Source organism: Microbacterium sp. A93, assembly GCF_051842835.1.
This window is the reverse complement of record NZ_JBPXMT010000005.1, coordinates 392,781-450,451: the sequence shown is the minus strand read 5'-3', so window position 1 is coordinate 450,451 and position 57,671 is coordinate 392,781. Positions and strand designations below refer to the sequence as shown.

50 protein-coding genes, 2 tRNA genes and 1 other RNA gene (2 of these 53 cut by a window edge) are annotated in these 57,671 nt (G+C 65.6%); 41 read left to right on the top strand and 12 right to left on the bottom strand.

Annotation, left to right across the window (positions count from 1 at the left end):
• Positions 1–847: the 5' portion of a LacI family DNA-binding transcriptional regulator gene (locus ACSU1G_RS15595; protein ID WP_439280868.1), read on the bottom strand. It extends 158 nt beyond the left edge of the window; the window shows 847 of its 1,005 coding nt (coding positions 1–847); it begins with the start codon at positions 845–847; its stop codon lies beyond the left edge, outside the window.
• 267 nt (positions 848–1,114) lie between these two features.
• Here ACSU1G_RS15595 and ACSU1G_RS15590 point away from each other — a divergent pair, with 267 nt between their 5' ends.
• The 8 genes from ACSU1G_RS15590 (at position 1,115) to ACSU1G_RS15555 (ending at position 10,167) form a co-directional block, all read left to right on the top strand.
• Positions 1,115–2,440: an ABC transporter substrate-binding protein gene (locus tag ACSU1G_RS15590; RefSeq protein ID WP_439280867.1), complete on the top strand. Its 1,326-nt coding sequence runs from the start codon at positions 1,115–1,117 to the stop codon at positions 2,438–2,440.
• A gap of 101 nt (positions 2,441–2,541) precedes the next feature.
• The gene (locus ACSU1G_RS15585) at positions 2,542–3,681 is read left to right on the top strand and encodes a carbohydrate ABC transporter permease (RefSeq protein ID WP_439280866.1); all 1,140 of its coding nucleotides are present in this window, start codon (positions 2,542–2,544) and stop codon (positions 3,679–3,681) included.
• A complete protein-coding gene (locus ACSU1G_RS15580) occupies positions 3,678–4,655 on the top strand; it encodes a carbohydrate ABC transporter permease (protein ID WP_439280865.1) in 978 nt (325 codons plus the stop codon). The genes ACSU1G_RS15585 and ACSU1G_RS15580 overlap by 4 nt, the downstream gene beginning before the upstream one ends.
• Before the next feature lie 76 nt (positions 4,656–4,731).
• Positions 4,732–6,111 (top strand): cystathionine beta-synthase, encoded by a 1,380-nt coding sequence (locus ACSU1G_RS15575; RefSeq protein WP_439280864.1) that lies wholly within the window; start codon positions 4,732–4,734, stop codon positions 6,109–6,111.
• 155 nt (positions 6,112–6,266) lie between these two features.
• The gene (locus ACSU1G_RS15570; RefSeq protein ID WP_439280863.1) at positions 6,267–7,421 is read left to right on the top strand and encodes a cystathionine gamma-synthase; all 1,155 of its coding nucleotides are present in this window, start codon (positions 6,267–6,269) and stop codon (positions 7,419–7,421) included.
• 245 nt (positions 7,422–7,666) lie between these two features.
• Entirely contained in the window at positions 7,667–8,896 is a 1,230-nt protein-coding gene (locus tag ACSU1G_RS15565) for a multidrug effflux MFS transporter (RefSeq protein ID WP_439280894.1), read from the top strand.
• 33 nt (positions 8,897–8,929) lie between these two features.
• Positions 8,930–9,556 (top strand): phosphatase PAP2 family protein, encoded by a 627-nt coding sequence (locus ACSU1G_RS15560; RefSeq protein ID WP_439280862.1) that lies wholly within the window; start codon positions 8,930–8,932, stop codon positions 9,554–9,556.
• Complete coding sequence (locus ACSU1G_RS15555) at positions 9,553–10,167, top strand: GNAT family N-acetyltransferase (RefSeq protein ID WP_439280861.1); 615 nt, start codon at positions 9,553–9,555, stop codon at positions 10,165–10,167. Before ACSU1G_RS15560 ends, ACSU1G_RS15555 begins: the two co-directional genes overlap by 4 nt.
• 65 nt (positions 10,168–10,232) lie before the next feature.
• On the opposite strand, the gene ACSU1G_RS15550 is transcribed toward ACSU1G_RS15555, so the two are convergent.
• Positions 10,233–10,317, bottom strand: a tRNA-Ser gene (locus tag ACSU1G_RS15550).
• A gap of 124 nt (positions 10,318–10,441) precedes the next feature.
• On the opposite strand from ACSU1G_RS15550, the gene ACSU1G_RS15545 reads away from it, so the two are divergent.
• Both ACSU1G_RS15545 and trhO read left to right on the top strand, forming a co-directional pair.
• The gene (locus ACSU1G_RS15545; protein WP_439280860.1) at positions 10,442–11,644 is read left to right on the top strand and encodes an LCP family protein; all 1,203 of its coding nucleotides are present in this window, start codon (positions 10,442–10,444) and stop codon (positions 11,642–11,644) included.
• Between the two features lie 41 nt (positions 11,645–11,685).
• Positions 11,686–12,579, top strand: a complete 894-nt coding sequence (gene trhO, locus ACSU1G_RS15540) for an oxygen-dependent tRNA uridine(34) hydroxylase TrhO (RefSeq protein WP_439280859.1) — start codon at positions 11,686–11,688, stop codon at positions 12,577–12,579.
• 20 nt (positions 12,580–12,599) lie between these two features.
• Here the strand turns inward: trhO and ACSU1G_RS15535 are convergent, their stop codons facing one another.
• From ACSU1G_RS15535 to ACSU1G_RS15525, 3 genes are read right to left on the bottom strand one after another with little or no spacing between them, the layout of a single operon-like run.
• Entirely contained in the window at positions 12,600–14,855 is a 2,256-nt protein-coding gene (locus ACSU1G_RS15535; RefSeq protein ID WP_439280858.1) for a transglutaminaseTgpA domain-containing protein, read from the bottom strand.
• Positions 14,842–16,041, bottom strand: coding sequence for a DUF58 domain-containing protein (locus ACSU1G_RS15530; RefSeq protein WP_439280857.1), 1,200 nt, complete (start codon positions 16,039–16,041; stop codon positions 14,842–14,844). Before ACSU1G_RS15530 ends, ACSU1G_RS15535 begins: the two co-directional genes overlap by 14 nt.
• A gap of 9 nt (positions 16,042–16,050) precedes the next feature.
• Positions 16,051–17,028, bottom strand: coding sequence for an AAA family ATPase (locus tag ACSU1G_RS15525; protein ID WP_439280856.1), 978 nt, complete (start codon positions 17,026–17,028; stop codon positions 16,051–16,053).
• A gap of 224 nt (positions 17,029–17,252) precedes the next feature.
• On the opposite strand from ACSU1G_RS15525, the gene ffs reads away from it, so the two are divergent.
• The 12 genes from ffs (at position 17,253) to ACSU1G_RS15465 (ending at position 30,937) form a co-directional block, all read left to right on the top strand.
• Positions 17,253–17,349, top strand: an RNA gene (ffs, locus tag ACSU1G_RS15520) — signal recognition particle sRNA small type.
• 61 nt (positions 17,350–17,410) lie between these two features.
• On the top strand, positions 17,411–18,013 hold the full coding sequence (locus ACSU1G_RS15515) for a rhomboid family intramembrane serine protease (RefSeq protein WP_439280855.1): 603 nt from the start codon (positions 17,411–17,413) through the stop codon (positions 18,011–18,013).
• Entirely contained in the window at positions 18,010–18,690 is a 681-nt protein-coding gene (locus ACSU1G_RS15510) for a hypothetical protein (RefSeq protein ID WP_439280854.1), read from the top strand. Before ACSU1G_RS15515 ends, ACSU1G_RS15510 begins: the two co-directional genes overlap by 4 nt.
• Before the next feature lie 22 nt (positions 18,691–18,712).
• A complete protein-coding gene (gene pta, locus ACSU1G_RS15505; RefSeq protein WP_439280853.1) occupies positions 18,713–20,848 on the top strand; it encodes a phosphate acetyltransferase in 2,136 nt (711 codons plus the stop codon).
• The gene (locus tag ACSU1G_RS15500; RefSeq protein WP_439280852.1) at positions 20,845–22,068 is read left to right on the top strand and encodes an acetate/propionate family kinase; all 1,224 of its coding nucleotides are present in this window, start codon (positions 20,845–20,847) and stop codon (positions 22,066–22,068) included. Before pta ends, ACSU1G_RS15500 begins: the two co-directional genes overlap by 4 nt.
• A complete protein-coding gene (locus tag ACSU1G_RS15495) occupies positions 22,065–22,688 on the top strand; it encodes an NAD(P)-binding oxidoreductase (RefSeq protein ID WP_439280851.1) in 624 nt (207 codons plus the stop codon). Before ACSU1G_RS15500 ends, ACSU1G_RS15495 begins: the two co-directional genes overlap by 4 nt.
• A 95-nt stretch (positions 22,689–22,783) precedes the next feature.
• Positions 22,784–23,590, top strand: a complete 807-nt coding sequence (locus ACSU1G_RS15490) for an HAD family hydrolase (protein ID WP_439280850.1) — start codon at positions 22,784–22,786, stop codon at positions 23,588–23,590.
• Positions 23,587–26,085 (top strand): glycoside hydrolase family 65 protein, encoded by a 2,499-nt coding sequence (locus tag ACSU1G_RS15485; RefSeq protein WP_439280849.1) that lies wholly within the window; start codon positions 23,587–23,589, stop codon positions 26,083–26,085. Before ACSU1G_RS15490 ends, ACSU1G_RS15485 begins: the two co-directional genes overlap by 4 nt.
• Positions 26,085–27,182 (top strand): DUF2207 family protein, encoded by a 1,098-nt coding sequence (locus tag ACSU1G_RS15480; RefSeq protein WP_439280848.1) that lies wholly within the window; start codon positions 26,085–26,087, stop codon positions 27,180–27,182. The genes ACSU1G_RS15485 and ACSU1G_RS15480 overlap by 1 nt, the downstream gene beginning before the upstream one ends.
• Positions 27,183–27,223: 41 nt before the next feature.
• A complete protein-coding gene (locus ACSU1G_RS15475) occupies positions 27,224–29,419 on the top strand; it encodes a DNA polymerase III subunit gamma and tau (RefSeq protein WP_439280847.1) in 2,196 nt (731 codons plus the stop codon).
• The gene (gene recR, locus ACSU1G_RS15470) at positions 29,419–30,012 is read left to right on the top strand and encodes a recombination mediator RecR (protein WP_439280846.1); all 594 of its coding nucleotides are present in this window, start codon (positions 29,419–29,421) and stop codon (positions 30,010–30,012) included. The genes ACSU1G_RS15475 and recR overlap by 1 nt, the downstream gene beginning before the upstream one ends.
• 10 nt (positions 30,013–30,022) lie before the next feature.
• Positions 30,023–30,937, top strand: coding sequence for a DMT family transporter (locus ACSU1G_RS15465; protein WP_439280845.1), 915 nt, complete (start codon positions 30,023–30,025; stop codon positions 30,935–30,937).
• 9 nt (positions 30,938–30,946) lie between these two features.
• On the opposite strand, the gene ACSU1G_RS15460 is transcribed toward ACSU1G_RS15465, so the two are convergent.
• Complete coding sequence (locus tag ACSU1G_RS15460) at positions 30,947–31,270, bottom strand: DUF2871 family protein (protein WP_439280844.1); 324 nt, start codon at positions 31,268–31,270, stop codon at positions 30,947–30,949.
• A gap of 145 nt (positions 31,271–31,415) precedes the next feature.
• Here ACSU1G_RS15460 and ACSU1G_RS15455 point away from each other — a divergent pair, with 145 nt between their 5' ends.
• The 8 genes from ACSU1G_RS15455 (at position 31,416) to ACSU1G_RS15420 (ending at position 40,232) form a co-directional block, all read left to right on the top strand.
• Complete coding sequence (locus ACSU1G_RS15455; RefSeq protein WP_439280843.1) at positions 31,416–32,615, top strand: sensor histidine kinase; 1,200 nt, start codon at positions 31,416–31,418, stop codon at positions 32,613–32,615.
• Positions 32,612–33,229, top strand: a complete 618-nt coding sequence (locus tag ACSU1G_RS15450) for a response regulator (RefSeq protein WP_439280842.1) — start codon at positions 32,612–32,614, stop codon at positions 33,227–33,229. The genes ACSU1G_RS15455 and ACSU1G_RS15450 overlap by 4 nt, the downstream gene beginning before the upstream one ends.
• Positions 33,230–33,318: 89 nt before the next feature.
• A complete protein-coding gene (locus ACSU1G_RS15445) occupies positions 33,319–34,602 on the top strand; it encodes an aspartate kinase (RefSeq protein WP_439280841.1) in 1,284 nt (427 codons plus the stop codon).
• Between the two features lie 150 nt (positions 34,603–34,752).
• On the top strand, positions 34,753–35,823 hold the full coding sequence (locus ACSU1G_RS15440) for an aspartate-semialdehyde dehydrogenase (protein ID WP_439280840.1): 1,071 nt from the start codon (positions 34,753–34,755) through the stop codon (positions 35,821–35,823).
• Between the two features lie 192 nt (positions 35,824–36,015).
• Positions 36,016–37,485 (top strand): malate:quinone oxidoreductase, encoded by a 1,470-nt coding sequence (locus ACSU1G_RS15435; RefSeq protein ID WP_439280839.1) that lies wholly within the window; start codon positions 36,016–36,018, stop codon positions 37,483–37,485.
• 9 nt (positions 37,486–37,494) lie between these two features.
• Entirely contained in the window at positions 37,495–38,148 is a 654-nt protein-coding gene (locus ACSU1G_RS15430) for a thymidine kinase (RefSeq protein WP_439280838.1), read from the top strand.
• Positions 38,149–38,232: 84 nt separating this feature from the next.
• A complete protein-coding gene (locus ACSU1G_RS15425; protein ID WP_439280837.1) occupies positions 38,233–38,973 on the top strand; it encodes a FadR/GntR family transcriptional regulator in 741 nt (246 codons plus the stop codon).
• Positions 38,974–38,996: 23 nt separating this feature from the next.
• Positions 38,997–40,232: an alpha-hydroxy acid oxidase gene (locus ACSU1G_RS15420; protein ID WP_439280836.1), complete on the top strand. Its 1,236-nt coding sequence runs from the start codon at positions 38,997–38,999 to the stop codon at positions 40,230–40,232.
• 133 nt (positions 40,233–40,365) lie between these two features.
• Here the strand turns inward: ACSU1G_RS15420 and ACSU1G_RS15415 are convergent, their stop codons facing one another.
• The 4 genes from ACSU1G_RS15415 to ACSU1G_RS15400 form a co-directional block, all read right to left on the bottom strand.
• The gene (locus ACSU1G_RS15415; RefSeq protein WP_439280835.1) at positions 40,366–41,121 is read right to left on the bottom strand and encodes an HAD-IIB family hydrolase; all 756 of its coding nucleotides are present in this window, start codon (positions 41,119–41,121) and stop codon (positions 40,366–40,368) included.
• A gap of 56 nt (positions 41,122–41,177) precedes the next feature.
• Positions 41,178–41,254: transfer RNA gene (locus ACSU1G_RS15410), tRNA-Pro, on the bottom strand.
• A 62-nt stretch (positions 41,255–41,316) separates the two neighbouring features.
• Complete coding sequence (locus ACSU1G_RS15405) at positions 41,317–42,264, bottom strand: metallophosphoesterase (protein ID WP_439280893.1); 948 nt, start codon at positions 42,262–42,264, stop codon at positions 41,317–41,319.
• The gene (locus tag ACSU1G_RS15400) at positions 42,261–44,849 is read right to left on the bottom strand and encodes a transglycosylase domain-containing protein (RefSeq protein WP_439280834.1); all 2,589 of its coding nucleotides are present in this window, start codon (positions 44,847–44,849) and stop codon (positions 42,261–42,263) included. Before ACSU1G_RS15400 ends, ACSU1G_RS15405 begins: the two co-directional genes overlap by 4 nt.
• Before the next feature lie 80 nt (positions 44,850–44,929).
• On the opposite strand from ACSU1G_RS15400, the gene ACSU1G_RS15395 reads away from it, so the two are divergent.
• Together ACSU1G_RS15395 and ACSU1G_RS15390 are read left to right on the top strand one after the other, a co-directional pair.
• The gene (locus ACSU1G_RS15395) at positions 44,930–45,154 is read left to right on the top strand and encodes a hypothetical protein (protein ID WP_439280833.1); all 225 of its coding nucleotides are present in this window, start codon (positions 44,930–44,932) and stop codon (positions 45,152–45,154) included.
• On the top strand, positions 45,151–45,609 hold the full coding sequence (locus tag ACSU1G_RS15390) for a RidA family protein (protein WP_439280832.1): 459 nt from the start codon (positions 45,151–45,153) through the stop codon (positions 45,607–45,609). Before ACSU1G_RS15395 ends, ACSU1G_RS15390 begins: the two co-directional genes overlap by 4 nt.
• Before the next feature lie 58 nt (positions 45,610–45,667).
• Here ACSU1G_RS15390 and ACSU1G_RS15385 read toward each other — a convergent pair whose 3' ends face one another.
• Positions 45,668–47,671, bottom strand: a complete 2,004-nt coding sequence (locus ACSU1G_RS15385) for a hypothetical protein (RefSeq protein ID WP_439280831.1) — start codon at positions 47,669–47,671, stop codon at positions 45,668–45,670.
• Positions 47,672–47,782: 111 nt separating this feature from the next.
• Here ACSU1G_RS15385 and ACSU1G_RS15380 point away from each other — a divergent pair, with 111 nt between their 5' ends.
• Positions 47,783–48,400, top strand: coding sequence for a TetR/AcrR family transcriptional regulator (locus ACSU1G_RS15380; RefSeq protein WP_439280830.1), 618 nt, complete (start codon positions 47,783–47,785; stop codon positions 48,398–48,400).
• Between the two features lie 91 nt (positions 48,401–48,491).
• Here the strand turns inward: ACSU1G_RS15380 and acs are convergent, their stop codons facing one another.
• Positions 48,492–50,459 (bottom strand): acetate--CoA ligase, encoded by a 1,968-nt coding sequence (gene acs / locus ACSU1G_RS15375; RefSeq protein ID WP_439280829.1) that lies wholly within the window; start codon positions 50,457–50,459, stop codon positions 48,492–48,494.
• 365 nt (positions 50,460–50,824) lie between these two features.
• Between acs and ACSU1G_RS15370 the strand changes: the two genes are divergently transcribed.
• The 8 genes from ACSU1G_RS15370 to ACSU1G_RS15335 all read left to right on the top strand — a co-directional run.
• Positions 50,825–51,829: a TadA family conjugal transfer-associated ATPase gene (locus ACSU1G_RS15370; RefSeq protein WP_439280828.1), complete on the top strand. Its 1,005-nt coding sequence runs from the start codon at positions 50,825–50,827 to the stop codon at positions 51,827–51,829.
• Complete coding sequence (locus ACSU1G_RS15365) at positions 51,823–52,722, top strand: type II secretion system F family protein (protein WP_439280827.1); 900 nt, start codon at positions 51,823–51,825, stop codon at positions 52,720–52,722. The genes ACSU1G_RS15370 and ACSU1G_RS15365 overlap by 7 nt, the downstream gene beginning before the upstream one ends.
• Positions 52,723–52,749: 27 nt before the next feature.
• The gene (locus ACSU1G_RS15360; protein ID WP_439280826.1) at positions 52,750–52,947 is read left to right on the top strand and encodes a DUF4244 domain-containing protein; all 198 of its coding nucleotides are present in this window, start codon (positions 52,750–52,752) and stop codon (positions 52,945–52,947) included.
• A gap of 29 nt (positions 52,948–52,976) precedes the next feature.
• A complete protein-coding gene (locus ACSU1G_RS15355) occupies positions 52,977–53,312 on the top strand; it encodes a TadE family type IV pilus minor pilin (protein WP_439280825.1) in 336 nt (111 codons plus the stop codon).
• Complete coding sequence (locus tag ACSU1G_RS15350) at positions 53,312–53,641, top strand: Rv3654c family TadE-like protein (protein WP_439280824.1); 330 nt, start codon at positions 53,312–53,314, stop codon at positions 53,639–53,641. Before ACSU1G_RS15355 ends, ACSU1G_RS15350 begins: the two co-directional genes overlap by 1 nt.
• A gap of 89 nt (positions 53,642–53,730) precedes the next feature.
• On the top strand, positions 53,731–56,589 hold the full coding sequence (gene topA, locus ACSU1G_RS15345) for a type I DNA topoisomerase (RefSeq protein ID WP_439280823.1): 2,859 nt from the start codon (positions 53,731–53,733) through the stop codon (positions 56,587–56,589).
• A complete protein-coding gene (gene tmk, locus ACSU1G_RS15340) occupies positions 56,586–57,212 on the top strand; it encodes a dTMP kinase (protein WP_439280822.1) in 627 nt (208 codons plus the stop codon). Before topA ends, tmk begins: the two co-directional genes overlap by 4 nt.
• Positions 57,213–57,272: 60 nt before the next feature.
• A protein-coding gene (locus ACSU1G_RS15335) for a DNA polymerase III subunit delta' (RefSeq protein WP_439280821.1) crosses the window boundary here: on the top strand, positions 57,273–57,671 show its 5' portion. 759 nt of this gene lie beyond the right edge of the window; the window shows 399 of its 1,158 coding nt (coding positions 1–399); it begins with the start codon at positions 57,273–57,275; its stop codon lies off the right edge, out of view.

The following is a 57,671-nucleotide window of genomic DNA, read 5'->3' as shown; positions in this document are numbered from 1 at the left end:
TCTCCGCATGCTGGTGGTCATCGATTCCGACGACGCTCAGTTCGGTGGGCACGGCGATCCCGAGCCGTCGCGCGGCGATGATCGTACCGATCGCTGCCTCGTCGCACACTCCGACGACTGCCGTCGGTCGGGTGCGCCGATTGCCGAGGAGATCGACGGCCGCGTCATAGCCGCTCGGCATGCTGCTGGCGGCCGGGCTCACGCTGATGTGCGCGCTGAGGCCTGCGGCATCCATCGCCTCGCGATAGCCATCGAGCCGACGCGCGTCGCCGAAACCGAGGGCATTCGGGTCCGCTGAACCGCCGATGAAGGCGATCGAGGTATGACCGACGTCGATGAGGTGCTCTGTCGCGATCCGCGCGGCAGCGGCGTCATCGATCGACACCGCACTCGTGCCATCGTTGTACGGCCCGACGCTCACCAAAGGACGCCCGAGATCGCGCAGTCGGTCAAGTTCGTGTGCGCTCGGCTGGATGCCGGCGGCGATGATCCCGTCGAATCGTCTGCGTGGCAGCACAGAACCGAAGACCTTGTCACGCGGGGCGGAATGTTCAGGGACGCCGTACAGCGCGAGGTCGTAACCGTGTTCGAGCAGGGACTCCTGGATGCCGGTGAGCAGCTCTGCGAAATACCACCGGCCGAGGCTGGGAACGATGACGCCCACGGTCTGCGTGCGCCCGGTGGCAAGGCTGGTCGCCGATGAATGTGCGACATAGGACAACTCCGCGGCAGCCGTTTCGACGAGCCCGCGCGTCTCATCCGCCACGTAGCCACGTCCGCTGAGTGCGCGACTCGCGGTCGCCTTGGATACGCCAGCACGTGCGGCGACATCCGCGATCGTACTCATGCATCCTCCTTGATGGCAGGGCCGCTCCGTGGGCCCGAGCACAGCGTAGTCCGATCGGGCAGAGAACGGAACCGGTTCCACAGGAATCGCACGGGAGCGCTCCCATTCAAACAGCGGATGCGACGACAAAGGTTGTCAGCTTGTGATCAATGCCCATTGTGCCGGGGCGGGAGAGGCCAGTAGGTTGGGCCTGGAAGCGGTTCCCGATCCGCCCGCCTTTGGGTGGCGGCACGCGCAGGGGACGTGAACTCGAAGAGGAGAAATCGCATGGCACTGTCACAGCGTTATCGGCGCCTCGCGCCGCTCGCCCTGCTTGGGGCAGCGGGCATCGCGCTTGCAGGATGTGGAGCTCCGGGTGCGCCCGAGGGCGGCGGAGGCGACGGCGACGGTGATGCGGGCAGCAACACTGTCACCATCTACGGCACGATCGTCGACAGCGAAGCTGAACTCATGCAGGAGTCGTGGGCCGACTGGGCCGAAGAGAACGACATCGAGATCAAATACGAGGGTAGCCAGGACTTCGAGACGCAGCTCGGCACCCGCGCTCAGGGTGGCAACCCGCCAGACATCGCAATCTTCCCGCAGCCGGGTCTGTTCGCAGACTTTGCGTCGCGCGATTTCCTCTTGCCTGCACCCGAAGAGGTGGAGAAGAACGCCAACGAGTACTGGACCGAAGACTGGGTGAACTACGGCACCTACGACGGCACGTTCTACGGCGCGCCACTGATGGCCAACGTCAAGGGCTGGATCTGGTATTCGCCCACGAAGTTCGCCGAGTGGGGTGTAGAAGTTCCCGAAACTCTCGGCGATATGACCGCTCTCACCGAGACGATCCAGGCCGCCACTGGTACTCCCGCGTGGTGCGCCGGCTTCGAATCTGGCACGGCGACCGGCTGGCCCGGCACCGACTGGATCGAGGACTACGTCCTTCGCCAGGCAGGACCCGAGGTCTACGACCAGTGGGTCACCAACGAGGTGCCCTTCACCGACCCGCAGATCAAGACCGCATTCGACTCGGTCGGCGCGATCCTGTTGAACCCGGCGAACGTCAACGCCGGATTCGGTGATGCGCGCTCGATCAACTCGACAGCGTTCGGAGATGTCGCCCCGAAGGTCGCCGATGGCTCGTGCGCACTGACGCACCAGGCATCGTTCCTCTCGGGCTTCTTCCCCGAGGGCACCAACATCGCAGAAGACGGCGACGTCTGGGCATTCATGCTGCCGGGTGAGACCGCCGACGCAAGCGCAGTGACCGGTGCCGGTGAAATCGTCGGCGCGTTCAGCGACAGCGAAGCAACACAGAAGGTGCTCGCGTACCTGTCCAGCCCCGAGTGGGCGAACAGCCGCGTGAGCCTGGGCGGTGTCACCTCCGCGAACAACGGCCTTGACCCGGCCAACGCACAGGACCCGATCCTGCAGGAAACCATCAAGATCCTGCAGGACCCCGACACCACGTTCCGCTTTGACGCCAGTGACCTGATGCCGGGTGCTGTCGGTGCGGGCACGTTCTGGAAGGGCATGGTCGCCTGGGTCAACGGCTCGCCGACCGACGAGGTCCTCGCACAGATCGAGACGGGCTGGCCGGCAGGCTGATCCGGCTCCTGGCGGGTCGCCTTCGGGCGACCCGCCAGTTCTGGTTCACGCGACGGCGCGTGTACCGATGATGATCTGCACGCTGTTGTAAAGGGGACTCCGTGACCGCGATCGACTTTTTCCAATGGATCGGCACGCTGCCGTCGGTGGTGCAGGCGCTGGTCGTCGTCATCGCCTTCGCCGTGGTAGTTGCCGCCATCCTGTTTCTTGTTGACATCGCCCCGCGCACGGGTACCTGGTACACCGTCGCGCGTCTTGCGATGTGCATACTCGTCCCGCTGGCGGTGATGTGGTTCTTCCGCTCGTACTACTGGGCGATGGGCGTCGCCGTTGTCGTCGGCGCCGTGTTCTTCCTGCTCGATTACCGCTCGAGAGCCGGCAAGGGCTATCTCATTCAGCTGGTCGCGTTCCTGGCTCCGGCATTCCTGCTGCTGACCGTGGGACTCATCCTGCCGTCGCTGCAGACGATGGTCGCATCCTTCTTGAACTCCTCAGGAAAGAGTTTCGTCGGCCTCGCGAACTACACCTGGATCTTCGGACAGCCCGACGGCATCCGCGTCGTGGTGAACACCATCGTCTGGGTGCTCGTCGTGCCAACGGTGTCCACCATCGTCGGTCTCGCCTACGCCGTCTTCATCGACGGCACCCGCGGCGAGAAGGTCTACAAGGTATTGGTCTTCATGCCGATGGCGATTTCGTTCGTCGGTGCCGGCATCATCTGGCGTTTCATGTACGAGTACCGTGGTCCGCAGTATGAGCAGATAGGCCTGCTGAACCAACTCCTGGTCTGGTTCGGCGGGGAGCCGCAACAGTTCCTGCTCAATCCGCCATGGAACACGCTGTTCCTCATCGTCGTGCTCATCTGGGTGCAGACCGGATTCGCGATGGTGATTCTGTCGGCATCCATCAAGGGTGTGCCGATGGAGCTGCTGGAGGCTGCAGAACTCGATGGCGCGAACGCGTGGCAGCGATTCACAGCGGTTACTGTTCCCGCGATCCGCCCCGCGCTCATCGTGGTGCTGACGACCATCTCGATCGCCTCGCTGAAGGTGTTCGACATCGTCCGCACGATGACCGCCGGAAACTACGAGACCTCGGTTCTTGCGAATGAGATGTACACGCAGTTCTCGAAGTTCGAGGCGGGGCGCAGTGCTGCGCTCGCCGTGATCCTGTTCATCCTCGTGCTGCCGATCGTCATCTACAACGCACGACAGATTCAGAAGCAGCGGGAGATCCGATGAGCGACACGATGAAGTCCAACGACGTGAAGGCACCAATCTCCGGGAGCACACGAGCGATCGTGACCGGCGGAAAACTGAGCAGTTCGGCAGCGCGCGCACGCAAGAAGCTGTCACGGCCGTGGGCATCTGCAGCATCCATCGTCATTGCCTTCCTCTGGACGCTCCCCACGCTCGGTCTGTTCATCTCGTCGTTCCGACCACGTGACCAGATCAGCAGCAGCGGCTGGTGGGAGTTCTTCCTGAACCCGCAGGTCACCGGTGAGAATTACGTCGATGTGCTGCAGTCTGGCACCACGCAGCTCACAATGATCGAGTCGTTCGTGAACTCGATCGCCATCACGATTCCGGCGACGCTCGTCCCGTTGATGATCGCGTCCATGACGGCCTATGCGTTCGCGTGGATCGACTTCAAGGGCCGCAACTTCCTGTTCATCTTCATCTTCGCGCTGCAGATCGTGCCCATCCAGATGGCTCTGGTGCCACTGCTGAGCACGTTCTCGCGGGGCCTGAGCTTCTTCGGCCTGCAGATCACGCTGCCGCTCGGAGCCTCCGGTGGCTACGCGCAGGTGTGGTTCGCGCACACGATGTTCGCATTGCCACTGGCGATCTACCTGCTGCACAACTTCATGTCGGAGATCCCCGGTGAGATCATCGAGGCTGCCCGCGTCGACGGTGCATCACGCGGACAGATCTTCTTCCGGATCGTGCTGCCGCTGACCATGCCGGCCATCGCCTCCGTGGCGATCTTCCAGTTCCTGTGGGTGTGGAACGACCTACTGGTGGCGTTGGTATTCGCCGATGGTGGGGCGGCTCCCATCACGAAACTGTTGGCAGAGATCACCGGAACCCGAGGCAACGACTGGCACCTCCTCACCGCTGGTGCGTTCGTGTCCATCATCGTTCCGCTGATCGTGTTCTTCGCTCTGCAGCGGTACTTCGTGCGAGGCCTGCTGGCAGGGTCCACCAAGGGGTAATTGCCCGCGTGGGGCGCAGGGACGGGGCGACGGATGCCGCGGTAACACGGCATCCGTCGCCCCGTACCCTTGAGGCATGGACTACGCGGAGCACATCGCCGATCTCGTCGGCAACACACCCCTGGTGAAGTTGCAGCACGTGACCGAGGGCGTGGCGTGCACCGTGCTCGTGAAGTTGGAGTACCTGAACCCCGGTGGCTCGTCGAAGGACCGTATTGCTCGACGCATCATCGACGCGGCCGAGGCATCCGGTGAGTTGAATCCGGGTGGCACGATCGTCGAGCCCACCAGTGGCAACACCGGCGTCGGGCTCGCGCTGGTCGCTCAGCAGCGCGGCTACAAGTGCCTCTTCGTGCTGCCGGACAAGGTTGCCGAAGACAAGATTGACGTGTTGCGCGCGTATGGTGCCGAGATCGTCATGACGCCGACGTCCGTGCCCGCCGACAGCCCCGAGTCGTATTACAGCGTCAGCGACCGCCTCGTGAAGGAGATTCCAGGGGCGTTCAAGCCGAACCAGTACGACAACCCGAACGGTCCGCTCAGCCACTATGAGACCACCGGTCCTGAGATCTGGCGTGACACCGACGGCCAGGTCACGCATTTCGTCGCCGGTGTCGGTACTGGCGGCACGATCAGCGGCACCGGCCGGTATCTGCGTGAGGTCTCCGATGACCGGGTACGCATCATCGGAGTCGACCCCGAGGGCAGCGTCTACTCGGGTGGCACGGGACGCCCGTACCTCGTTGAAGGCGTCGGCGAGGACATCTGGCCCGGCTCCTACGATCCTGCGGTGCCGCATGAGATCGTCGCGGTGGACGACGCCGAGTCGTTCGCGATGACCCGCTGCCTCGCACGCGAAGAAGCCATCCTCGTCGGCGGTTCCAGTGGCATGGCCGTGGTCGGCGCGCTACGGATCGCCCAGACACTGCCGGCGGACGCAGTGATGGTCGTGCTCCTGCCGGACGGTGGCCGCGGCTACCTCTCGAAGATCTTCAACGACTCGTGGATGCGCTCCTATGGATTCAGCGAGGTCGAGGAAGGGGAGACGATCGCAGATGTGCTGGCGGGGCGGGCCCAGGGCGCGGGGCGCGGATCGATTCCGGAGCTCGTGCACGCGCATCCGAGCGACACGGTGCTCGACGCAATCAACATGATGACCGAGTTCGCCGTCTCGCAGCTCGTCGTACTCAGTGCCGAACCGCCCGTCATGATGGGGGAGGTCGTGGGCAGCGTCGACGAGCGAGGTCTACTGGATTTGCTCTTTCGCAATGTTGCGAAGCCGACGGATGCTGTCGGTGCTCATGTCGGCGAACGGCTGCCGCTCATCGGCATCCATGCGTCCGTCGACCAGGCCCGTGCCGCGCTCGCCGAAGCGGATGCCCTGCTGGTCACGATCGATGGCCGCCCGCACACCGTGCTCACCCGCCAAGATCTCATCGCCTACCTAGCCCGCTAATTTTCCCCCAAACCCCTTTGCACCCCTTGCGAGTGGCCGGTTGTGGCTCGAAATCGACGAGAAAATGAGCCACGCGCGCCCACTCGCAAGGGGCGGGGATGTCGCGGGGCGTAATGAGGGAGGGGCGCGGAGGGGCCGCGGCGTAGGGTGAGGGCATGTCTGACCATGCTTTCGCTACCCGTGCCATCCACGCAGGCCAGCAGGCCGATCCACTCACCGGTGCGATCATCCCGCCGATCTATCAGGCCTCCACCCACGTGCAGGACGGCATCGGCGTGTTCCGCGAAGGCTATGAGTACAACCGCGCCGGCAACCCCACACGCAACTCGCTCGAAACGCAGCTCGCCGCACTCGAAGGCGGTGTGCACGCACTCTCGTTCGCGTCGGGCCTGGCGGCTGAGGACGCACTGCTGCGCGGCATCCTCCGACCGGGCGATCACGTGCTGCTCGGCAACGACGTCTACGGTGGCACCCACCGGCTACTGACCAAGGTGCTCGCACCCTGGGGCATCGAGACCACCACCGCCGAACTCGGCAACGCGGATGCGATCCGTCAGGCGCTGCGCCCCGAAACCAAGATCGTCTGGCTCGAGACGCCGAGCAACCCGCTGCTGAAGATCGTCGACATCGCCGCGATCGCCGAAATCGCTCATGCCGCCGGCGCCATCGTCGTGGTGGACAACACCTTCGCCTCGCCGGCGCTGCAGTTGCCGCTCTCGCTCGGCGCCGACCTCGTCGTGCACTCCACCACCAAATACCTCGGCGGGCACTCCGATGTGCTGGGCGGTGCCGTAATCTTCGGCGATGACCGATTCTACGATCAGGTGAAGTTCCAGCAGTTCGCCGTCGGCGCGGTCTCGGCTCCGCTCGACGGCTGGCTCACCACGCGCGGCATCAAGACTCTCGCAGTGCGGATGCGGCAACACAGCGCGAACGCGCAGGCCATCGCCGAGTGGGCGGAAGCCCGCCCCGAATTCGAGACGGTCTTCTATCCGGGGCTCGCCTCGCACCCCGGCCATGAGATCGCCGCGCGTCAGATGAGCGGCTTCGGTGGGATGCTCTCACTTGCGCTCGCCGCGGGGCACGACGCCGCGCGTGCCTTCGCCGAGTCGACCGAGCTGTTCCAGCTGGCTGAGTCGCTGGGCGGCGTGGAATCGCTGATCAGCTATCCGCCGGAGATGACCCACGCCTCCGTGCGCGGTACTGAACTGGCAGTTCCGGAGAATGTCGTGCGTCTGTCCGTCGGTATCGAAGACATTGCTGACCTGATCGCCGATCTGGAACAGGGCCTCGCGCGCATCGCAGGCTGATCCTCCGGCAACGGCCCAGGTCGCGCCCGTACAATTGGGGAATCTTGAACGATTCAACCTCTTCCTCGGCGCCCACGCCCGATCCCGAACGTCCCGACGAACGTCCCGACGAACGTCCCGACGAACGTCCCGACCTCGAACGAACTCCGACCGGTAGCTTCCGCGCGATCACCGGAACGATCCGCACCAGCACGCCCACCAGCGCGATCCGCACACTGGGACCAGATCCTGCGACCGCGCCGATCATGTTGCATCCCGGCGATGCGATCTCCCACTCGCGGCGTGTGCTGTACATCATTCTGCTCGGAGCGCTCACGGCGTTGGGGCCGTTCACGATCGACCTGTATCTGCCGGCGTTCCCGTTGCTGGAGAGCGAATTCGAGACGACCGCTGCCGCGATCCAACTGACGCTCACCGGCACCATGATCGGCTTTGCCCTCGGGCAGCTCGTCGTGGGACCGCTGTCTGACAAGGTCGGTCGCCGCATACCGCTGATCGCCGTGACGGCGCTGCACGTGCTCGCCAGTATCGCTGCCGCTATCGCACCGGATCTGCTGCTGCTGGGCGGTGCACGCGTGGTGATGGGAATCGGCGCTGCTGCCGGCGGCGTGGTCGCGATGGCGATTGTGCGCGACCTGTTCGGCGGGCGCCGACTCGTGGTGATGCTGTCACGGCTCGCACTGGTCTCTGGCGTGGCCCCGGTTGTCGCACCGCTGATCGGATCCTGGCTGCTGGGCGTCATGCCGTGGCGCGGCATCTTCATCGTGCTCGCGGTCTACGGTGCGGTCATGCTGCTCTCGGCGCTGCTGTTCATTCCGGAGACTCTGCCGAAGGCTCGACGGGGTGAGCGCGGCAGCACAACCATCTGGCAGCGTTACCGCAGCGTCTTCAGTGATCGCGTCTTCGTCGGAGTTTTGGTCATCGGGGCCATGACCTTCTCGGGCCTGTTCTCGTACCTGTCGGCATCGCCATTTCTGTTCCAGGCGACTCACGGGCTGAACGCGCAGGAGTACGGCTGGCTGTTCGCGATCAACTCGGTCGGCGTCGTGGTCGGCGTGCAGGTCGCATCTCGGCTAGCTGCCCGATTCGGACCGCAGTGGGTGCTGGCGTTCTCGACCGCCGTGCTGCTGATCAGCGGCGCCGCGATCATCGTCAATGACCAGCTCGGCCTGGGATTCTGGGGCACGGTCATTCCGCTGTTCGTGTTCATGACCGCGTGTGGATTCTCGTTCCCGTGCGTGCAGGTGCTTGCGCTTGACCGCCACGGCAAGGCAGCGGGCACCGCCGCATCGGTTCTCGGCGCGTGCAATAACGGCGTCGCGGCGATCATCTCGCCGGTGGTCGGGATCATCTCCGCTGGCGCGGGAATCACCGCGACGACAATGGCCTCAGTGATGGTGGGCTGCTCCGTCGTCGGAATCCTTGCGCTCTGGCTGATCGTGCGTCCGCGCACGGTCGGGATGCTGAATCCGTAGCATTCGCGTCGTCATCTGAGCCAGAATGGGCGGATGACTCGTCGCGCTCTTCTCTGGTGGGGCATCGGCGCGATTCTCGCGGCGATGGCCCTCGGAGCGTCGTTGACTGCAGCAGGGCCGGATCTGCCCAGTGCTCTGGATGTCGGATGGAATGACCTGATGATCAGCATCCGCTCGCCGTTACTCATCGACCTCGCTGACGTGATGAACCATCTCGGAGGCGGCTGGGTCGCGACCTTACTCATTCCGTTGGTGATCATTGCCGCTCTACTGATCGCGCGGCGCTGGAAGGCTGCCGTCTTCGTCGCCGTGACACTGCTCGCGAGCGTCGCAGCGATCCAGCTGTTGAAGCAGTTGTACGGTCGCGCGCGGCCGGAGGACATGCTCGTCACCAGCGATTTCGGTTCATTCCCTTCGGGGCATACAGCCAACGCCGCCACACTCGCAATGCTGGCGGCGCTGCTGTTCCCGCGGCTCTGGGTCGTGCTGATCGCGATATTCTGGACCCTCGCAATGGCCTTCTCTCGTACTGCACTTTCCGTGCACTGGCTGACCGACACGATCGGCGGGATGCTGGTGGGAGCCGGCGCCGCGCTCGTGGTGGGTGGCCTCATGCTGGAGTGGGTGCGACAGCCCCGAAATCGACAGGAATCTCTATGACAAGCATCCGCCCGTACCGCGAAGATGATCGCCCGGCGATGTTCGAGATATGTGTCAAGACCGCCGATTCCGGAGGCGATGCGACGGGAATCTTCAGCGATGACGAGCTCTGGGGTCTGTTGTTCGCTGTGCCCTACGTTGAGCGGCATCCAGATCTCGCCTGGGTCGTCGAGTCGGACGACGATCGAGTGATCGGCTACATCGTCGCCACCGACGATACGGATGCTTTCGAGCAGTGGTTTCGCGATGAGTGGTGGCCGCAGTTTGCAGAGCGTTTTCCTCGGCTGGAGAAGCCGCAGACTCGCGAAGCAGAGATGATCGACGGCGCATACACGCGCGGGCCAGGTCGGAACCAGAACGGGGGGGAGTACCCCGCGCACCTGCACATCGATCTGCTGCCCGAGACGCAGGGGCAAGGGCTGGGGCGCCAGCTGATCCAGACGCTGTTCGCTGAGTTGCAGGGACGTGGCGTGACGGGGCTGCACCTGGGCATGGACCCGGCCAACCTCGGCGCGGCCGCGTTCTATGAACGACTCGGCATGCAGCACCTTCCGACCGATCCAGGCGGCCAGAGTTTCGGGGTCCGCTTCGGTGCTCACCCCGCCGGGTAGCCGATACAACCAAAGAACCCCCGGCACGCTTTCGCTTACCGGGGGTTCTGCGGGGATTTACTCGGCGGTGACGGAGGGATTCGAACCCTCGGTTGCTTGCACAACACACGCTTTCCAAGCGTGCTCCTTCGGCCGCTCGGACACGTCACCAGGAACAACCTGAACAGTCTATCCGATCCTTCAGGCTCCCCGTGCCACGCCCCATTCCGTGCCCCATTCCGGCGTTGAATGCCGCACGAAGCAGTTCGCCAGCATCCGCAGTTATGCTGTGCCGATGGTGCGAAATGCGACACGGGCGACCATTGCTCGTCACGGTCAGCAGGGCACGCCGTCCACCGGCGGCCAGCTGATCAAGATGCTCGGGGTCGGACTGGCAACAGTACTGGTTGGAGCGCTGGGCATCGGCGCATGGCTGTTCATCGATCTGAGCTCCACCTACACAGCCGACGCCGTCGAACTCAGCGGAGACGCCCCACCCGCCTTCGCCGAGCTCACCGTCGGCGCGAACATCCTCGTCGCCGGCACCGATATCTGCGAACCCGAGTACGCCGAATTCTTCGGTGACCGGTGCGCCAATCCCGAAGACGGCGTGCGCAGCGACGTTCTGATGCTCGTGAACATCTCGGCGCCGCCGCGCCGCGTCACGGTGATCAGCTTCCCTCGCGACCTGCTCGTCGACATACCCTCCTGCACGAATGCCAACGGCAACGAAACGTCGCCGCAGTACCGGCAGATGCTCAACTCGGCGTTCAGCCTCGGCGGGCTCGACTGCTCTGTCCAGACGATCGAACAGCTCACCGGCGTCGACGTCCAGTACGCGGCATCCATCAACTGGGGCGGTGTGATCGACGTCACGAATGCCATCGGCGGCGTCGATGTATGCCTGGCGACACCGATGAGGGATGCCGATTCCACCATCGATCTTCCCGCCGGTATCCACTCCCTCGAGGGCGCGCAGGCGCTTGCTTTCCTTCGCGCACGTAAGTCGACTGCGAACGGCAGCGACCTCGATCGCATTGGTAACCAGCAGCTCTACATGTCGAGCCTCGTGAAGAAGGTCACCAGCGAACAGGTGCTCTCCAACCCGTCGACGCTGCTGACGCTCGCACGGACGATCCTGTCGGCCATCGACCCCAGCACCAGCCTCACGAACCCCGTGACACTCGTGCAGATGGGGCTGGCGCTCAAGGACATCCCGCTCAGTGACTACGTTTTCGTCCAGTACCCCGTCGCGGACGCGCCGGACAACCCGAACAGGCTCATCCCCATCACGGACGCGGCTACCCAGCTGTTCGCTGCGCTGGCGGCCAATGAACCGCTCGTGTTGGCGGGCGAAGGTGATGTCCCTGTGCCGGAGACGCCCGATCCGACGGTGCCCGCGACGGAGGCACCTGTCGACGGGGCCGCCGTGCTCCCGCCGGCGATCACCGGCACGACCGGTGAGGCCGAGGGATGCGCGACCGGCCAAGTTCGCTGACGCTGAGCCGGCGGTCAGCGGCAGCCGCGTAAAATCGCAGAGTGGCAACTCCCAAGATCATCCTCTTCTACGCCTTCACTCCGCTTGCGGATCCGGAGGCGATTCGGCTGTGGCAGCGCGACTTCGGCCAGGCCCTCGGTCTGCGTGGGCGCCTGATCATCTCGAAGGACGGCGTCAACGGCACCCTCGGCGGTGACCTGCCGGCGCTCAAGAAATGGTCGCGCTCCTTCCGCTCCTACCCAGCGTTCAAGGATGCCGACATCAAATGGAGCGAGGGAACGGGCCTGGATGACGACGGGCGCAGCCTCGACTTTCCCAAGCTCAGTGTCAAGGTGCGAGACGAGATCGTCTCGTTCGGGGCCCCCGGTGAGCTGCGGGTCGATGAGGGCGGTGTCGTGGGTGGCGGCACACGGCTGAGCCCTGACGAGCTACACGCACTGGTCAGCTCACGCGATGACGTCGTCTTCTTTGACGGTCGCAATGCGCTGGAGGCCGAGATTGGGCGATTCAAGGATGCGGTGGTGCCAGATACGGCGACCACCCGCGACTTCGTGGAGCTGCTCGATTCCGGCGCGTACGACGATCTGAAGGGCAAGCCCGTCGTCACGTACTGCACCGGTGGCATCCGCTGCGAAGTGCTCTCGAGCCTGATGACCGCACGCGGCTTCGGCGAGGTCTACCAGCTCGATGGTGGCATCGTCCGCTACGGCGAGAAGTTCGGTGATGGCGGACTGTGGGAGGGCTCGCTCTACGTCTTCGACAAGCGCGGTTCGATCGATTTCAGCGACCACTCAGCGGTGATCGGCACCTGCGTCGGATGCGGCGCGAGCACCAAACGCACGGCGAACTGCCCGGACTTCTCATGCGGTCGCGAGTTCGTCGTTTGCGAGAGTTGCCAGGCCGTGCCCTGCGAAGAGCACATCGCGGTCGGCTGACACGCTAGGCCAGCGCGTCGCTAAGCGAGTACCGACCCGCGTGACCCGCGCGCGATAAACAGCGCGCGGGGTGCCAGCACTGCAGCGACGCGGACGCGTAGATCGACGCTGCGGCGCAGGTCGGCGGTGACGCGTGCGAGGGCCGGGGACAGATTCCCGGTTTCGCCTGCAGTGCGCGCGTAGCTGATGCTCTCCACCGCGTCCACCAGCACATGCATTGCTTCGGCATCCACCCCACGCTGAACCAGCGCGGCTCCACGCGCTCGCGGACTGTGCGCCTCGGATACTGGCAGGCGCAGATCGATCAGCGTGTCACGCACCTCTTGCCACGCGCTCATCGCATCGCCGTGGCGGGCGCGTATACGACGCCGCAGACGAATCACGAACCGGATCAGCGCAGGCATCAGTAGTGCCAGCAACGCGCCACCGGTGATCAGCAGCACGGGCGTGGGATCCAGACGTTGCAAGGACTGGCCGTCGGCGGTCGAGGAGCCGCCCTGGTCCCTGTCGAGTTCTGGACCGCTGGTCGGCGCCGTCGACGGTGCGGCGCTCGGTGCTGGTGTGGTGGGGCCTGCACCGGAACCGCCCTCGGTGGCGGCGGCGGCGAAGTTCGTCGGCACTCCCAACGACGCTGTCGGCTCGAAGGGCACCCAGCCGATGCCCTCGAAGTGCACTTCGGGCCAGGCGTGCAGCTGTTCGCTACTGACGGTGAAGATGGACTCGTCGCCGCGCTTCTCATCCGTCGGCCGGCCAGGAAGGTAGCCGACGACGACGCGCACCTGCATGTCGAGCGATTGCGCCATCAGTGCGAACGCGCCAGCGAAATGGATGCAGTAGCCGGAGCGCACATCGAGGAACTCCGCGACAGCCTCCGCGCCGGTGCCGTCGAAGCCGCCATCGACCGGTGCCTCCAGCGAGTAGCTGAACTGCGAACGGAACCAGTTCTGCAGCGTGATGAGCTTGTCGTAGTCGGTCGCGGCATCCGCTGTCACCTCACGCGCGGTCTCGGCGATCACCGGCGGGAGGTCTTCGGCAGGCTCGTCGTCGGACTCGTCCGCAGCAGCGGCGGAGGCGGCGGCAGCGCTGGTCGTCGTCGCGGCCTGAATCTGTTCCCTGGACGGCAGCGCCGTCTGGGTGGTGACGGTGTAGTCCTGCCCTTCCGCATCCCGACTCTCGGACACGACCGTGCGATTGTCGAGCATCACCGTCCATCCGGAGGAGAGCCCGATGATCTTCGTGGCGGGAAACGGTACGGGCAGCAGCGGACTGGAAATGCCGCTGACACGAATCGACGTGCGCTTCTCGACCGTCTCGATATTGTCTGCCCAATCTGGTGCGCCGAAGCCGTCGCTGAGAGGTTGCACGTCGCTCTCATCGGGCGTCCAGGTCTCGCCATCGAACTGTGACAGGCTCGCGATGCGCAGATATGGAGCCGTCGCGGTGCTGGTCGCCAGCGTCATGACCGTGAACGGATTGGGTCGCCGCAGATCGTCTCCCAGTCGCAGAGACGGGTTCAGTTGCACACTGGTGCCGACGCCGATCCAGGTGGCAGAGACCGGCAGTGCCGGGGTGATCACAAGCGCTGCGACGATGGCCGCGGCGCCCAGCGAAACGGTGACTCCGAGGGATGCGCGTCGCGGCGACGTGCGATCATGCCGGATGCTGTGTCGCAGCAAGAACAGCGTCAGCAGTGCCAGCATCACGAACCACGGAACGTTCGCGTCTCCGAGCGTGATGATCATCGGCATCGCCCCGACCGTGGCAACCAGGATCGCCGCGAGCAGGGTGATCCGCTGCGAGATGAGCTGATCGAGCAGGATCGCGATCACAGCGAATCCGATGCCGAGCATGGCGCCTAGCGCAGGGGTTGCCTCCAGCGGCGCCGTGCCGTACTGCACCTGCTCGAATGCCTCGCTCGCGTGCCTGCCTAACGAAGTGAGGGTGGTGCGCGTGGGGATCACAGCGAAGATCGCCCCCTGCGAGAACGCGAGCGCAGTGAGCGCCATGATCGCCACGAGCACCTGGGCGACCAGCGTCGACCACACTCTGTCTGCCCTGCCCGCGCGCAACTGCCGCACGACAAAACCGGTGGCGGCGACGACGAGGATGACCAAGACGCTCACCAGCGACCAGCCGCCGGCGGAGATCACCGACGTGTACGGCCACAACGCCACGAAACTGGCGCAGACGGTGAAAATTGCGACGGCAAGAGTGCGCTCCCGGCGGACGGTGGGTTCCTCCCGCCGGATGGCGGGGCGCGGTTCAACGCGTGACATGCCCACCTCCGGTTGCCATGCGCGCGGGCAGTGCGTCTTCCCATGCGGATGCCACATCATCGGTGAGCTGTGCGGAGGACCAACCCAGTGCCGCTGCAGCATCCGCAGCACCATCGAGCGGCTCTGTGGCAAGAAGGATGGGAGCTGAGGCGCCGCCGTGTCTCAGCAGCGCCGCATCCTCTTCATCGAGTCGGCCGGTGATCATCACCAGGGGGCCGGGCGGTGCGCCGTCGAAGAGGGTGATGATGTCTCGTCCCTCGCCCTGAGGGGAGACCATCGCCAATGCGACGAGCAGGGAGTCACGGTCATCCTCATGCCCGCGGAGGGTGCCGAGCACCGCGCCGGAAGAGTCGAGAACGTCGACGCTGTATCCGCCCTGCACGAGATGCAGGGCGATTGATGCGCATGCGGAGACTGCCGATTCGAACGCCGGGTCAGCATCCACTCCCACTCGCTCCCAGCGGCGCGCGGTGCGGTCGAGGATGACGAGCGCATCGGGGCTGGATTCCTCTTCCTCCTGGCGCACCATCAGATCGCCGCGATGGGCGGTCGCTCGCCAATGGATGCGGCGCATGGAGTCGCCCGACACGTAATGCCGGGGCGAGAGGTTGTCGCTGCCCTGGCCGAGCCTCGTCGAAGAAGTATGTGCGGTGCCTCCGGCTGCGCCAACGATGCTGCTCAGCGGTGCGAGCGGAACGATCTCCGGCACGATGGTGACGGTGCGGGTATCGCCGAACTCCTGCTCGCGCTGGGCGAAGCCGAAGGGGTCGATTGTGCGCAGCAGCAGTGGACCCACCGGCCAGACGCCGCGCCGCACCCCGGTGATCGCGTAGCGGATGTGCGTACCGTTGTCGGTGGGGAACTCACCCTCTGCGTTGCCGGAGACCGCCGTCGGCAGCAGATCGCGCCATGTCCCGTGCGGCACGCGCAGCGCGCGCAGGTCGAAGCGCACGGCGACCTGGGACTCCTCGCCGACGGTGAGCAGATCCGTGGAGATGCGCCTGGTCACCGCGCCGCCGCGCCGGGGAACGTGCACGACCAGCGCCGCAAAGATGACGAGCAGAAACAGCAGCACCGCGACGTACATCAGGATCGGCGCCGCGAGCAGGTTCGCCGCGATCACACAGAGCAGCCCCGCAAGCACCGCGGCTGCGCCGCGGTGGGTGAGAGGACGACGGCGACGCATGGCCCTGGGTCAGACTCGGGCCGCAATCGGAACGCGAACCCGTTCCACGATCTGGCTGAGTGCGGCCTCGATCGGTTGCGCGCCGGCACGGTGAACTCCTCGTGCCGGCAGCAGGCGATGTGCGAAGACCGGAGCCAGCAGGGTCGTGAGGTCATCGGGGATCACGAAGTCACGGCCATCCAGTGCCGCCCAGACCTTGGCGGCGCGCACAAGCTGCAGCGTCGCCCGCGGGCTCGCCCCGAGGTGCAGGCTCGGATCGGACCGCGTGGCGTGTGCCAGCGCGACGGCGTACTCCTCGACGGCAGGGGAGACATGCACGGCGCGGGCCCAGCCGATCATTCGATTGATCGAGTGGGCATCGGCGACCGGGGTGATCGCGGCGAGCGGGTTCACACTGTCACGCTGGCGAAGCATGAGGGCTTCTGCCGCGGCATCCGGATATCCCATCGAGATGCGCATCATGAAACGGTCGCGCTGCGCCTCGGGGAGCGCATAGGTGCCCTCCATCTCGAGCGGGTTCTGGGTGGCGACGACGAGGAACGGATCAGGCAGCGGGTGCGTGTGCCCGTCGACCGTGACCTGGCCCTCCTCCATCGCCTCCAGTAGTGCGGACTGCGTTTTGGGAGAAGAGCGGTTGATCTCGTCGGCGATCACGATCTGGGCGAAGACTGCGCCCTGCTTGAACTCGAACTCGCGATCAACGGGGTTGTACACCGAGACGCCGGTGACATCACCCGGCAGCAGGTCGGGGGTGAACTGGATGCGCCGGACCGTGGCGTCCACGCTGGCCGCCAGTGCGCGGGCGAGCATCGTCTTGCCAACGCCAGGCACATCCTCGATGAGCAGGTGTCCCTGGGCGAGCAGACACACCACGGCACCGCGCACCGCTTCCGGTTTGCCATCGATGACTTTGCCGACGGACGCAAGGATCGCGGAGGTCTGTGTCGCGAACTGCTCGGCCGTCATCGGCGTTCCGGTGTCGTCCATGCACTGCCTCTCGCCCTGCGTTGGGTGTTACTCGATCGTATCCCCAGGTCCGGCCAACTAGGGCGGTACAAATGTCGGTTCAGAATACGGATGCCAGCCGACACGCCGAGTTCTCAGCCGACAAGTGTGCATCCGACCGACATCTGTACCGAGGCGGCGCGGGCGGCTCGGGCCGTCAGCAAGGCGCACGTTCGTGACCACGCCGCACGACGGGTAGACTGTTTCTCGGCTCTCCGCGTGGCAGCATCCAGGCCAATTCCCCCAGGACGGAAACGTAGCAAGGGTAACCGGGCTCTGCTGGGTGCGCGGAGGGTCATTTCTTTTGCCCGGATTCGGGCCGTATTTGGGCCGATTGTCCAGCTGCGCCTGCGAGGATCGTGGTGTGAGTACTTCCGCCGCACCGCAACGCACCGCTGCTTTCGCACGCTTCGCCTCGCCGGTGGCGCTCCTCGCCCTGATGTGGGTGATCCAGATTGCGGATGCCGTGCTGCCGGGTTCTTTCACCGGGTTCGGCTTACGCTCCTGGGACTTCGGGAGCCTCTTCGGCATTGTGCTCGGGCCGCTGCTTCACTCCGGCTGGCCGCACCTCATCGCCAACAGCCTGCCGCTGCTGGTGCTGGGATGCCTCGTCGCGATCGAGGGCGCTCGCCGCTTCTGGCTGGTGACCCTTGTCGTCGCCTTCATCGGAGGTGCAGGCACCTGGCTCGTCAACGCGCCGGGCACACTGACTGTCGGGGCATCCGGTCTCGTGTTCGGCTACTTCGCGTACGTCGTCGTGAGAGTGTTCTCGCCGCGTCCGATCGCGCACCGCATCGCCTACGCGCTCATCGCGCTCATCATCATCGTGCTCTACGGCGGCTCGATGCTGGCCGGCATCGTCGGTGTGAGTACCGGCATCTCGTGGCAGGCGCACCTGTTCGGTGCGCTCGGCGGCGGCGTGGCCGCGCTCGCCGGAGCACGGCGACCCAGAGATCGCACTACGTGAGTTCTCGGACGACGACGAATAAGACGCCGAAGGCGCCGACGCGGAAGTCAACGATTAAGAACTCGTCGACGAAGACGAAGTCGACGCAGAAGTCGACGAAAAAGACGCGGCGCTCCGCACGACCGGTCATCCTGACTCTCGGCACGCTCACGCTCGCCGCGCTCCTGATCGTGCTCATCCCGGTGGCGACCTCGAAGGATCCGCTCCGAGTCTGTGTCGACGACACTGCTGCCTTCCCTGCTGAGGGCGTGGCCGGCTGGCAGGGCGGGCAGTTGGAAAACGCCGCGATCATCGTTCGGACGGCCAAAGCGCAGCAGCTCGAACGCGACGGCCAGATTCTCGGTGTGATGGCAGCGATGGGGGAGAGCAGCCTGCACAACATCGACTACGGCGATTGGGAGACGTCCGGCATCACCAACCCGGATGGCACCCGCACGAGCAGCATCGGGCTGTTCCAGCAGCAGGAGTGGTGGGGGAGCCCGCAGGAGCGGATGGACCCGGCCTCAGCTGCGGCGTTGTTCTTCGGCCGGCTCGCAGGCCTCGCCGGCTGGCAGCAGATGGAGCCGACCCAGGCGATCCACCGCGTGCAGATCAACACCGACCCCAACCACTACGCACAGTTCGAGGACGACGCAACCCTGGTGGTCGACGCGCTGTCGGGTGCCTGCCCGGCATAGCAGACGGGCATAGGGTGGCTCTGTGGCACGGAGCATCTACATCACCTCGGCCGAGGGACATTCAGGCAAGTCCACCATCGCACTGGGCGTGCTTGACGCGCTCATGCGAGTGACTCCCCGGGTCGGCGTCTTCCGCCCGATCGCGCGGTCATCTGAAGAGCGTGACTACGTGCTCGAGCTGCTGCTCGCCCACGATGGCGTGCACCTCGATTACGAAGACTGCATCGGCGTCACCTACGACCATGTGCGCGACGCTCCCGACCGGGCACTCGCCACCATCGTCTCCCGTTTCAAAGCGGTCGAAGCGCAGTGTGACGCGGTCGTCATCATCGGCAGCGACTACACGGATGTCGCGAGCCCGGCAGAGCTCGGATACAACGCGCGCATCGCCGCGAACCTCGCAGCTCCTGTGCTGCTCGTCCTCGGCGGGCGCGGTCAGCAGCCCCACGCCGAACAGCTCGGAACGTCCACCGCGCGCACGCCGGAAGCGGTCGGGCAGATCGCGGCGCTCGCGCTCTCCGAATTGCAGGAGGAGCGCGCCGAGCTCTTCGCCGTGATCGTGAACCGATCCGACCCGGATGCTCTGCCGCAGACCATCGACGCGGTGCGTGCAGCACGAGCAGGAGAGACCTCGGTCTGGGCGATCCCGGAAGATCGCAAACTGGTCGCGCCCTCCATCCGTGGCATCCTGGCCGCTGTGGACGGTCGCCTGGTCAAGGGTGACCCGGAACTGCTGACCCGGGAGGCGCTCAGCGTCGTCGTCGCTGGCATGTCGATGGTGAACGTGCTGCCGCGCCTCACTGAGGATGCGGTCGTGGTGATTCCTGCGGACCGCACCGAAGTACTGCTGGCAATTCTTCTCGCGGATGCCGCAGGCACCTTCCCCTCGGTCGCCGGAGTCATTCTGAACGGACCGTTCCCGCTCCCCGCGGCGATCGAACAGCTGCTCGATGGGCTCGCCTCGTCGCTGCCGATCATCGCCACCGATCACGGCACCTACGACACGGCCGTGCGTGTGATGGGCGCGCGCGGGCGTCTCGCAGCCGACTCCCGGCATCGCTACGACCGGGCGCTCGGACTCTTCCAGACCCACGTCGACATCACTGAGCTCACCACTCAGCTCGGGCTCGCCGAGTCGCGCGTGGTCACGCCACTGATGTTCCAGTACGGGCTCATCGAACGCGCGCGCGCGGACCGCAAGCGCATCGTGCTGCCCGAGGGCGAGGACGATCGCATTCTGCGGGCGGCGGCGTCGCTGATCGCACGCGATGTCGCCGACCTGACGATCCTCGGGGACGAGGCTGCCATCCATGCACGTGCGATCGAGCTGGGTATTGACGTCTCGGTGGCCCAGATCATCAGCCCGACCGATCCGGAGTACGTCGCGCGTTTCGCGGAGGAGTATGCCCGGCTGCGGGCGCACAAGGGGGTCACTGTTCAGCAGGCGGCAGACACCGTCACCGACGTCTCGTACTTCGGCACGCTCATGGTGCACCTCGGGCTCGCTGACGGCATGGTCTCCGGTGCGACGCACACCACGGCGCACACGATTCGTCCCTCATTCGAGATCATCAAGACCAGGCCGGGAGTGGATGTCGTATCGAGCGTGTTCCTCATGGCGCTCGCCGATCGTGTGCTGGTCTACGGCGACTGCGCCGTGATCCCCGATCCCACCAGCATCCAACTTGCCGACATCGCGATTTCCTCTGCCGAGACCGCGCAGCAGTTCGGAATCGAACCGCGTGTGGCGATGCTGTCGTATTCGACGGGGGAGTCGGGCACCGGCGCCGACGTCGACAAGGTCCGCGAGGCGACCGCGCTCGTGCGTGAGCGCGCTCCCGAGCTGCCGGTGGAGGGGCCGATCCAGTACGACGCCGCGGCCGATGCTGCGGTCGCGAAGGCGAAGCTGCCGGACTCGGCCGTCGCTGGCCGTGCCACGGTGTTCATATTTCCCGATCTCAACACCGGCAACAACACGTACAAGGCGGTGCAGCGCTCTGCCGGTGCGGTGGCGATGGGGCCGGTATTGCAGGGGCTGAACAAGCCGATCAACGACCTCAGCCGCGGCGCTCTGGTCGACGACATCGTGAACACCGTCGCCATCACCGCGATCCAGGCGCAGGGTGCAGCCGGCGCAGCGCAGGGAGCATCCTCATGAGCGTCGTCCTTGTCATCAACAGCGGATCCTCCTCGCTGAAATACAGCCTGATGGATATGGAGCGCGAGGTGCCGCTCGGCGAAGGGCTCATCGAGCGGATCGGGCAGGAATCCGGCGAGATCTCCCACACCGTCCGCCATCTCGCGGTTGAGGGAGAACCCACCCAGACGCTGCTGAGTGCGACGCACCGCAGTGAGCGACCGATCGCCGACCACAACGAGGCCATGGCCGTCATGCTCGAGCAGTTCGCCGAGCACGGACCGCAGCTCGCGGAGCATCCGCCCATCGCCGTCGGGCACCGCGTCGTGCACGGCGGGGCGAGGTTCTTCGCCCCCACACTCATCGACGACCTGATCGAGATCAACATCGAGGACCTCTCGATTTTGGCGCCGCTGCACAATCCCGGCGCCGTCGCCGGAATTCGAGCCGGACGGCGGGCCTTCGCCGACGTCCCGCACGTGGCCATCTTTGACACCGCCTTCCATCAGACCCTGCCTCCGGCCGCGTACACCTACGCGATCGACCGCGCGCTCGCGGACCGGCACCGCATCCGCCGTTACGGATTCCACGGCACGAGCCACAAGTACGTCTCCGAGCAGGCCGCACTGTTCCTGGATCGTCCCCTGGCAGATCTGCGGCAGATCGTGTTCCACCTCGGCAACGGAGCCTCGGTCACCGCCGTCGACGGTGGACGCTCGGTGGAGACGTCGATGGGGCTGACCCCGCTCGAGGGACTGGTGATGGGAACCCGTTCCGGCGACATTGACCCCGCAGTCGTGCTGCACCTCGGCCGGGTCGCTCAGATGACCAGCCGCGAGCTGGACACGATGCTGAACAAGCAGAGCGGTCTGACTGGGCTCGCCGGACGCAGCGACATGCGTGACATCCTCGCGGGCGTCGACGCGGGTGAGGATGCCGCGACCCTCGCGTTCGACGTCTACATTCACCGCCTGCGCGCCTATGCCGGCGCGTACATGGCCCAGCTCGGCGGCGTCGACGTCATCTCGTTCACCGCGGGCGTGGGCGAGAACGCCGCGCGCGTGCGCGCCGAGGCACTGGCCACTCTGGGGTTCCTCGGCGTCGAGATCGATCACGCGCGCAACCAGGCACGAGGCTCAGGCATCCGCAGAATCTCCACCGATGCGTCGCGCGTCGAGGTGCTGGTCGTGCCGACGGATGAAGAACTCGAGATCGCACGACAGACGCTGAGTCTCGCATGAAGATCATCGTCTTCGGAGCAACCGGCGGAGTCGGTCAGCACGTCGTGCGCCGTGCCGCAGAGGCTGGTCACGAGGTGACGGCGTTCGTGAGAACACCCGAGAAATTGCAATATCGCGAGGGAGTGACGGTGCGGCAGGGAGATGCGTTCGACGCGTCTGCCGTGGCATCCGCGATCGAGGGACAGGATGCCGTGATCTCGTGCCTGGCCCCGTCTACCGGCCTCAAGAAATCTGACGAACTTGAGCGGATGACAGCGAACATCGTCGCCGGCATGCAACAGGGCGGTGTCAGCAGGATCGCCTACTGTGCGTCTCTCGGTGTCGACGGTGAGCTGGATGGGATCATTGGCCGCGGAGTGCAGTGGGTGCTGCGGCATCCGCTCGCCGACCATCGTGCTGCACTGCGCCACATTACGGATGCCGGCCTCGACGTCACCGTCGCGCGCCCCACCACGCTGAGCAACAGCGAAGTCGTCGAGTATGTCGAGACCTTCACCGGGGCGCCCGCGATGAACCGCGCGATCCCGCGCGCGTCCGTCGCCGATTTCCTCGTTAAAGCAGTCGAGCAGCCCCAGGTTTACAGTCGCACCTCGGTGGGCCTGGCTCCGCTTGGCGCGTAACCCTTACCCTGTTCAGCGCCCCGCACTACGCTGGCACACAGGCACGTTGAGGTGTCGCTCCACCACTGAGACCACCGAGCCGATGGGAGTTCTGAATGTCCCAGACATTGCCCGACCTGAGCCGTGCCGAAGGCATCCTCTTCGACCTGGATGGCGTGCTGACGCCCACTGCCGAGGTGCACATGCGCGCCTGGCAGAACGTATTCGACGAGGTGTTCGCGAAGTGGGGAATCGCCCCGGCGTACACCGACGCTGACTATTTTGCCTACGTCGACGGCAAGAAGCGCTACGACGGAGTCGCGAGCCTGCTGCGCAGCCGGAACGTTGAGATTCCGTGGGGGCACGTGGATGATCTGCCGGAAACCGACACGATTTGCGGCATCGGCAATCGCAAGAACGCCGCGTTCTCCGTATCCCTTCGACGTGAGGGCATCGCTGCGTACCCGGGGTCGCTCGCGCTCATCGCACAGCTTCGCGACGCAGGCATCCCGCTGGGTGTCGTGTCCAGCTCGAAGAATGCGGAAGAGGTGCTGGCGAAAGCCGGCATCCGGGATTTCTTCACCATCGTCGTCGACGGCGCGGTCGCCGAGCGCGAGGGACTTGCCTCGAAGCCTGCGCCCGATATGTTCCGCGCCGGTGCCGTCGCGCTGGGCGTGAATCCGGAGCACAGCGTGGCAGTGGAGGATGCCGTGTCCGGCGTCGCATCCGCGGCATCCGCCGGCTACGCCGTCATCGTCGGAGTCGACCGTGGTGCAGGTGCGGACAACCTACGCGCTGTCGGTGCCACCTCCATCGTCGATGACCTTGCCAGCCTTCTGATTGACGTTCCTCAGCCTGAAACCTTTCTGCCCGAAACCTCTCTGCCTGAAACCTCTCTGCCCGAAACTCCGGAGACCGCATGATCGATCGTGACCGCTTCCCCGTCGACCCCTGGCGCCTCATCGAGACGCGTTATGCAGACGACGGCGTCGCAGAGACCATGTTCACGGTCGGAAACGGCTATCTCGGCCTGCGTGGCAACCACATCGAAGGGCGCGGCGCACACGAGCACGGCACCTTCATCAACGGCCTGCACGAGACCTGGCCGATTCGGCATGCCGAGCAGGCCTTCGGCTTCGCCGAGGTCGGCCAGACGATCGTCAACGCACCGGATGCGAAGATTATGCGCGTCTACGTCGATGATGAGCCGATCTCCTTCGAGGAATCAGAGGTGCGTGACTACACCCGCACCCTGGACATGAGCACCGGCGTGCTGGCGCGCAGCTTCGTGTGGGATACGCCGTCCGGTAAGCGCATCCACATCCGTGACGAGCGCATGGTCAGCTTCGAAGAACGTCATCTCACGATCCTTCGCCTCGAGATCACGGTAGAGAACGCGGATGCCCCGGTGACGGTCTCCTGCCAGCTGCTGAACCGGCAGGACGGCGGGAACGTCTACGCCGGCACACCGGATGCTGCGCAGAAGAAGGGGTTCGACCCGCGCAAGACCGAGCGGATCACCGAGCGAGTGCTGCAGCCAGCGGAGTACTGGCAAGACGGTCTGCGTTCAGTGCTGTCGTATGAGACCACTGATTCCGGCATGACGGTCGCCGCGGTCGCCGATCACGTGATCGAGACCGATAACGACTACAGCGTCCGCATGCTGGTCGAACCCGACATCGCCAAGCACGTCTTCCGCGTGCAGGCGAAGGCCGGCATCCCGATTCGGATCACGAAGCTCGTCAGTTACCACACCTCTCGCGGGATGCCTGCGAGAGAGCTCGTCGACCGCTGCCGTCGCTCGCTCGACCGAGCGGCTGTGGAGGGTGTGGACTACCAGTTCGAGCGTCAGCGGGAGTGGTTGGCGGCGTTCTGGGAACGTTCGGATGTCGTGATCGAGGGGCACGACGATCTGCAGCAGGCGACCCGTTGGTGTCTGTTCCAGCTGGCTCAGGCATCTGCGCGCGCGGACGGATCAGGTGTTCCGGCCAAGGGCCTCACCGGATCTGGCTACAGCGGTCACTACTTCTGGGACACCGAGATTTACGTCTTGCCGTTCCTTACCTATACGAGCCCGCAATGGGCCCGCAATGCGCTGCGCGCGCGTGTGCTGATGCTGCCTGCGGCTCGTCGCCGCGCCGGCCAGCTCAACGAGGCGGGCGCGCTGTTCCCATGGCGCACCATCAACGGCGAGGAAGCTTCTGCCTACTACGCCGCCGGCACCGCGCAGTACCACATCAACGCCGACGTGAACTTCGCGCTCGGCAAGTACGTCCGTGCCACGGGAGACGAGGAGTTCCTTCGCCGAGAGGGGGCTGACATCGCCGTGGAAACGGCGAGGCTCTGGGCGACGCTCGGATTCTGGCGGACGTCCAACGGGGGCTCAAACATCCCGGAGGAAACGTTCCACATCCACGGTGTGACCGGCCCTGATGAGTACACGACCGTCGTCAACGACAACCTCTTTACCAACGTGATGGCACGCCATAATCTTCGCTACGCCGCACGCGTCGTGCGGGAGATCGCCGAGGACCATCCCCGGGCATACGCGGCGCTCGTCGAGCGCACCGGGGTCGGCCAAGGCGAGCCGGATGCGTGGGACCGCGCCGCAGAGGCCATCGTCATCCCGTTCAGCGAGAGCCTCGGCATCCACCCTCAGGACGCGATGTTCCTGGAGCGCGAAGTCTGGGATCTGGACCACACGCCCGATGATCAGCGTCCGCTGCTGCTGCACTTTCATCCCCTGGTTATCTACCGGTTCCAGGTGCTCAAGCAGGCGGATGTCGTGCTTGCACTGTTCCTGCAGGGCAACCACTTCACCCCCGAGGAGAAACTCGCGGACTTCCAGTACTACGACCCGCTGACGACCGGCGACTCGACGCTGTCAGCCGTCGTGCAATCGATCCTCGCGGCCGAGGTCGGATATCAGAACCTCGCCAGGGAGTACTTCGAGCAGTCACTGTTCGTCGATCTCGGCGATCTGCATCACAACGCTGCCGACGGTGTGCATGTGGCATCGGCCGGCGGTGTCTGGAGCGTTCTGGTGTCCGGCTTCGGCGGCATGCGCGATCACGCGGGTGAACTGAGCTTTGACCCACGATTGCCTGCGGACTGGCCATCGCTGTCGTATCCGCTGCAGTGGCAGGGCACTGCTCTGCAGGTGACGGTGACGCGAGATGAACTGCGCGTCGTTGCCCGCTCGGGAGAACCAGTCTCATTCACCGTGCGTGGAACCGAATATACGGTGGCGCCGGGCAAGGATGTCGTGGTCGCGCTCGCCGATCAAGGCCCGCTGCTGCCGGGGCGGCCGACGCTGAAACAGTTCCAGGACGCACGGCGCGACGACGGCACGCGGCTCTCGGCATCCGTCCCGGTCATCACGACGACCATGCCGATCATGGGTGTGGTCGAAGACTGATGTTGGTCGTCGCGCTCGTTCTCGGGCTTGTCCCGGCGCTGGCGCTTCTGGCGCTCGCGATCGTCGCTCGGGTCCAGGCGACGCGGATGCCCTCATCGACGGGCGCGCAGTTCGCACCCGCGCCCGGGGCGACCGTGCTGTACGACGCGTTCCTGGTAAGAGCCGACCGCAAAGCCGTTTCCGCCGCGCTGATCGACATGGCAGTACAACGCAAGATCAGACTTCTCGCCCCGACGCGCGAGAAGAACGACGATACTCGTGCTCCGATCGGTGTTGAGGTGATCGACGGCGCAGTGTTCAGCGCCGACGAACTGGCCGTTCTCGAGGCGCTCTTCGGCCCAGGCCACGCCTCGGGTCGAGTACGGCGCTTCACCGCAGACGGGCGTGCCCAGAAACGGACGCTGCGCACGCTGATGCGTGGCGTGGAGAAGCGGCTGGCGGATGCGGGTCTTCTCCAGGCGGGGCGAGCGGTCTGGCCCGTCGTCTTGATCCGGATCTTCGGATGGATCACGATCGTGGTGAGCTTCATCCTGTTCAGCGTGGCGTTGTCAGTAGATGACGGAGCGGGGGACCCGGCGACTTTCGGTATCTCGTTCGGGGCGTTCCTCGTCGCGATTGCGGCGGTGTCGGTGGTTCCCCGTCCCTGGCGTCGATTTCTGGCACCGGCAGAGCCGCTGCGCGCACATCTGGCCGGGCTACGTGAATACATTGCGCTCGCCGAGACAGAGCCGCTGCGTTTCTCCCAATCTGTGCACGGTGCCGAGATGCGCGGCGACGTGTCGGCTGAGGCCAGGCAGGAGAAGCTGGAGCGCTACCTCCTGAACGAGCGGCTGCTGCCCTACGCGGTGCTGTTCGGCCTGGAGACGTCGTGGGCCAAGATCCTCAAGACGGAGTCGGAAGAACTGGGTGCGCTGAATGTCGCTGACGGTGTGCTCGGGGTTGCCGGATCTGTGTTCGAGGTGATCGAGCTCGTCGGAGGTGTGGTGATGCTCGTCTCTGCAGTCGGAGACATGGTGGATGCGACCGGGGGCGTCGTCGAAGTCGTCGGGGGCGTCTTCGAGGCGGTCGGCGGGGTCCTCGACGCGATCTCCTCCTGATCGCTCACCTTGGTGTCGGCGGTACGCCGTAGGCTGGGGAAGTGACCACAGCCCTGTACCGCCGCTACCGCCCCGAGAACTTCGGCGAGATGATCGGGCAGTCCCAGGTGACTGATCCGCTCATGACCGCGTTGCGCAGCGACCGGGTCGGGCACGCCTATCTCTTCTCCGGTCCTCGCGGCTGCGGAAAGACCACCTCAGCGCGTATTCTCGCCCGTTGCCTGAACTGCGCGGAGGGTCCCACCGACACCCCGTGTGGCACGTGCCCGAGCTGTGTAGAGCTGTCCCGCGCCGGTGGAGGATCCCTCGACGTCGTCGAGATCGATGCGGCGAGCCACAACGGTGTCGACGATGCCCGTGACCTGCGCGAGCGGGCGACCTTCGCCCCCAGCCGCGATCGCTTCAAGATCTTCATCCTCGACGAGGCGCACATGGTCACGCCTCAAGGCTTCAATGCGTTGCTGAAACTCGTCGAAGAGCCGCCGGCACACGTCAAGTTCATCTTCGCGACCACCGAGCCCGACAAGGTGCTCGGCACCATCCGCTCTCGTACGCACCACTATCCGTTCCGGCTGGTGCCACCGGCGGCGATGCTCGAGTACGTCGAGAAGCTCTGTGTGGAAGAGGGCGTCAAGGTTGCCCAGGGTGTGCTGCCGCTCGTTGTTCGTGCCGGTGGTGGATCGCCTCGCGACACGCTGTCGCTGCTTGACCAGCTGATCGCGGGCTCTGACACCGACACGGTCGCATACGAACGCGCTGTGTCGCTGCTCGGTTACACGCACGGTGCGCTGCTGGATGAGATCGTCGAGGCGCTCGCCGCTGGCGATGCCGCCGCCGCATTCCCCGCGATCGATCGAGTTGTGCAGACCGGGCAAGACCCGCGCCGTTTCGTCGATGATCTGCTGGAGCGACTGCGCGACCTCATCGTGATCGCCGCGGTCGGCGACGGTGCCTCCGCCGTGCTGCGCGGCCTGGCCGAAGACGAGCTGATCCGCATGCGCGCACAGGCCACTGCGTACGGTGCGGCGCGCCTCTCGCGTACTGCCGACGTCGTGAGCGCCGCTCTGGATGACATGGCGGGAGCCACATCCCCCCGCCTGCACCTGGAACTCATGATCGCCCGCGTGCTGAGCGCGGCAGGGCAGGGCGTTGCGGTGCAGGGCGTTGCGGTGGCTGGCGTCGCGCCCGCCGCTGTACCGGCTGTTGTCGCTGCGCCGGTTGTTGCTGCGCCGGCTGTTGCCGCCGCGCCGGCTGTATCTGCGCCGGTCGTTGCTGCGCCGGTCGTTGCTGCGCCGGTTGTTGCTGCGCCGGTCGCTGCCACTCCGGTCGTTGCCGCGCCGGTCGCTGAGCCCGTCGAAGCGCCCGTCGCACCCGAACCTGAACCTGAACCCGCACCTGAACCCGCACCCGCCGCGTCCGGACCGGTCGATTTCGAACGCATCCGCTCGTCGTGGCCGGCCATCCTCACGCGGCTCGAAGACGTGAGTCGCACGTCGTGGCTGTTGGTCACCACGGTGCAGCCGCTCGACTTTGACACCGCATCCGAGGTGCTGACGATCGGCTTCGCTGGGCAGCAGGACGTCGCGAAGTTCAAGGGCACGACGCCGGGTGACGGAGCATCCGATCACCTTCGCGCTGCCATCGATCAGGAACTCGGCCTACGTGTGAAGTATCGCCCGGCGCCGCTGCCGCCGACGGCGTTATCCGAGGCCGCCGAGCCTGCTCCTGTGCGCACCGCTCCGAAGTCTGCTGCGACGCCCGCGCCGCAGCAGGCAGCCGCATCGACGCCCGTCACAGAGTGGGCGGTTGCCGCAATTCCCAGCGCGGAAGTGGCTGCGCCGCAGCCGCAGTTCCCGGTCGATGAGGAGCCGGCAGAGGTGGAGTCCGCGGCATCCGCGCCCCTGCCGCCGAGCGACGGCGCCACGGATCGCGATGAACCGCCGATGCCGAGCGACGACGAGGCGCCGTACCCCGACGACGAGCCGCCACCCTACGATCCTCCGATGCCCCCGCAGGCATCGGCTCCGCAGATCCCGACCCCGCAGGCACCGGCTCACCAGGCACCCGCTCCTCAGGCGGCTCCTTCTGCGCCCGCGCCGCAGCGCACTGCTCCCGCCACCCCGCCCAAGGCGGGCAACGGAGGCGTACAGCGCTACGGCGAGGCTGTCATCCGCCAGGTGCTCGGCGCGACCTTCGTGCGCGAAGAGCCCTACGAGCCTCCGACGAGGTTCGCCTGATGTACGACGGCATCGTTCAGGAGCTCATCGACGAATTCGGGCGTCTTCCCGGTATCGGGCCGAAGTCCGCGCAGCGCATCACGTTCCATATCTTGCAGACACCATCCTTTGATGTCGCGCGGCTGGCGGAGCTGCTCGCCGACGTCCGCGCCAGAGTGCGCTTCTGTGAGGTCTGCGGCAACGTCTCCGAGCAGGATCGCTGTTCGATCTGCCGTGATCCCCGCCGCAATCCGGCGCTGATCTGCGTTGTCGAAGATGCGAAGGACGTATCAGCGATCGAACGCACACGCGAGTTCCGTGGCCTTTACCACGTGCTTGGTGGAGCGATCAGCCCGATCGCAGGCGTGGGACCCGATGACCTGCGCATCACTCAGCTGATGACACGACTCGCTGACAGCACAGTGCAGGAAGTGATTCTGGCGACGAACCCCAACCTTGAGGGCGAGGCGACGGCAAGCTACCTGAGCCGTCTGCTCACCACGATGCAGATCACTGTCTCGCGCCTGGCATCCGGCCTGCCGGTCGGCGGCGATCTCGAGTACGCCGACGAGGTCACGCTCGGTCGCGCGTTCGAGGGCCGGCGCACGCTGTGACCACCGCAAAATGAACGCCCACGGCGGTTTTACCCGAAAGGGGTGGCTGCTGTTCGGTGCCATGGCCGTGCTGTGGGGCATCCCGTATCTGTTCATCAGCATCGCGGTGCAGTCCTACTCCCCACCGGCGATCGTTGCCGGTCGCGCGATCATCGGCGCGCTCGCGCTGCTGCCGTTCGCGATCCGTAGCGGAGCACTCAAAGCGGCGCTGCCACACTGGCGGTGGGTGCTGGCATTTGCTGCGGTAGAGATCGCCGGACCGTTTGTATTGCTCGGCCACGCAGAGATGACGCTGCCATCCGGGCTCACCGGACTCCTCGTTGCCACCGTGCCGTTGTTCGCCGTGATCATCGCACTCATCGGTGGCGATCGCGGCGTCCTCAAGCCCGCACGCGTGATCGGTCTGGCCATCGGATTCATCGGCGTCCTCGTGGTGGTGGCGGGGCCAGGGCTTGCCAGCGGCAACCTGCTTGCCGCTGGCGAAGTTCTGCTGGTCGCGGTGCTCTACGCCACAGCGCCGTTCATCGTGGCGAAGAAGCTGGGCGCGGCGCCATCGCTCGGCGTCATCACCCTCGCGCTCATCGCCAACGGCATCTTCTACCTGCCGATCGCACTTGCCACCCAGCACGAGGTACCGACGGTGTCAGCCACGGTCGCGCTCGTGATCCTCGCGCTCGTGTGCACTGCTGTCGCGTTCCTGGTGTTCTTCGCCCTGATCCGCGAAGTGGGCCCGGTCCGTGCGCCCCTGTTCACCTACGTCAATCCGGTTGTCGCGATCATCCTGGGCGCGATCGTGCTCTCCGAGCCGCTGACGCCGGGTCTGCTGATCGGATTCCCACTCATCATCATCGGATGCTGGTTCGCAGGCACCGGCGGGCGGCTGCGTGCCCGAGAGAAGGCGCTACCACCGCCGCAGATGCCCTGAGTCTCACACTCAGCCCTGCGATGCGGCATGCTCCCGACGAATTACTGCGCGCAGACTGAGCAGCAGCAGGACGAAGCCTGCGCCGATCAGGATGTGCCCGATCCCGGCGATGCCGGCGCTCATCTTGGACGATTCCAGGCCCTGCACCTGCAGCATCCCGTGCCAGATCAGCATCGCGCTGGTCAGCACGACGCCGATGTTGTAGACCCAGAAGAACCAACGCAGCAGTCTGCTCGATGACAGCGCGAACGTCTTCTCCAGCGCCAGCACGATCAGCAGCACGATCATCCCCAGGGTGAGGATGTGCGTGTGCGCGAGCCCCAGCTGCCCCATCAGGCGGTGCGCGAAACGCCGCGCGGGACGGGAACGGTTTCAACAGTCATAGTTCCAGCGTGCGCGGCCGCCGCGCGTGCAGCATCCATCGAAAGATCGATATCCAGACTGCACATCTCGACGCAGAACGAGGCATGATCGGATCATGTCTGCTCCAGCCGTCACCGATCCCGCTCGGCGGCGGATGCTCACCTCAGCGCGTTTCGCGTTGCATCTGATCACCGTGCTGCTGGCCGTGGTGACAGCGTTGCGTGCCATCACCGTCGGCGTGCCGCTGCTGCCCGCCATGCTCTCAGCGGGCGCCTTCCTGGCCTGCTACGGGGCCGGGGCGCGCTTCACACGCGGTCGCTTTGCGGGCTGGTGGCTGTGCGGCCTCGGCATCCTCTGGTTGGGGATGCTCGTCGTTTCGGCCGAGTTCGTGTGGTTGGCGTTTCCGCTGCTACTGCTCGCCGGACACGTGCTGCGTGCCTGGCCGTCGGTCGTCTTCGCGCTGCCGGTGTTGACCGCGGCGATCATCGCGCCGATCCTGCACCAGGTGACGATCTCGTTCGCGCATATCGCAGGACCGCTGTTGGGCGGCGGCTTCGCCCTGGCGATATCCCTCGGCTATGACGCACTCGTTCGAGACGCCGTCGAACGCGATCGCCTCATCGCGTCACTGGTGCGTACCCAGGAGGAGATGTCGTCGCTTCAGGAAGAGCTCGCGCGCACTCAGCGTGAGGCTGGCGCCACTCACGAGCGCACTCGCCTCGCGCGCGATCTGCATGACACGATCGCCCAGGAACTCAGCTCCATGGTGCTGCTGGCGCGCAGCGGTGACAGCGAGCGGATGCCGCAAATTGAGTCTCTCGCGCAGCATTCGCTCATTGACCTTCGCCGCATCGTCGCAGCGCTCGCACCGGCTGAGCTCGAGGGCTCCGCGCTCGCGGCCGCCCTCACGCGGATGCTGGACGCACTGCATGCAGACACCGACGTCGACACCGCGCTGAGGGCCGACCAGGAATTGCCGACGTTGCCGACGCCGATCGAGGTGGTGTTCTTGCGAGTCGCGCAGTCGGCGCTCGCGAACGTGCGCCAGCACGCGCAGGCGCACGCCGTCGAGATCCGGCTGGAGATGGTGGGGGCGGATGCACGGCTGACGGTGACGGATGACGGCGTCGGCTTCCGGCCCGACGATTCGGCGATGCCTTCGCCTTCGACGTCGTACGGCCTCTCGGCCATGCGCTCGCGGCTGGGCGAGTACGGGGGAGAGCTCACCGTGCGCTCGGCGCCAGGAGAGGGCACGGTTCTCGTTGCGCAGGTACCGGTGCGTGCAGCGGCGTCCGTGGAGGAAGGCCGCGCATGAGCACACGAGTCATGCTGATCGATGATCATCCGGTGGTGCGTGCGGGCCTGCGTACCGTCATCGAGGCGCGCGGATTCACCGTGGTGGGGGAGGCCTCGACCGGCGAAGAGTCGCTCGCGATGGCATCCGCGCTGAAACCGGATGTCGTCCTGTGCGACCTCCGCCTCGGTGATGGGATGGATGGCGTCCAGACGACGGCGGAGCTGCGGCGGTTGCCGAATGCCCCAGCCGTGCTGATCCTGACGACGTTCGATCATGATGCGCAGATCATTCGCGCGATCGAGGCCGGAGCTGCCGGCTATCTGCTGAAGGACGTCGACACCGACACGATCGTGCGTGCGATCGTCGATGCTGCCGCAGGCGCCCTGGTTCTCACGCCGGGCGGCGATGAGCGGCTGATCGCGGCTCTGCGCGCACCGCGCGTCGAACTCACCGAACGCGAACGCGACGTCCTGCTGCTGATCGATGCGGGTGCGGCGAACAAAGAGATCGCCACACGACTGTTCATCACGGAATCCACAGTCAAAACCCATGTCGTGCATCTGCTGGAGAAACTCGGCGTCGCCAGCCGTTCCGCCGCGGCCAGCGAGGCGCGTCGACTCGGAATTCTCTGACCGGCAAAGCGTCACATGCATTTGGCGGCATACGCGGCGAAAGTAGAATGGCCGGTGGGCGGAACTGCCCGACATCCCTGGGAGTGAACGTGGCCCTCATTGTGCAGAAGTACGGCGGCTCGTCCGTCGCCGACGCTGAGAGCATCAAGCGCGTCGCCAAGCGCATCGTCGACACCCGACGCGCAGGGCACGATGTCGTCGTCGCCGTGAGCGCGATGGGCGACACGACCGACGAACTGCTCGAACTCGCGAACGAGGTCGCGCCGATTCCCGCACCGCGTGAACTCGACATGCTGCTCTCCAGTGGGGAGCGCATCTCGATGGCGTTGCTCGCCATGGCGATCCATTCCATGGGCTTCGAGGCACGCTCGTTCACCGGCAGTCAGGCCGGCATGATCACGGATGACCATCACGGCTCGGCGCGCATCGTCGATGTCACACCGGTTCGCCTGCGGGAGGCGCTCGACGAGGGCGCGATCGTCATCGTCGCCGGATTCCAGGGCTTCAACCGCGACACCCGCGACATCACCACACTCGGCCGTGGCGGCTCCGACACGACTGCTGTCGCACTGGCATCCGCGCTGAGCGCCGACGTGTGCGAGATCTACAGCGACGTCGACGGCATCTACACCGCGGATCCGCGAATCATCCCCCGTGCGCAGAAGCTCGATCACCTCTCCAGCGAAGAGATGCTCGAGCTGGCCGCAAACGGCGCCAAGGTGCTCTACATTCGCGCTGTCGAGTTCGCCCGCCGTCACGGCGTGCTCATCCACGCACGATCGTCCTTCTCATCAAGCGAAGGCACTTACGTTCTGGGCGAGGGCATGAAGAACCCCCGCGAAGCTGAGGGAGAAGTCATGGAAGAACCGATCGTCGCAGGCGTGGCCACCGATATGGGCCAGGCGAAGATCACCGTCGTCGGCGTGCCGGATGTTCCGGGCAAGGCCGCTGAGATTTTCAAGATCGTCGCAAAGTCCGGCGCCAACGTCGACATGATCGTGCAGAACGTGTCCGGGGCCACTGGCCGTGCAGACATCTCGTTTACCTTGCCGAAGGCGGACGCCTCGGCGGCGCTGAAAGCACTGGCCGCTGAGCAGTCCGAAGTCGGGTTCGATGGCCTCATCCATGATGACCAGATCGGCAAGCTCTCGGTCGTCGGCGCCGGCATGCGGGTGCACTCGGGAGTCTCGGCAACGCTTTTCGAGGCGCTGTCGACCGCCGGTATCAACATCGAGATGATCTCGACGTCTGAGATCCGCATCTCCGTGGTGCTGCGCGACACCGACCTCGCCGATGCGTCCCGCATCGTGCACACCGCTTACGGCCTCGACGGCGACGCCGAAGCCGTCGTGCACGCCGGCACCGGTCGCTGAGATGACCATCCTCATCCGGCCGACCTCCGGCATCCGTCCGGCGCGGTAGACTCACCGGAACCCTGACATCGGCGCCAGGCGCGGCATCCGCATCCCGACGCCGTGCCTCGTGCCCCATTCGCAATACCGCACGACGCCAAGGAAACTTTCATGACCCGCATCTCTGACTCAGGACATTCCGTCGCCATCGTCGGCGCCACCGGCCAGGTGGGCGCGGTGATTCGCGAGATCCTCGTGGAGCGCGCGTTCCCGATTCGTGAGCTGCGCCTGTTCTCATCGGCTCGCTCGGCGGGGAAGGTCATCGAGTTCGCTGGCGTTGACGTCGTCGTTGAGGATGTCGAGACAGCGGATGCCACGGGCATCGACATCGCGCTGTTCTCGGCCGGCGCCACGGCCAGCCGTGCCTACGCCGAGCGCTTCGCGGCCGCAGGTGCTGTCGTGATCGACAACTCCAGCGCGTGGCGAAGCGACCCCGAGGTTCCGCTCGTGGTCAGCGAGGTCAACCCGCACGCCATCGATGAGCGCCCCAAGGGCATCATCGCGAACCCGAACTGCACGACGATGGCGATCATGCCGGTACTCAAGCCGCTGGCCGAGGCCGCTGGTCTCGAGCGGCTCATCGTCTCCACGTACCAGGCCGTCTCCGGCTCCGGTCTCGCCGGTGCGCAGGAGCTGCTCGGCCAGGTCGAGGGCGTCCTCGCGCAGGGTGACACGCTGCGCCTCGTGCATGACGGATCCGCCGTGGACTTCCCGGCGCCGAACAACTACGTCGCTCCCATCGCCTTCGATGTCATCCCGCTCGCGGGTGCGATCGTCGATGACGGGCTGAACGAGACCGACGAAGAGAAGAAGCTGCGCAACGAGAGCCGCAAGATCCTCGAGCTGCCCGGCCTGCTGGTCGCGGGCACGTGTGTGCGTGTTCCGGTCTTCACCGGTCACTCGCTGTCGATCCACGCGGAGTTCGCTGACGACATCACCCCCGACCGGGCCCGCGAGATTCTCGCCGAGGCTCCCGGCGTCGCGCTGGAAGAGGTGCCGACGCCGCTGCACGCCGCAGGCAAGGACCCGAGCTTCGTCGGCCGCATCCGTGCCGACCAGTCTGCACCCGAGAACAAGGGCCTCGTGCTGTTCGTCAGCAACGACAACCTGCGCAAGGGCGCAGCCCTCAACGCCGTGCAGATCGCCGAGATCGTCGCCGCGCGCCTCACCGTCGCTGCCTAACCCCCGCATAACCGGTCGGTGGCGTCGAGCCGCCGGCACACTTGCAGGGCGGATGCACGGATGTCTGGCCATCCGACGGCGTTTCGCCCTGCATCCGTTCGATCGCCCTGCATCTGTGCAGGGCAGCGCCACGGCGCCGGATGCAGGGCAGGGATGGTTCGTGGGGCACCGCCCGCGGATTAGACTGATCTGGTGACTGAATCCGTCGACGTTGTCCTCATCGGTGGTGGCATCATGAGCGCCACACTGGGTACCTTGCTGCACGAGCTGCAGCCAGACTGGAAGATCGTCGCCTTCGAGCGACTGTCTGATGTGGCCCAGGAGAGTTCGAACCCGTGGAACAACGCGGGTACCGGCCACGCCGCCCTCTGCGAGCTGAACTACATGCCGCAGACCGGTGGACCGCTCGACCCCGCCAAGGCGGTCTCGATCAACGAGCAGTTCCAGCAGAGCCGCCAGTTCTGGTCGTCATTGATCGACAAGGGCGTGCTCGATGCGCCGTCGACCTTCATCAACGCCACCCCGCACATGACCTTCGTGCGTGGCGAGAAGGACGTCGCGTACCTCAAGGACCGCTACGAGGTGCTCAAGAAGCAGCCACTGTTCGACGGTATCGAGTACAGCGAAGACTCCCGCGTGATCAACAAGTGGGCGCCGCTGCTCATGCAGAAGCGCCGCAACGGTGAGCCCTTCGCCGCCACGCGCGTGCCTGCCGGCACCGACGTCGACTTTGGCGCGCTCACCCACCAGCTCTTCGGCCACCTCAAGGACAACGGCGTCGAACTGCGCACCAACCACGAGGTGCGTCGGCTCAAGAAACAGAAGGACGGCAGCTGGGACATCAAGTTCCGCAACTCCCTCGGCCACACCCCCGGTCAGATCAACGCGAAGTTCGTCTTCGTTGGTGCGGGCGGCTGGGCTCTGAAGATGCTGCAGCGCTCCGGTATCCCGGAGATCAAGGGCTACGGCGTCTTCCCGATCGGTGGACAGTTCCTGAAGACCTCGAACCCCGCCATCGTCTCGCAGCACAAGGCGAAGGTGTACTCGCAGGCATCCGTCGGCGCGCCGCCCATGTCGGTGCCGCACCTCGACACCCGCGTCGTCGACGGCGAAGCCTCGCTGATGTTCGGACCATTCGCGACCTTCAGCCCCAAGTTCCTCAAGAACGGCTCGATGCTCGATCTGGTCACTCAGGTGCGCCCGCATAACCTGTGGCCGATGCTGCGGGTCGCCTTCGCGAACCCCGACCTCATCACCTACCTCGTCGGCGAGTTGATGAAGAATCACCGCAAGAAGGTCGACAGCCTGCGTACCTTCATGCCCACGGCGAAGGATGAGGACTGGACGCTCATCGACGCCGGTCAGCGCGCACAGGTCATGAAGAAGGATGCGAAGAAGGGCGGAGTGCTGCAGTTTGGCACCGAGGTCATCTCGGCGGCTGACGGCTCGATCGCTGGTCTCCTCGGCGCATCGCCCGGTGCATCCACGGCCGTGCCGATCATGCTCAACCTGTTGAAGGACTGCTTCCCGGAGCAGTACTCGGGTTGGGAGCCTGCGCTGCGCGAGCTCATCCCGACGTACGGCCAGACGCTGAATGGGGATGCGGTAGTGGCCGAGAAGTCCATGGCTGCGACAGCGGCCACCCTCAACATCTCGAAGTGACGCGGCGCCGTGGCGAAGCTTTACTTCCGCTACGGGGCGATGAACTCCGGCAAGTCGACGTCGCTGCTGCAGGCCGCGTACAACTATGAAGAGCGCGGGCAGCACGTTCTGCTCGCAAAACCCGCGATCGACACCAAGGGCGCAGGCCAGGTGGAGAGCCGCCTCGGCATGACACGCGAGGTTGATTTCCTGATCCCTCCGGACGGTGACGCGCGTGGGCTGTTCCAGAGCGAGCGCGAGCGGATGCAGCGACGCAGCGACGAAGGGCTCATCCCCGCCGCGCCGATCGATGTCGCGTGTCTCCTGATCGATGAGGCGCAGTTCCTGACTGCGGAGCAGGTCGATGATCTGTTCCGGATCGCTGTCAATGACAACATCCCGGTGATCGCCTATGGCATCCGCAACGACTTCCTCACCCATGCGTTTCCTGGATCTGCCCGTCTGCTCGCGATCGCGCACTCCCTCGAGGAGCTGAAGACGATCTGCCGCTGCGGGCGCAAGGCCGTGTTCAACGGCCGCGTGATCAACGGCAGCTTCGTGTTCGATGGCGACCAGGTTGCGATCGATGAAGGGGCCAGTGGGGGAGCACCCGCCGACGTCGTCACGTATGAGTCGCTGTGCGGGCACTGCTATCTGGAGGAATCCGGCGGACGCCTGGGCTGAGGACCCGAGGCGAGTCGGTCAAAAGCCCACGTTTGCGTGGTCTGACCACACGCGATATTCTGTGGTCAGACCACAGGAGGCGGAATGGCAGAGCGCGCATGGCGACTCGTGCTCGAGCACATCGAGCGCGACCTTCTTGACGGACGCCTCGGTCCCGGTGACCGGCTTCCCTCCGAGCGTGAGCTCGCAGCCAGCCTTGGCGTCGGCCGCTCCAGCGTCCGCGAGGCGCTGCGTGTACTCGAGGTCATGGGGCTGATCCGCACGGCGACCGGTTCGGGCCCGCAGTCTGGCGCGATCGTGATTGCGACACCCTCCGGGGGTATGTCTGCTCTGCTGCGCCTGCAGGTGGCAGCACAGGGCTTCCCGCTGGCGGATGTCGTGGGGACGCGGCTCGTGCTGGAAGATGCGGTGGCGGCATCCCTCGCGGCGGACACTGCCCGCGACACGACTGAAGCTCACCGCGTTCTTGACGCGATGGATGCCAGCACACTGACCCCAGGCGAATTTCTTGCCCTGGATGCTCAGCTGCACCTGTCTCTGGCCGAAGCATCCGGCAATACCGTGATCGCGGCCATGATGGCGGGCCTGCGCACGGCCATCGAGTCCTATGTGCAGGCCGGTTCCGAGGTGATCGCCGACTGGGATGCCATGGCACACAGCCTCCGCGCCGAGCACCGTGAGATCGTCACTGCGATCGACGCAGGTGACGCCGATCGCGCCCGCGCGCTGGTCCGCGCCCACATCACCGGCTACTACACGGCTACGGGCCTGACTCGCGTCACCGATTCCGCGTCACCGATTCCCGAAACTGAACCCCAAAACTGAACCCCGAAACTGAGAGGAGCATCATGGTGAAGCGCCAGTTGCCCAACCCGGTCGAGATCCTCGATCTGATGAAGTTCAAAAAGCCCGAGTTCGATGGCAAGAAGCGTCGCCTCGAGGGGGCCCTGACGATCAACGACCTGCGCACCATCGCGAAGCGTCGTACGCCGAAGGCCGCATTCGACTACACCGATGGCTCTGCCGAGGGCGAGATCTCGCTCACGCGTGCACGCCAGGCATTCGAGGATGTCGAATTCCACCCCGGCGTGCTGCGCCCTGCGCCCGACGTCGACACCAGCGTCGACATTCTCGGCGGCCCCAGCGCCCTGCCGTTCGGCATCGCTCCGACCGGATTCACCCGTCTGATGCAGACCGAGGGCGAGGAAGCTGGTGCGGGCGCCGCCGCAGCCGCCGGCATCCCGTTCACGCTCTCCACGCTCGGCACGACCTCGATCGAGGGCGTGAAGGCAACGAACCCGAATGGGCGCAACTGGTTCCAGCTGTACGTCATGCGTGACCGCGAGATCTCCTACGAGCTCACCCGCCGCGCTGCCACTGCCGGCTTCGACACGCTGCAGTTCACCGTCGACACCCCGGTCGCCGGGGCTCGTCTGCGCGACAAGCGCAATGGATTCAGCATCCCGCCCCAGCTCACTCTCGGCACGATCATCAATGCGATTCCGCGTCCGTGGTGGTGGTATGACTTCCTCACCACTCCGAAGCTCGAGTTCGCCTCGCTGAGCACCACCGGCGGCACCGTCGGCGAACTGCTGGATGCCGCGATGGACCCGACGATCAGCTACGACGATCTCGAGGTCATCCGTGGTCTCTGGCCGGGCAAGCTCGTCATCAAGGGCGTGCAAAACGTCGAGGATGCTGTGCGGCTGCGCGATGCGGGAGTCGACGGCATCGTGCTGTCAAACCACGGCGGACGCCAGCTCGACCGTGCGCCCATCCCGTTCCATCTTCTGCCAAAGGTGCGAAAGGCAGTGGGCGATGACTTCACGGTCATGGTCGACACCGGCATCATGAACGGCGCCGACATCGTGGCATCCGTCGCGCTTGGTGCCGACTTCACGCTGATCGGACGCGCGTACCTCTACGGGTTGATGGCTGGCGGACGGCAGGGCGTCGATCGTACGATCGCGATCCTGCGCACCGAGATCGAGCGCACCATGCGCCTGCTGGGCGTGGCCTCACTCGCCGAGCTCGAGCCCGGTCATGTGACGCAGCTGCAGCGTCTGGTGCCGGTCGCGAAGTAGCTCCGGCGTTTCCCGCTCCCGGCCGAGAACGCAAATTCCGCCCTTCCGAAGCTACGGGAAGGGCGGAATTTGCGTTGTCGAGTTCGGGCTGGTCGGCCCGAGGCCTCAGAGATTGGACCTCAGAGAGTGGGCCTCAGAGAGTAGGGATCAGTTCATCCAGCTTCGTCGCGGTGTCTTCCCAACCGGACACCGCGATCGAGCGGACGCCCATGGCGAGCACTGGATAGTCGTTGCCGCCCTCGTCGAGGCGGTCGCCGTAGAAGAGCATGTCGTCGAGCGGGATGCCGGTGTGCTCTGTGAGCGAGCGCATGCCGTACGCCTTGTCGATGCCGGCCCGGGTGATGTCGATGGACGTCGAACCGCCGGCGCGCACCTCGAGCTCGGGGACGCGTGCGGCAACCGCGTCGCGTAGCGTCAGACGCTTCTGGCCGGACGGATCCCACGCGTGCTTCGCGTCGCTCGGCGCCTTCTGGCCGAGTGCGGAGAAGGTGATCTGCGAGCCGCGGTCCTCGAGGATGTCGCCCCACGGGTTCTGCTCCCACAGGCCCAGCCGTTCGGCCTCTTCACGAAGAGCCAGCAGTGCCGAGGACTTCTCTTCGTCGGAGAGGTCGTGGGCGTACACGGTGGTGAATTCGGAGCCGTCGTGGCGCAGGTAGCGAGTGCCGCAGGTCGGCAGAAGGTGCAGGCGGCCGAGGCTGGCCGCATCCGCTTCGCCCAGATTCTCGATGACCTGCGAGCGGAACTGCTGCTCGTTGCCGCCGGAGATGATCGCGACATCGACGCGGGTGAGCAGCGCGCGCAGATGCGCGGCGATACGCGGGTCGATCGCGCTCTTCGACGCGGCAAGCGTGTCATCGAGGTCGAAGGCAACGAGTCGAGGCGTGGTCATGAACTCTCCAGGTGATATGGGGAAGGCCGCCCCGTAGGACGGCCTTCCTGCAACTGTGGTCGGGGTGACAGGATTTGAACCTGCGGCCTCTTCGTCCCGAACGAAGCGCGCTACCAAGCTGCGCCACACCCCGTTGCAACCGTTTGAGTCTACAGGGAAACTGACCGTGCGCCGAATCGAGCGCGGGTCGCGCTGTCAGGCGGGCGTGTCCTGCGCGGTCAGTGTGAGCAGGGTCGCTTCGGGCCGACATGCGAAGCGCACCGGCGCATAGATCGAGTGCCCGCATCCTGCGCTGACGTTCAGGGGGATGCTGCGACCGCCGTGCGTCCAGGTGCTCAAGCCCTTGGCTTGCTTCAGTGGAATATCGCAGTTCGCGACGAGCGTGCCGAAGCCGGGCAGACAGACCTGGCCGCCGTGCGTGTGTCCGCCGAAGATCGCCTGCGCGCCGTTGTCGGTGAAGGTGTTCAGCACTCGCTGGTACGGGGCGTGAGTGACGCCGAGCAGGGGAGTGGCGCCGTCCCGTGCTCCGAGCGACGCGATCGTCGCCGGCACCGAGTCGAGATCATCCCAATCGCGATGGGCATCATCGACACCGAACAGATCGACGGGGCTGCCAGCCACTTCGATGCGTGCGGCAGCATTGTTCAGCCCTGCCCAGCCGAGTTCGTCCGTGAAGTACGCGTCCAAGGCTGCGGTGTCGAGCATCTCGGGATCGCGGTGCCGCTTCGACGGGCCGGAGAAGTACCGCAGCGGGTTGCGCGGCGAAGGGCCCTGCACGTCGTTGGAGCCGTGCACGAAGACGCCAGGAACGCCGGCGAAGGCATCGAAGGCATTCCGGATGCCCTGCAAGCCGTCGCGGTGACCCAGATTGTCGCCGGTGTTGATCACCAGATCCGGTTCGAGTTCGGCGAGCGAGGACAGCCAGTCCTGCTTGCGGCGCTGCCAGGGAGCCATGTGGGCATCTGAGACGTGCAGCACTTGCAATGGTCGCGCACCCGGTGCGAGGGCGGCGACGGATGCTTCGCGAACGGTGAAGAGGTAGCGCTCGATGCCGATGCCCCAGACGGCGCAGGCGGCACCCACAGCCCCCACCGCGCCGAGCGCGATGAGGGCAGGGTGAGCGGAGCGCGTACGCCCCGTCAGCACTTGATCGTCACGGTGGTGGACTTGTTCGCCGCGGTGCCGGCAGAAGGGCTCGTGCTCTCTACCTCGGCGTCGGGCTTCGCGCACGACCCATGCGGTGACACATTGCCGTATCCCGCGGCATTAAGGGTGTTGATCGCGCTCTGGAGAGATTCGCCGGTCACATCGGGCACGGTCGCACTCTGCCCGTTGCTGGGCGAGAGCGTGACGGTCGTGCCACCAGGTGCCTGACCAGCGCCTGGATCCTGTGCGGCGACGAGCCCCTCGGCGATGTCGCTGTCGATCGCGTCTCCCACATCAACGCTGAATCCGGCATCCTCGAGGGTGCGTGTCGCATCCTCGATCGTCTGTCCGACGACGCCGGGCAGATCGGTGAGGATCCGGCGCGTGAGGTTGCTGTCCGGCTGCGGGAAGTTATCGCCACCGCCGAGCAGCTGGTTGGCGGCGTACTGCATGTCGCGGGCAAGGGGGTAACGGATGCTCTCCAGATCGTTGCCGTTGTACCACGGCTGCTTCCACATGTCGGCCTGGCCCTCCGTGCGGCCGACGAACACCGCAGTGGTGGCCCTCGTGCTCGACTCGATCATCATGGTCGAGTAACTCTCGTGCGAGCCGGTTTTGCCGATCAGCGGCGTACCGTCGCCCGTGTTGGCGGCGGAGCCGGTGCCGCCGCCGGTCATGACGCCCTGAAGAGCGTAGGCAGCGGTGGCCGCGACCTCGGGGGTGATGACCTGAGAGCAAATCGTCTCGGGCACTGCCAACTCGGCGCCCGACTGGTCGATGACCTTGTCGATCGCCTTCGGCTCGCAGTAAATGCCGCCGTTGGCGACAGTCGCGTAGGCGCCCGCCATATCCAATGGGGAGATGAACTTGTCGCCGAGCACGTTGTAAGGAACGGGAAGGTTGCCCTTGATACTGATGTCGGCAGGGCTACCGCCCTTGGCGAGGTCGACTCCCATGCGCTCTGCGACCTTATTGATGTCGCAGATGTCGAGCTCGGACGCCATAGCGAGGTAGCCGGAGTTGAGTGAGTTCCTCGTGAACGTCATGGGCGTGCCGGTGTAGCCGCCGTTGCGACCGAAGTTTTCGATTTGGTCCTTTTTCAGCGGGAGAGTCGCATCCACGCAAGCGGCCGGTATTTTCAGATTCCGCTGGCGGCCGTTGATCGACTCGTTTACCGAGTGGCCCTTTTCTAGCCAGTCGACGAGGGTGAACAGCTTGTAAGACGAGCCGACCGGGAAGCCTCCGGATCCGCCGTGCTCGTGGTCCGCGGCGTAGACGAGCGACGAGTACGCCTGGTCTTCGACCTCGGTCGCGGATTCTCGGAAGATCGTGTTCTGCGTCATCGCCAGGATGCGGCCGTTGCCCGGCTCGATCGTTACCCCGGCTGCGCCGAAGTACTGGTTGTCCAAGTTCGGAGGTACGCGGCTCTGCATGGCATGCACAGCGGGGTCCTGCACGCGCAGATCGAGCGTGGTGTAGATGTCCAAACCGCCACGCTGCAGGGCGTTCACGCGCTCCTGGTCGGTGTCTCCGAAGGCGGGGTCGTCGAGCACGATGGTCTCCACGTACTTACAGAAGTAGGCATTCGCCACCGCTGCCGCACAGCCCTGGGTCGCCGGCTTGATCACCGGCACGATCGCCGAAGCATCCGCCGCGTCGTACTGCTCTTGCGTGATCTTGCCCTGGGTGATCATCATGCCCAGTACGTAGTGACGGCGATCCTTCGCGAGCGCATAGCCGTCGGCCTCGCTGTTCACTGCGTTGCCCGCCGAGTCAGTGTCAGAACCCTCGATCTTGTCGATCCGGAAGGTGTTCGGATTCTGCACCATGCCGGCCAGTGTCGCTGCCTGCTCGAGGGTGAGGTTAGCCGCAGTGGTGCTGAAATAGTAGTTGGCCGCGGCTTCGATGCCGTAGACCGTGCTACCGAAACTGGCGATGTTCAGGTAACCGAGCAGGATCTCGTTCTTCGAGTAGTCCTTTTCGATCTGGATCGCGTAGCGCAACTCCTGCAACTTGCGCTCGATGCCGTCGCTGCCCTGGGCATTCGCTGCATCCCACCAGCACTGCTCGATCTTTTCACCGTAGTTCGGGTCGGTGGTCGAGACACCTTGCTCGCACCGCTGGATCAGGACGTTCTTGACGTACTGCTGGGTGATCGTCGAGGCGCCGCGTGATGACGTCTTGGTGAGGTTGTCGATGAGGGCCCTCGCGGTGGCGCCGACGTTGATGCCGCCGTGCTCGTAGAAGCCCTTGTCCTCACTGGAGAGGATCGCATCGAACATCACGGGGGCGACCTGCTCGAAGGTGACCTGCGTGCGGTTCTGGTCGAAGAAGCTCGCCATCGGCGTGGGGTTGCCGTCGTGGCCGATGGCGTAGAACGTGCTCGGCTCCATCGGCGCATCCGGCTTGAGATACGACGGCAGATTTTCGAACAGGTCGAGGGCTTGGGATCCGGCGGCACCGGCGACGGCCAGAGCGGGCGTCACTGTTGCGGTCACCAGGACCCCGGCGACCACGCTGAGCCCGACGAGACCGAGGAGGCCGCCGAGCACGCCTTTCGCCGTGCGATTCTTCTGAGGCATACGCTAGATCGTAGGGGAGTTCCCTGAATACCGCCTTTGACGCTCGGCAGAGCCGACCGTCGCTGATGTGCAGGAGTGCCATGACTACGTGGGAGTACTTGACTACACCGCTGCTGATTCACAACACCGCAGCGATTCTCAACAACTGGGGCAAGCAGGGCTGGGAGCTTGTGCAGGTCATCACGGGCCCCGAGGGGGGCCTCGTGGCCTACCTGAAGCGGCCCGTCGTGGGCGACGACTCGAACAGCGTCGGTCTCGCCGCAGCCGAGCAGGCAGCACGCAAGTTTGAGGGCGGTGCCGCATGAGCATTGCCGCGCGTCTGAACGAACTCGCAATCGTGCTGCCCGAGGTGGCAGCACCCGTGGCTGCGTACGTCCCCGCGGTGGTGCACGCAGGCCTCATCTACACGTCCGGCCAGCTGCCGTTCGCCGGCGGAGCGCTTCCCGCGACCGGCAAGGTGGGTGCTGAGGTGACGGCTGAGGATGCCAAGGGTTATGCCCGCACGTGTGCCCTGAACGCGGTGGCTGCAGCTGCGGCGGCTGCTGGCGGCGTGGACAAGCTCGGCGGCGTATTGCGCGTCGGTGGCTTCGTGGCATCCGACCCGGCGTTTTCCGGACAGCCCGGTGTGATCAACGGTGCGAGCGAAGTTCTCGGCGAGATCTTCGGCGACGCCGGCCTGCACGCCCGTGCCGCCGTCGGCGTCGCAGTGCTGCCATTGGACAGCCCGGTCGAGGTTGAGGTCACCTTCATCCTCGCTTGACGTGTGGCGCGCAAACAGCCTCCCCATCAACTGATGGGGAGGCTGTTCGCGTTTCCGCCTACTGGGGGTCAGCGGAAGTCTTGCGTCGCATCAGCGGTGCGCCGAGGAACGCAGCGAGCCCGACGGCGATGAGTCCTGCGCCCGCAATCAGTGCTGCGCTGGGGTCTGCTCCCGTCGCCGCCAACGAGTTCCGCTGCACGGTGACGCCGGAGACGAGGACGACGCCGGCATCTGCGATGTCCAGGATGAGGTGGTGGTCACCATCCTGCACTGCGGCCAGATCGAAGCTGCCGGCCACCGTGCTGCCATCCCAGTGCACAGTGCCCAGAGCGATCGGCGTCGAGCGCATGTTGCCGATGATGCTCGAGCGCGTTTCGTTCATCTTTTTGACGAAGTTCGTCATCAAGTCGAACTCTTCGTTGCGCTTGCCCGTGAGCGCCTGCAGCCTCAGCATGTCCATTTGCTGGCTGTTCGCCGTCGCATCGATCATGGTGCGCAGCGACTGGAGCAGCGATGCTGCGTCCGACGCGCGGTCCTCAGCGGAAGCGGAGAGGAAAGGATGATCGATGCCGGCGGCCTTCACTTCGTCAACGGATGCGGCGTAAGTCGTGTCGGAAGGTGAGGCGAGGTACACGGACACGGCGGATACCGCGGCGTTCAACATTGCAATCTGAGTGTTGCGCGCCTGGACCCCGGTGAGTTGCGCCGCCAGATCGGCATCGAGTGCGGAGGCGCGGGATGACTGGACGGCCATTAGTGCGGCCTCGAGACTCATTGCTGCCACCGGCGTCTGAATCAAGGCGATACCAGGGGCGGTCACCAGCGTGGCTGAACTCATGGCAGACAGCCCCGGCTGCAATGCAGGTGCAGGCGTCCACGCCAGGCCGAGCAACTGGCCTGCTGCATTGGTGACTGGGACGGGCTGGTTGCTGCGAGCGGCCGATAGCAGTTGGCTTAACTGGGCGTTGGTGATGCCGCCGATGGCTGCTCCGAGGTCCGCGGCGTTGCCCAGTGCTATCGGGGGGACGAGCATCGGCGCTGTCGGGGCGATAGGGGATGTCGTCGGTGACGGAGTGGAGGTGGGCAGGGGATTCGGTTCCGCGGTGGGCTCGGCGGTCGGTGTCGGTGTCGGGTCGGTGGTCGGTGTCGGCTCCGGGGTGGTGGGCGTCGGCTCTGTTGTGGGTTCCGGCGTGGGCTCGGTAGTGGGTTGCGGTGTCGGCTCAGCGGTGGGTTCTGGCGTCGGCTCGGCCGTGGGTTCCGGCGTGGGTTCCGGCGTGGGTTCTGGCGTCGGTTCCGTAGTGGGTTCCGGCTCCGGTGTCGGCACTGTACCGTTCGAGACGATCGCGAATCTGCGCTCAATCGTTAGCGCTGCCGGGCTCGTCTCAGCGGACGGAAGCGCGAACGGCTCGTTCGCAGCGGTCTGCGTGTCGTCGAGGTCGTACCCGGTCGGCGGCAGGAATCGCACGCTGTAGTCCGGGGAATCGCTCGTGGGTAGTGCGCCGGATGCGAACGAGCCGTCGGCGGCGATCGGCACCTGCTGTACGAGCGTGCCCGCGCTCGCGATGAGGAGGCTGGCTCCACGGAGGTCGGCTACGGGCTCACCATCCGCTGTCGCGACGACGGATCCGGAAACAGCACCGAACGGACCCCACAGCATGACCTCGACGGGAGCATCTCTGCTCACCGGGAACTCGGTGCGCGTCGAGGTCGTCTCGAGATCGCCGACGGCGCCCGGCCACTCAGCATCCACCACATAGCTCGACTCGGCACCGGTCACCTCGAGTTGGAGGGTGCCACCGGCGCCAGTGGTTCCGGAGGCGATCACCGTATCGTCGCCGTAGGGGCTGCGGATCGCGATCTCGACGCCGGCGAGGGATGCGGCATCCATCCCATCGGTGATGCTCGTCGTGACGTCAACGGTGTGTGTCGACGGCTCCTCGGCGTGAGCGACCAGCGGCACGGACATCAGCGTCAGACCGATCACCGTGGCGATCGCGCCGCTGGTCCGGGTGAGCGTGAAGGCCTTCGTGGGGAGGGGGCGATTATGAATCGGGCGACGCATGGGGTGCCTTTCAGCCGTGACTATTTCGACAAGTATGGACTAAGTCCAAACTTGCACACAAGCCAAACATCGACTGAGTATTGTGGTGAGGGACGTTGTGAAGGAGCGAACATGGCTGAGGGGCTTCGCGAGCGCAAGATGCGTACCGCCCGGCGCTCGATGGAGCGTGCAGCGGTGGATCTCGCCTATGAAGAAGGGGTGCAGGCGGTCACTGTCGACCGCGTGTGCGAAGCCGCGATGGTCTCTCGCAGTACGTTCTTCAACTATTTTTCCTCCCTTGACCAGGCGATCTTCGGCTCGGCGCTGGAGTACGATCCTGCGCTCACCGATCGCATCCTCACGCAGCACGCACATGATCTTGTGGTCGCGGCCAGCCTGATCGTGATGGCGTCGGTGCGGGGACAGGCCGGCGACGACCTCACGCGCCGCCGGTTCGCGCTGTTCGTGCGTGAACCGGGCGTTACCAGCACGGTCTCCTGGGGGAGCGGGGTGAGCCGCGACCGACTTGTTGATGTGCTCGCCGCGTGGCTCGATGCGCATCCGGAGTATGCGCGTCTGGACGATACGAATCACGTCGCCGAAGCACGTGTGACGGTCGGCCTGGCGATCGCGCTCGGAGACGAAGTGCAGCGTCACGCGCGCGAGGTGGACGGGGAATTCCCGATCGATCTCGAGCGGATTCAGGTCGTTCGCGCTCAGATGGCCGCGATCAGCATCCCGGCGGAGTGACTGCCCACTTCACCGAAACCACAAAACCACGCCGAAAATACACGTATGCGTGTCGTCTCGGCGTGGTTGTGCGGTCTCGCGGGTGACTGGGCTACTTCACCTGCGCCGAGATGATGCTCATCACCGCGGTGTCGGCAAGCGTCGTGGTGTCGCCGACCTCGCGGCCCTCGGCGACATCGCGCAGCAGGCGACGCATGATCTTTCCGGAGCGGGTCTTCGGGAGCTCACCGACGATGTAGACGTCGCGGGGGCGAGCGATCGCACCGATCTGCTCGCCGACCCACAGTCGGAGCAGCTGGGCAAGGCCCGCCGGGTCGTGTCCGGAGAGATAGCTCTCCTTGATGATCACGAATGCAACGACTGCCTGGCCTGTCGCGTCATCGGATGCGCCGACCACTGCGGCCTCGGCCGTCGCCTCGTGCGCAACCAGAGACGACTCGATCTCGGCCGTCGACAGACGGTGTCCCGACACGTTCATCACGTCATCCACGCGTCCGAGCAGCCACACGTCGCCGTCTTCATCGAGACGGGCGCCGTCACCGGCGAAGTAGTACCCCTGGTCTTCGAACTTCTCCCAGTAGGTCTCCCGGTAGCGCTCGGGGTCTCCCCAGATGCCGCGCAGCATTGCCGGCCACGGCTCGGTGATCACGAGCAGACCGCCGTTGCCGTTGCCGACCTCGGCACCAGACTCATCGACGACGTCGAGTGAGATTCCGGGGATCGGCACCTGTGCGGAGCCCGGCTTGGTTGAGACCACGCCGGGGAGCGCCGACACCATGATCGCGCCGGTCTCGGTCTGCCACCACGTGTCGACGATCGGGGCCTTATTTGCCCCGATGACCTCGCGGTACCACATCCATGCCTCGGGGTTGATGGGTTCGCCCACTGATCCGAGCAGGCGGATCGAGGACAGATCGAATCCGGCAGGAATGCTGCGCCCGGTTTTCATGAACGAGCGGATCGCGGTCGGCGCGGTATAGAAGATCGACACCTTGTACTTCTGGATGATCTCCCACCAGCGTCCGGGGTGCGGGGCATCCGGGGTGCCTTCGTAGAGCACCTGGGTGGCGCCGTTGGCCAGGGGCCCGTACGTGACGTAGCTGTGGCCGGTGATCCAGCCGATGTCGGCCGTGCACCAGAACACGTCGGTTTCGGGCTTCAAGTCGAAGACGTTCTTGTGCGTGTATGCGGCCTGGGTGAGGTAGCCACCCGAGGTGTGCAGGATGCCCTTGGGTTTGCCCGTGGTGCCGGAGGTGTAGAGGACGAACAGCGGGTTCTCAGCCGGGAACGGGTGCGCCTCGTGCTCTGCGGATGCCGCAGGCACGGCGTCGTGCCACCAGTGATCGCGGCCCTCGACCCAGCCGACCTCATTCTCGCCGCGCTTGACGACCAATACATGCTCGACGGTCTGCTGCTCACCGTCGCCACGGTCGCTGAGTGACTGGTCGACGGCAGGCTTGAGGGCGGAGACGCGGCCCTTGCGGTAGCCACCATCGGCGGTGATGACGACCTTTGCGCCCGCGTCATCGATACGCGAGCGAAGGCTGTCTGCGCTGTAGCCGCCGAACACGACGGAGTGGATCGCGCCGAGGCGGGCAACGGCGAGCATCGACGCGACGGCCTCGGGGATCATCGGCAGGTAGATGGCGACGCGGTCTCCGGCGACGACGCCGTAGCCAGCGAGCACGTTGGCCACGCGCTTGACCTCGTCGGTGAGCTCGGCGTAGGTGATGCGGCGGGAGTCTCCCGGTTCGCCTTCCCACAGCAGTGCGACCCGGTCGCCGTTGCCGGCTTCGACGTGGCGGTCGAGGCAGTTGTAGGCGACGTTGAGTTCGCCGTCATCGAACCACTTCGCGAATGGCGGCGTCGACCAGTCGAGTACTTCGGTGAACGGCTTGTGCCAGTGCAGCAGCTCGCGGGCCTGGTCGCCCCAGAACCCTTCGCGATCCGCGGCGGCGCGCTCGTAGATGTCGGGCTGTGCGACGGCGGCTGCGGCGAACTCGTCCGAAGGCGGGAACTGTCGGGTCTCGTCGAGGAGATGATCGATCTGGCTGCTCATGACGGGCGCTCCTTTGCGGCGGGACGAGGCCGCGCAGAAAACGCGACCGTGACACGGTGACTTTAGTCTGCACCCGATTCGGCCAGTACTGCCGAAAGTCGGTAGTGCGTGGAGTTTTGCGAGACCGGTCGTCATGCGTACACTCGACGACAGCCGAATTTCATTCTGGCCCGGCGTGCTCGTGTCCCCCAAGTTGCGGCACGCCAGTGGGCGGCATCGCATTCCCCCCGTGAGGTGCCGCCCTTTCAGACTCCTCTGCCTCTGGTGGATCAGTTGTTCTGCACCGTCAATCGGATGCGGTGACTTGCCCACAGGGCGTGGGTTCTGGCCCTTCGTTCGGATGCCAGGGCGCATAGTTTCGGGGGATGCCACAGCCGTTCATCATCCAGCCGCGTGACACTGCGCGTGCGGCCGCGGGCCTCCAGGCGCTTCCTGTCGATCTGGATGCCGCGTTCGGGCCGCTCGCCGAGCACTGTGCGGACCCGCGGGTGACCGACGTCTTCGTCAACGGTGTCGACGGTCTTTTCATCGACCGGGGCGATGGGGCCGAGCGGGTGGCGGCGTGGGCGGCCTCCGAGCGTGAGGTGCGCGACCTCGCTGTGGCGCTGATTGGCGCGGGCGGGCGGCATCTGGACGATCAATCTCCGTGCGTCGATGTGCGACTTTCCGCCGGTATCCGTGTGCACGCGGTGCTGTCGCCGGTGTCCACGTCCGGCACAGCGGTGTCGGTGCGCATCCCACGGGTGGGGGTGGCAGATCTGGATGCCCTCGCCGCGCTCGGCGCGTTCGATGCCCGTCAACGCGCCTGGCTGGAACAGCTCGTGATGGATCGAGCGAATATCCTCCTCACCGGCGGCACCGGCACGGGAAAGACGACGCTGCTGGCCGCTCTGCTGCACGCTGTGCCGGCGTCGGAGCGCATCGTGACCATTGAGGATGTCGCCGAGTTGCGCCCCGCGCATCCGCATCATGTGGCCCTCGAGGCCAGGCAGGCGAACCTCGAGGGTGCCGGGTCGATCACACTTGCGCGCCTGGTAAGGGAATCGCTGCGGATGCGCCCAGATCGCCTCATCGTCGGCGAATGCCGCGGTGAGGAAGTGCGCGAACTGCTGTCGGCGTTGAACACCGGTCACGACGGTGGCGCGGGCACTCTGCACGCCAGTGGTCTCGTCGATGTGCCTGCTCGACTTGAGGCGCTCGGTGCGCTCGCCGGGATGGATGCCACGGCGCTGGCGCGTCAGGCCGTGAGTGCATTCACCATCGTGGTTCATCTTGCTCGCGGGACAGACGGCGTGCGCCGGATCGCGCAGGCAGGGCGGTTTCTGTTGCGCGCCGACCGCCTCGATATTGAAGAGGTGCAGCCGTGGTGAGCGTGCGTGGGCGCAAAACGGCGGATGCCAGCGCCGAAGCCGCCGCCGTATCGGTGCGCACCCTCGCCGTGCTGTTGCAGGCGGGAGCTGTACCGCTGATCGCGTGGCGACACCTCGCCGGTTCAGGGGACGTGCACGCCGAGCGAGTGGTCGAACGCTGCGACGATGGCATGCCTCTCGTCTCCGCGATCGAGACGGAGGGCGGCGCATGGAGCGACGTCGCCGCGGCCTGGGACGTCGCGACGACAGTGGGCGCCCCGCTGGCCGAGGTGCTGAGATCTTTGGCGGAGACGATGCAGGATGCCGCATCGGCCGCCGACGACGTGCGCATCGCGCTCGCCGAACCCGCCGGCACGGCCCGCCTTCTGATGTGGATGCCGCTGGCAGGACTCATACTCGGATTCGCGCTGGGGTTCGACACACTGGGCGTGCTCATCGGCAACCCGATCGGGACAGCCTGTCTTGTCGCGGGCCTCGCGCTGGTCTTCTGCGCGCGAGCGTGGACGCACAAGCTTCTGCGGCGCGCGCAACCCGACCCTGGCACACCGGGGATGCATGCCGAGCTCGTCGCCGTTGCGCTCTCCGGTGGAGCATCCATCGATCGCTCGTTGCGCCTCGTCGACGACAGCCCCGCGCGCGACCGGCTGAGCGGCGCGCGCACGACGGGAGTGCTGGCGCTGTCGCGCGCTGCGGGGGTTCCCGCGGGCGAGCTCCTGCGCGCCGCTGCCGCACAGGAACGACACGATGCGCGCATCCGTGGGCGTCTGCGCGCGGCCAAGCTCTCGTCCCAACTGCTCATCCCACTCGGTGTCTGCACGCTGCCCGCGTTCCTGCTGTTGGGCGTCGCGCCGATGATCCTCTCCGTGCTCTCATCCACCCCGCTGCCGATCTGACGACAGCGCCAATGAAAGAAGGAACACATGAACACCATCTCCACCCTCACCAGACGGCGCGCCGCGTCGTTATTCACAGACGAGTCGGGTGCCGCGACCGCTGAATATGCGATCACGACAATGGCTGCCGTTGCATTTGCTGGACTTCTCGTCGTCATCATGCGCTCGGATGAGGTGCGCGGCATCCTCACCGATCTCGTGCGCCGGGCATTGACCGTGTCATAGCGATGTGGCTCAAGACGACCGTCCGTGCGATGAAGACAGACGCGCACGGATCTGTCGCCGCAGAGCTCGCGCTCGCCCTCCCCGCAGTGGTGCTCACGCTGCTGCTGGGAGCGGGCGCGCTGGGCGCTGCGGCGCGGCAGGTCTCACTTCAGGATGCTGTCGCCGATGCTGCGCGGCTTCTCGGCCGCGGAGAGGACACTGCGACCGCGTATGCGGTGGTGGTGGCATCCGTCAGCGATGCGCAGGTATCCAGCGAGCAGCGTGGCGATTTGTCCTGCGTCAGTGCACGGCTCGACGTCACGATCGGGCGGGTCATTCAGATTCCCCTGACGGCGTCGAGCTGTGCGCTCAGCGGAGGTCTCTGATGGCCGGATCTGCACTCGCGGCCGGTGTGCTGGCTGTCGCCGCAGCGCTCTCATTGGGACTCGCGGCCGTCGGCGGCGCCGCCGTCACGGCGCAGCGAGCGGCCGGGGCTGCGGACGCGGCGGCACTGGCCGCAGCTGACGCCGTCTCCGGGGCGATCATCACCGATGAGGAGCCCTGCGCGCTCGCCGCGCGAGTGGCCGCGGCATCCGGTGCGACTCTCACCTCGTGCACAATCGACGGGTCAGTGGCGACCGTTCAGGTTCAAGCGGCGTACTCTGGTCTAGCTGCCGTCTCCCGAGCCCGCGCCGGGCCACCAGAGGGATTCTGACGGCATTGATCCGGGCTTCACCCACGGCTTCGCTGTGAACGCACCATGCAAGTGGTGTGTATGGTGTGCTTCGAAGAAAGGACGCACCCTTGGCTGAAGGCAAAAAGCTCGTCATCGTCGAGTCTCCGACGAAGATGCGGTCGATTCAGGGGTACCTCGGTGATGACTACGAGGTACTCAGCTCTGTCGGCCATATTCGCGACCTCGCTGATAAGAAGGACATCCCCGCTGCCGACAAGGCCGCGTACGGGAAGTATTCGATCGACATCGAGAACGGCTTCGACCCGTACTATGTCGTCTCCGATCGCAAGACGAAGACGGTCGCCGAACTCAAGCGTGCGTTGAAGAATGCCGACGAGCTCCTCCTCGCAACTGATGAGGACCGCGAGGGCGAGGCGATCGCCTGGCACCTGCTGGAGACGCTGAAACCGAAGGTTCCCGTCAAGCGCATGGTGTTCCACGAGATCACCAAGGACGCGATCCAGGCTGCCGTCGGCAACACCCGCGAGCTCGACCTCGCACTTGTCGACGCACAGGAAACCCGCCGCATCCTTGACCGCCTGTACGGCTGGGATGTCTCGCCGGTGCTCTGGTACAAGGTGAAGACCGGTCTGTCGGCCGGCCGTGTGCAGTCCGCAGCCACCCGCATGATCGTCGAGCGTGAACGCGAGCGCATGGCGTTCGTCTCCGCCGAATACTGGGATGTCGATGCGTCCGCGTCCAGTGGTATCTCCTTCCGCGTGCGCCTCGTGCGTGTCGACGGCGGCCAGCTCGCCCGAGGTACTGACTTCGATGACGCCGGAAAACTGAAGAAGGCCGTCCTTGTTCTCGATGAGAAAAAGGCCACAGCTCTCGCACACGCCGTGGAGAAAACCGGCGCTGGCACCGTTACCAAGGTCGAGGCGAAGCCCGGAACCCGCAGCCCCTACGCACCATTCACGACTTCCACGCTGCAGCAGGAAGCCGGTCGCAAGCTCTCGATGAGTGCGAAGCAGGCGATGAGTGTCGCCCAGCGTCTGTACGAAAAGGGTTTCATCACCTATATGCGTACCGACTCTGTCGCGCTGAGCACCCAAGCAGTGCAGGCAGCACGGAGCCAGGCGGTCTCGCTCTACGGTGACAAGGCTGTGCCGCTGAAGCCGCGCGTCTACAAGTCCAAGAGCAAGAACGCACAGGAGGCGCACGAGGCGATCCGCCCATCGGGCGAGAAGTTCCGCACCCCGGCATCCGTGTCTGGCGAGCTCGACCGCGAAGAGCAGCGGGTTTACGACCTGATCTGGAAGCGCACCGTCGCCAGCCAGATGGCCGACGCGAAGTACGAGACCACCACGGTCACCATTGCCGTCGACGCCGATGGCCAGAACGCCGAGTTCACGGCATCCGGAACCGTTTACACCTTCAAGGGCTTCCTCGAGGCCTATGAAGAGGGCCGCGACGAGAAGCGCGGCGATGCCGACGCAGCCTCGGACCAGTCGCTTCCTGCCGTCGCCGTCGGTGACGCGCTGGTGATGTCGGATGCTGAGGCAAAGGGCCACAAGACCAATCCGAAGCCCCGCTTCACTGAAGCGTCGCTGGTGAAGACGCTCGAAGAGCACGGCATCGGCCGCCCATCGACATTCGCCAGCATCATCGGCACAGTCATCGATCGCGGCTACGCCACCAAGCGCGGCCAGGCGCTTGTGCCGACCTGGATGGCATTCAGCGTCGTGCGTCTGCTGGAGGAGCACTTTGCGCACCTCATCGATTACGACTTCACCGCCGGCCTCGAGGATGACCTCGACGCGATCGCACGCGGTGAGCAGAAGCGCGGCGAATGGCTGAAGTCGTTCTACTTCGGTACCGATGAGCAGGTGGGACTACGCCAGGTCGTCGACAACCTCGGTGAGATCGACGCCCGCGCGCTGAACTCGACCAAGATCACCGACACGGCGACCCTGAGGTTCGGCAAGTACGGCCCCTACCTTGAGGTCATCGACCCGGCGAAACCGGAGGAGCGCGGGCGCATCGTCAACGTTCCGGAAGAGCTCGCGCCGGACGAGCTCACCGCAGCCAAGGCGCAGGAGCTCATCGACGCTCCCGTTGCCGGCGACCGCGTGCTCGGTGAGAACCCCGAGAACGGTCGAGTCATCGTCGTCAAGGACGGACGCTACGGCGCCTACGTGCAGGAGAACTTGCCCGAGGAAGTCGTTCCCGCCGATGAAGCCGTTGTGGTTGATGAAGCCACCGGCGAGGTCGTCGAGGCGCCCAAGAAGAAAAAGAAGCCCGCCAAGAAGGATGCGCCGAAGCCTCGCACCGGTTCGCTGTTCCGTTCGATGGCGGTCGACACGATCGATCTCGACACCGCGCTGCAATTGTTGAGCCTGCCGCGAGTGGTCGGCGCTGATCCTGAATCAGGCGACGAGATCACCGCTCAGAACGGCCGGTACGGTCCGTACCTGAAGAAGGGCGCCGATTCGCGTTCGCTCGAGGGCGAAGCGCAGATCTTCGAGGTCACCCTGGAGCAGGCCCTCGCGATCTACGCGCAGCCGAAGTACGGTGCCGGCTCTCGTCGTGCATCGAGCGCGCTCGCCGAGTTCGAAGCTGATCCTGTCAGTGGCAAACTGATCCGCATCCGCGATGGCCGCTTCGGTGCGTACGTCACCGACGGTGAGACGAACGTGACGATTCCGCGCGGGCAGAAGCCGGAAGAGATCACCTTCGAGATCGCCGTGCAGATGCTTGCCGACAAGCGCGCCAAGGGTCCTGCGCCCAAGCGTGGTGCTGCAAAGAAGGCGCCGGCAAAGAAGGCTGCCGCGAAGAAGGCGCCGGCGAAGAAGGCTGTAGCGAAGAAAGCTCCGGCCAAGGCCGCTGCGAAGACCGATGAAGAGAAGGCTGCGGCGCGCTCGGCTGCGGCGAAGAAGGCCGCGGCTACTCGTGCGGCCAACGCCGCCAAAAAGGCGGCCTCGTGACCGCACGCCCAGGGCTGTGGATCACTCTCGAAGGCGGCGACGGCTCTGGGAAGACCACACAGGCTGAGCTGCTGGAGACGTGGCTGACGGATGCTGGGCACACGGTCGTTCGCACGCGTGAGCCCGGCGGCAGCGAGGTCGGTCAGCTGGTCCGCGACATCGTTCTGCACCACCGTGGCGACATCGCCCCGCGTGCCGAGGCGCTGCTCTATGCGGCTGACCGTGCGCATCACGTCGCAACTGTCGTGCAGCCCGCGCTCGATCGTGGCGATATCGTGCTGCAGGACCGCTACCTCGACTCCTCTGTCGCCTATCAGGGCGCAGGTCGCGTTCTCGATGCTGTCGAAGTGCGCGAACTGTCGCTGTGGGCTGCCGAAGGCGCGCTGCCTGACCTGACTGTGCTGCTCGACCTTGATCCTGCTGCAGCGCGTGTGCGCCTCGACTCCGCTGACAAGCCGTTCGATCGCCTGGAGGCCGAGAAGGCCGAGTTTCACACTCGAGTGCGAGAGTCTTTCCTGCAGCTCGCCGAGGCCGAGCCCGAGCGTTTCCTGGTGCTGGATGCCTCGGCATCCGTTGACGAGATCTCCGAAGCTGTCCGTACCCGCGTCGCTACGCTTGTCTGAGCCCGCATCATGCACCACAGCACGGCGGGCGCTGTCGGACACTCCAGTTAGGCTGAGTCCATGCCATCCGTAGCCCTCGCGCCGTTCCCGTGGACGGACATTTGGGGCCAGGACGACGCCGTCGATGCACTGCGCACCGCGGCATCCGATCCCGCTGCGCTTTCGCACGCCTGGCTGATCACGGGCCCGCCAGGGTCGGGGCGATCAACGCTCGCGTACGCCTTCGCCGCGGCACTCGTCGCCGACACACCAGACGACGAGCACACCATGCGGCAGGTGCTCGCCGGCACGCATCCCGATGTCACGGCGCTGCGCACCGACAAGGTCATCATCACGATCAAAGAGGCGCGTGCGCTCGTCGAGCGTTCCTACTTCGCCCCATCGGCCGGGCGCTATCGGGTTCTCGTTGTCGAAGACGCCGATCGCATGGTCGAGCGCACCTCCAACGTTCTGCTGAAG

Coding starts and splice junctions, on each gene's coding strand:
- ACSU1G_RS15455 (WP_439280843.1), top strand. CDS start 31,416: ATGTCTGCTCCAGCCGTCACCGATCCCGCTCGGCGGCGGATGCTCACC.
- ACSU1G_RS15385 (WP_439280831.1), bottom strand. CDS start 47,671: ATGCGTCGCCCGATTCATAATCGCCCCCTCCCCACGAAGGCCTTCACG.
- ACSU1G_RS15530 (WP_439280857.1), bottom strand. CDS start 16,041: ATGCGTCGCCGTCGTCCTCTCACCCACCGCGGCGCAGCCGCGGTGCTT.
- ACSU1G_RS15415 (WP_439280835.1), bottom strand. CDS start 41,121: ATGACCACGCCTCGACTCGTTGCCTTCGACCTCGATGACACGCTTGCC.
- ACSU1G_RS15400 (WP_439280834.1), bottom strand. CDS start 44,849: ATGCCTCAGAAGAATCGCACGGCGAAAGGCGTGCTCGGCGGCCTCCTC.
- ACSU1G_RS15465 (WP_439280845.1), top strand. CDS start 30,023: ATGAACGCCCACGGCGGTTTTACCCGAAAGGGGTGGCTGCTGTTCGGT.
- ACSU1G_RS15380 (WP_439280830.1), top strand. CDS start 47,783: ATGGCTGAGGGGCTTCGCGAGCGCAAGATGCGTACCGCCCGGCGCTCG.
- ACSU1G_RS15535 (WP_439280858.1), bottom strand. CDS start 14,855: ATGTCACGCGTTGAACCGCGCCCCGCCATCCGGCGGGAGGAACCCACC.
- ACSU1G_RS15355 (WP_439280825.1), top strand. CDS start 52,977: ATGAAGACAGACGCGCACGGATCTGTCGCCGCAGAGCTCGCGCTCGCC.
- ACSU1G_RS15425 (WP_439280837.1), top strand. CDS start 38,233: ATGGCAGAGCGCGCATGGCGACTCGTGCTCGAGCACATCGAGCGCGAC.
- ACSU1G_RS15565 (WP_439280894.1), top strand. CDS start 7,667: ATGTTGCATCCCGGCGATGCGATCTCCCACTCGCGGCGTGTGCTGTAC.
- ACSU1G_RS15450 (WP_439280842.1), top strand. CDS start 32,612: ATGAGCACACGAGTCATGCTGATCGATGATCATCCGGTGGTGCGTGCG.
- ACSU1G_RS15395 (WP_439280833.1), top strand. CDS start 44,930: ATGACTACGTGGGAGTACTTGACTACACCGCTGCTGATTCACAACACC.
- acs (WP_439280829.1), bottom strand. CDS start 50,459: ATGAGCAGCCAGATCGATCATCTCCTCGACGAGACCCGACAGTTCCCG.
- ACSU1G_RS15500 (WP_439280852.1), top strand. CDS start 20,845: ATGAGCGTCGTCCTTGTCATCAACAGCGGATCCTCCTCGCTGAAATAC.
- ACSU1G_RS15590 (WP_439280867.1), top strand. CDS start 1,115: ATGGCACTGTCACAGCGTTATCGGCGCCTCGCGCCGCTCGCCCTGCTT.
- ACSU1G_RS15490 (WP_439280850.1), top strand. CDS start 22,784: ATGTCCCAGACATTGCCCGACCTGAGCCGTGCCGAAGGCATCCTCTTC.
- ACSU1G_RS15420 (WP_439280836.1), top strand. CDS start 38,997: ATGGTGAAGCGCCAGTTGCCCAACCCGGTCGAGATCCTCGATCTGATG.
- ACSU1G_RS15570 (WP_439280863.1), top strand. CDS start 6,267: ATGTCTGACCATGCTTTCGCTACCCGTGCCATCCACGCAGGCCAGCAG.
- ACSU1G_RS15545 (WP_439280860.1), top strand. CDS start 10,442: ATGGTGCGAAATGCGACACGGGCGACCATTGCTCGTCACGGTCAGCAG.
- ACSU1G_RS15560 (WP_439280862.1), top strand. CDS start 8,930: ATGACTCGTCGCGCTCTTCTCTGGTGGGGCATCGGCGCGATTCTCGCG.
- ACSU1G_RS15555 (WP_439280861.1), top strand. CDS start 9,553: ATGACAAGCATCCGCCCGTACCGCGAAGATGATCGCCCGGCGATGTTC.
- ACSU1G_RS15440 (WP_439280840.1), top strand. CDS start 34,753: ATGACCCGCATCTCTGACTCAGGACATTCCGTCGCCATCGTCGGCGCC.
- ACSU1G_RS15350 (WP_439280824.1), top strand. CDS start 53,312: ATGGCCGGATCTGCACTCGCGGCCGGTGTGCTGGCTGTCGCCGCAGCG.
- ACSU1G_RS15370 (WP_439280828.1), top strand. CDS start 50,825: ATGCCACAGCCGTTCATCATCCAGCCGCGTGACACTGCGCGTGCGGCC.
- ACSU1G_RS15390 (WP_439280832.1), top strand. CDS start 45,151: ATGAGCATTGCCGCGCGTCTGAACGAACTCGCAATCGTGCTGCCCGAG.
- ACSU1G_RS15485 (WP_439280849.1), top strand. CDS start 23,587: ATGATCGATCGTGACCGCTTCCCCGTCGACCCCTGGCGCCTCATCGAG.
- ACSU1G_RS15480 (WP_439280848.1), top strand. CDS start 26,085: ATGTTGGTCGTCGCGCTCGTTCTCGGGCTTGTCCCGGCGCTGGCGCTT.
- recR (WP_439280846.1), top strand. CDS start 29,419: ATGTACGACGGCATCGTTCAGGAGCTCATCGACGAATTCGGGCGTCTT.
- ACSU1G_RS15495 (WP_439280851.1), top strand. CDS start 22,065: ATGAAGATCATCGTCTTCGGAGCAACCGGCGGAGTCGGTCAGCACGTC.
- ACSU1G_RS15525 (WP_439280856.1), bottom strand. CDS start 17,028: ATGGACGACACCGGAACGCCGATGACGGCCGAGCAGTTCGCGACACAG.
- ACSU1G_RS15580 (WP_439280865.1), top strand. CDS start 3,678: ATGAGCGACACGATGAAGTCCAACGACGTGAAGGCACCAATCTCCGGG.
- ACSU1G_RS15460 (WP_439280844.1), bottom strand. CDS start 31,270: ATGGGGCAGCTGGGGCTCGCGCACACGCACATCCTCACCCTGGGGATG.
- ACSU1G_RS15575 (WP_439280864.1), top strand. CDS start 4,732: ATGGACTACGCGGAGCACATCGCCGATCTCGTCGGCAACACACCCCTG.
- ACSU1G_RS15360 (WP_439280826.1), top strand. CDS start 52,750: ATGAACACCATCTCCACCCTCACCAGACGGCGCGCCGCGTCGTTATTC.